General features: G+C 33.8%; 38 protein-coding genes, 1 tRNA gene and 1 other annotated feature (1 of these 40 cut by a window edge). Of the genes, 27 read left to right on the plus strand and 12 right to left on the minus strand.

Annotated elements, in window-relative coordinates; genetic code table 11:
• Positions 1-1,700: 1,700 nt before the first annotated feature.
• From ACTHPI_RS06355 to ACTHPI_RS06380, 6 genes are all read right to left on the minus strand, one after another.
• Complete coding sequence (locus tag ACTHPI_RS06355; protein ID WP_445353328.1) at positions 1,701-3,278, minus strand: hypothetical protein; 1,578 nt, start codon at positions 3,276-3,278, stop codon at positions 1,701-1,703.
• A 78-nt stretch (positions 3,279-3,356) separates the two neighbouring features.
• Positions 3,357-3,599 (minus strand): hypothetical protein, encoded by a 243-nt coding sequence (locus ACTHPI_RS06360; protein ID WP_445353329.1) that lies wholly within the window; start codon positions 3,597-3,599, stop codon positions 3,357-3,359.
• Positions 3,592-3,825, minus strand: a complete 234-nt coding sequence (locus ACTHPI_RS06365; RefSeq protein ID WP_445353330.1) for a hypothetical protein — start codon at positions 3,823-3,825, stop codon at positions 3,592-3,594. The genes ACTHPI_RS06360 and ACTHPI_RS06365 overlap by 8 nt, the downstream gene beginning before the upstream one ends.
• Positions 3,826-3,985: 160 nt before the next feature.
• Positions 3,986-4,288 (minus strand): DNA-binding protein, encoded by a 303-nt coding sequence (locus ACTHPI_RS06370; RefSeq protein ID WP_445353331.1) that lies wholly within the window; start codon positions 4,286-4,288, stop codon positions 3,986-3,988.
• The gene (locus tag ACTHPI_RS06375; protein WP_445353332.1) at positions 4,233-4,724 is read right to left on the minus strand and encodes a hypothetical protein; all 492 of its coding nucleotides are present in this window, start codon (positions 4,722-4,724) and stop codon (positions 4,233-4,235) included. The genes ACTHPI_RS06370 and ACTHPI_RS06375 overlap by 56 nt, the downstream gene beginning before the upstream one ends.
• An 11-nt stretch (positions 4,725-4,735) precedes the next feature.
• Complete coding sequence (locus ACTHPI_RS06380) at positions 4,736-4,990, minus strand: XRE family transcriptional regulator (RefSeq protein WP_445353333.1); 255 nt, start codon at positions 4,988-4,990, stop codon at positions 4,736-4,738.
• Between the two features lie 137 nt (positions 4,991-5,127).
• On the opposite strand from ACTHPI_RS06380, the gene ACTHPI_RS06385 reads away from it, so the two are divergent.
• The 12 genes from ACTHPI_RS06385 to ACTHPI_RS06440 all read left to right on the plus strand — a co-directional run bounded on the left by ACTHPI_RS06385 (position 5,128) and on the right by ACTHPI_RS06440 (position 19,749).
• Positions 5,128-5,931: a helix-turn-helix domain-containing protein gene (locus ACTHPI_RS06385; RefSeq protein WP_445353334.1), complete on the plus strand. Its 804-nt coding sequence runs from the start codon at positions 5,128-5,130 to the stop codon at positions 5,929-5,931.
• A gap of 702 nt (positions 5,932-6,633) precedes the next feature.
• Positions 6,634-7,785 carry a tyrosine-type recombinase/integrase gene (locus tag ACTHPI_RS06390; RefSeq protein WP_445353335.1) on the plus strand — a complete coding sequence of 384 codons (1,152 nt, stop codon included), beginning with the start codon at positions 6,634-6,636 and terminating at the stop codon, positions 7,783-7,785.
• Positions 7,786-7,980: 195 nt separating this feature from the next.
• Positions 7,981-9,027, plus strand: coding sequence for a heat-inducible transcriptional repressor HrcA (gene hrcA / locus ACTHPI_RS06395; protein WP_445353336.1), 1,047 nt, complete (start codon positions 7,981-7,983; stop codon positions 9,025-9,027).
• Between the two features lie 14 nt (positions 9,028-9,041).
• Positions 9,042-9,626, plus strand: coding sequence for a nucleotide exchange factor GrpE (gene grpE, locus ACTHPI_RS06400; RefSeq protein ID WP_445353337.1), 585 nt, complete (start codon positions 9,042-9,044; stop codon positions 9,624-9,626).
• A 15-nt stretch (positions 9,627-9,641) separates the two neighbouring features.
• Complete coding sequence (gene dnaK, locus ACTHPI_RS06405) at positions 9,642-11,486, plus strand: molecular chaperone DnaK (RefSeq protein ID WP_445353338.1); 1,845 nt, start codon at positions 9,642-9,644, stop codon at positions 11,484-11,486.
• Between the two features lie 84 nt (positions 11,487-11,570).
• Positions 11,571-12,707, plus strand: a complete 1,137-nt coding sequence (gene dnaJ, locus ACTHPI_RS06410; RefSeq protein ID WP_445353339.1) for a molecular chaperone DnaJ — start codon at positions 11,571-11,573, stop codon at positions 12,705-12,707.
• Positions 12,708-12,818: 111 nt separating this feature from the next.
• Positions 12,819-14,657, plus strand: coding sequence for a translation elongation factor 4 (gene lepA, locus ACTHPI_RS06415; protein ID WP_445353340.1), 1,839 nt, complete (start codon positions 12,819-12,821; stop codon positions 14,655-14,657).
• Positions 14,638-15,339 carry a class A sortase gene (locus ACTHPI_RS06420; RefSeq protein WP_445353341.1) on the plus strand — a complete coding sequence of 234 codons (702 nt, stop codon included), beginning with the start codon at positions 14,638-14,640 and terminating at the stop codon, positions 15,337-15,339. Before lepA ends, ACTHPI_RS06420 begins: the two co-directional genes overlap by 20 nt.
• Positions 15,336-17,606 carry a single-stranded-DNA-specific exonuclease RecJ gene (gene recJ, locus ACTHPI_RS06425; RefSeq protein WP_445353342.1) on the plus strand — a complete coding sequence of 757 codons (2,271 nt, stop codon included), beginning with the start codon at positions 15,336-15,338 and terminating at the stop codon, positions 17,604-17,606. Before ACTHPI_RS06420 ends, recJ begins: the two co-directional genes overlap by 4 nt.
• Positions 17,607-17,714: 108 nt before the next feature.
• Positions 17,715-18,242 (plus strand): adenine phosphoribosyltransferase, encoded by a 528-nt coding sequence (locus tag ACTHPI_RS06430; protein ID WP_445353343.1) that lies wholly within the window; start codon positions 17,715-17,717, stop codon positions 18,240-18,242.
• 77 nt (positions 18,243-18,319) lie between these two features.
• A complete protein-coding gene (gene citG / locus ACTHPI_RS06435) occupies positions 18,320-19,141 on the plus strand; it encodes a triphosphoribosyl-dephospho-CoA synthase CitG (RefSeq protein WP_445353344.1) in 822 nt (273 codons plus the stop codon).
• 77 nt (positions 19,142-19,218) lie between these two features.
• Positions 19,219-19,749 carry a GNAT family N-acetyltransferase gene (locus ACTHPI_RS06440; protein WP_445353345.1) on the plus strand — a complete coding sequence of 177 codons (531 nt, stop codon included), beginning with the start codon at positions 19,219-19,221 and terminating at the stop codon, positions 19,747-19,749.
• A gap of 49 nt (positions 19,750-19,798) precedes the next feature.
• Here the strand turns inward: ACTHPI_RS06440 and cls are convergent, their stop codons facing one another.
• Both cls and ACTHPI_RS06450 read right to left on the minus strand, forming a co-directional pair.
• The gene (gene cls / locus ACTHPI_RS06445) at positions 19,799-21,283 is read right to left on the minus strand and encodes a cardiolipin synthase (protein WP_445353346.1); all 1,485 of its coding nucleotides are present in this window, start codon (positions 21,281-21,283) and stop codon (positions 19,799-19,801) included.
• A 92-nt stretch (positions 21,284-21,375) separates the two neighbouring features.
• On the minus strand, positions 21,376-23,649 hold the full coding sequence (locus tag ACTHPI_RS06450; RefSeq protein WP_445353347.1) for an HAD-IC family P-type ATPase: 2,274 nt from the start codon (positions 23,647-23,649) through the stop codon (positions 21,376-21,378).
• Positions 23,650-23,774: 125 nt separating this feature from the next.
• On the opposite strand from ACTHPI_RS06450, the gene ACTHPI_RS06455 reads away from it, so the two are divergent.
• Positions 23,775-24,620 carry a LysR family transcriptional regulator gene (locus tag ACTHPI_RS06455; RefSeq protein ID WP_445353348.1) on the plus strand — a complete coding sequence of 282 codons (846 nt, stop codon included), beginning with the start codon at positions 23,775-23,777 and terminating at the stop codon, positions 24,618-24,620.
• 58 nt (positions 24,621-24,678) lie between these two features.
• Here ACTHPI_RS06455 and eno read toward each other — a convergent pair whose 3' ends face one another.
• Positions 24,679-25,965, minus strand: coding sequence for a phosphopyruvate hydratase (gene eno / locus ACTHPI_RS06460; RefSeq protein ID WP_445353349.1), 1,287 nt, complete (start codon positions 25,963-25,965; stop codon positions 24,679-24,681).
• Between the two features lie 235 nt (positions 25,966-26,200).
• Between eno and ACTHPI_RS06465 the strand changes: the two genes are divergently transcribed.
• Positions 26,201-27,034 (plus strand): DegV family protein, encoded by an 834-nt coding sequence (locus tag ACTHPI_RS06465; RefSeq protein WP_445353350.1) that lies wholly within the window; start codon positions 26,201-26,203, stop codon positions 27,032-27,034.
• Positions 27,035-27,065: 31 nt separating this feature from the next.
• Here the strand turns inward: ACTHPI_RS06465 and ACTHPI_RS06470 are convergent, their stop codons facing one another.
• Positions 27,066-27,650 (minus strand): phosphatase PAP2 family protein, encoded by a 585-nt coding sequence (locus ACTHPI_RS06470; RefSeq protein ID WP_445353351.1) that lies wholly within the window; start codon positions 27,648-27,650, stop codon positions 27,066-27,068.
• Between the two features lie 94 nt (positions 27,651-27,744).
• A complete protein-coding gene (bsh, locus tag ACTHPI_RS06475) occupies positions 27,745-28,725 on the minus strand; it encodes a choloylglycine hydrolase (RefSeq protein WP_445353352.1) in 981 nt (326 codons plus the stop codon).
• A gap of 116 nt (positions 28,726-28,841) precedes the next feature.
• Between bsh and ACTHPI_RS06480 the strand changes: the two genes are divergently transcribed.
• The 10 genes from ACTHPI_RS06480 (at position 28,842) to ACTHPI_RS06525 (ending at position 38,830) form a co-directional block, all read left to right on the plus strand.
• Positions 28,842-28,930, plus strand: a tRNA-Ser gene (locus tag ACTHPI_RS06480).
• Between the two features lie 161 nt (positions 28,931-29,091).
• Complete coding sequence (locus tag ACTHPI_RS06485; RefSeq protein ID WP_445353353.1) at positions 29,092-30,087, plus strand: LacI family DNA-binding transcriptional regulator; 996 nt, start codon at positions 29,092-29,094, stop codon at positions 30,085-30,087.
• Positions 30,088-30,215: 128 nt separating this feature from the next.
• Complete coding sequence (locus tag ACTHPI_RS06490; protein WP_445353354.1) at positions 30,216-31,604, plus strand: amino acid permease; 1,389 nt, start codon at positions 30,216-30,218, stop codon at positions 31,602-31,604.
• A gap of 70 nt (positions 31,605-31,674) precedes the next feature.
• On the plus strand, positions 31,675-32,631 hold the full coding sequence (locus ACTHPI_RS06495) for a thymidylate synthase (RefSeq protein WP_445353355.1): 957 nt from the start codon (positions 31,675-31,677) through the stop codon (positions 32,629-32,631).
• Positions 32,632-32,641: 10 nt separating this feature from the next.
• The gene (locus ACTHPI_RS06500; protein ID WP_445353356.1) at positions 32,642-33,160 is read left to right on the plus strand and encodes a dihydrofolate reductase; all 519 of its coding nucleotides are present in this window, start codon (positions 32,642-32,644) and stop codon (positions 33,158-33,160) included.
• Positions 33,132-33,344, plus strand: a complete 213-nt coding sequence (locus ACTHPI_RS06505) for a hypothetical protein (RefSeq protein WP_445353357.1) — start codon at positions 33,132-33,134, stop codon at positions 33,342-33,344. Before ACTHPI_RS06500 ends, ACTHPI_RS06505 begins: the two co-directional genes overlap by 29 nt.
• A 94-nt stretch (positions 33,345-33,438) precedes the next feature.
• Positions 33,439-35,856, plus strand: a complete 2,418-nt coding sequence (locus ACTHPI_RS06510; protein WP_445353358.1) for an HAD-IC family P-type ATPase — start codon at positions 33,439-33,441, stop codon at positions 35,854-35,856.
• A 63-nt stretch (positions 35,857-35,919) separates the two neighbouring features.
• Positions 35,920-36,159 (plus strand) — a binding site (T-box leader).
• Positions 36,160-36,206: 47 nt separating this feature from the next.
• Positions 36,207-37,061, plus strand: coding sequence for a MetQ/NlpA family ABC transporter substrate-binding protein (locus ACTHPI_RS06515; protein WP_445353359.1), 855 nt, complete (start codon positions 36,207-36,209; stop codon positions 37,059-37,061).
• Positions 37,062-37,077: 16 nt separating this feature from the next.
• The gene (locus tag ACTHPI_RS06520) at positions 37,078-38,148 is read left to right on the plus strand and encodes a methionine ABC transporter ATP-binding protein (RefSeq protein WP_445353360.1); all 1,071 of its coding nucleotides are present in this window, start codon (positions 37,078-37,080) and stop codon (positions 38,146-38,148) included.
• Positions 38,129-38,830: a methionine ABC transporter permease gene (locus ACTHPI_RS06525; protein WP_445353361.1), complete on the plus strand. Its 702-nt coding sequence runs from the start codon at positions 38,129-38,131 to the stop codon at positions 38,828-38,830. Before ACTHPI_RS06520 ends, ACTHPI_RS06525 begins: the two co-directional genes overlap by 20 nt.
• A 64-nt stretch (positions 38,831-38,894) precedes the next feature.
• On the opposite strand, the gene ACTHPI_RS06530 is transcribed toward ACTHPI_RS06525, so the two are convergent.
• Positions 38,895-40,139, minus strand: coding sequence for a NupC/NupG family nucleoside CNT transporter (locus tag ACTHPI_RS06530; protein ID WP_445353362.1), 1,245 nt, complete (start codon positions 40,137-40,139; stop codon positions 38,895-38,897).
• A 332-nt stretch (positions 40,140-40,471) separates the two neighbouring features.
• Here ACTHPI_RS06530 and ACTHPI_RS06535 point away from each other — a divergent pair, with 332 nt between their 5' ends.
• From ACTHPI_RS06535 to ACTHPI_RS06545, 3 genes are all read left to right on the plus strand, one after another.
• Positions 40,472-41,878: a class II fumarate hydratase gene (locus ACTHPI_RS06535; protein WP_445353363.1), complete on the plus strand. Its 1,407-nt coding sequence runs from the start codon at positions 40,472-40,474 to the stop codon at positions 41,876-41,878.
• A 5-nt stretch (positions 41,879-41,883) separates the two neighbouring features.
• A complete protein-coding gene (locus ACTHPI_RS06540) occupies positions 41,884-43,278 on the plus strand; it encodes a flavocytochrome c (protein WP_445353364.1) in 1,395 nt (464 codons plus the stop codon).
• Between the two features lie 289 nt (positions 43,279-43,567).
• A protein-coding gene (locus ACTHPI_RS06545) for a Rib/alpha-like domain-containing protein (protein ID WP_445353365.1) crosses the window boundary here: on the plus strand, positions 43,568-57,671 show its 5' portion. Its footprint extends 1,943 nt past the window's final position; the window shows 14,104 of its 16,047 coding nt (coding positions 1-14,104); its start codon is at positions 43,568-43,570; its stop codon lies off the right edge, out of view.

Below are 57,671 nucleotides of genomic sequence, written 5' to 3' on the forward strand. Positions count from 1 at the left end.
TGTGACTATAGAAAAAAGAAGGTGCATCAATGACTGATACTATTAGCTCCATGCGTGTGGGTGTGACACTATAAAAGTTCAAATTAAGGCAACAAAAAAAGAGTGCCGTGTTAACCACGTACACTCCCATTAGCTAATGCGGGTAATCAGCCCGACTTTTTGTGTGCCAAACATGATAGCACTTCTAATTCTCTAAAAAGATTATAGCATAAATTGAGTTAAATGGTAAAATATTTAAGGTGCTAATAGCACAATCCAAGGCGCTTAATGGTGCTTGAAAGGAGGTGTGCCAACATGAAAGCTATTTTTCTAGTTCTCTCTATTAGCATTCTAGTTGACTCAATCACTCAACTAGTCCGTGAAATTAAGCGCCGTTAATGGCTTGCTTGATTTCTCAACTGGGACAGTTCCAATTGTGGGGCTGTCTTTTTTGTTTTCACGTCTTTAATTTTTAACAGTCCATGTGTGCAATATGAGCAGACGGCAGGAGCTTCTTTTTATCAATAAATCAATGTGCAAACTAGGCTTAATGCTATGAGGGAGTAATATTTTAGGCTTGCTGATTTTTGGAGGTGGCAAAAGTTGAATATATAACTTGCTGGCACCGATTTTTAACATGCTAGAAGAAGTTTTGGCTGAGTTTTTAACATTTTAACTACTCCATAAGTTAACAATTGTATTTGTAAATATTTGAGTTCATCTAATCCTATTCGGTGCTTGTTAGTGTCATGAAAAATACGGGCTTTTATTAAATGAATCAGCAATAATAAAAGTGGTGTGTTCCATGTGTAACAAGGAGTTGGAGGGCATATATTTGATTTAGCTACTTAATTATATACAAGTATAAATATTAGAACGTGATTTACAAAATAAATGCAAAATAATAGCCCTGCTCTAAATTGAGTGGGCTTACTGTTTATTTTTCTGATGGAGTTATATTTTTTCTACTGGGAGGGAGGCACAAATTAACTAAGTCCCTGAAACAGTGAATCAGCTTTATATATTCCTGTGGGAGGGAGGCACATTTATAGCATTATCCTTTTTAAGGTTGTTTTTTGCCGTATAAGCGTTTTTATTCTTGCTTAGTGTAATTATACTACTTTGATAATTAAAGCTGTAATACTTACCAAAATATTATAAATAGGCAATACTTTAATAAGTATCTTGCTATCATGATTCAATACAACATAAGTAACTAATAATTACGATATAAGCATTTTATTATCAATCTAGTGTAATTATACTCAAATGACATTTAAAACGATTCTAGCACCCTTAATTTAATTTCTAGGCTATGAATAATCAATCAATACAATATCCAAACTGGGACAGTTCCAATTATAGGGCTGTCTTTTCTAGTACATGGCATAACTGACATTTAAGCCCTGTGCGTGTTTTGATTGCTGAAAGGGTAAATATACCTAGTGAGTCAAAACGATTCTCTTTATTGATTTATAAAGGCTGTCAGCAATGAATTGAGTTACTTCAAGTATTGCCATTAGTGGCATGAGCTTAGTTTGCTACTGTGTTGATTTTTCAAGGTGTATCAGGCTTCTTTTTCGCCGAATATTGCAATTATCAGCAATGGAGTAGGTGGCTTCAAGCGTTGCCATTAGTAGCATTGGTATTAGTTTGCTACTTGCTTAATATTTAACGGTCTTGATCTAGTTAGAGCAATAGAAAAGCCTGCAAGGCATTTTTTACCCTGCAGACTTATTTATATTTTTGTTTAGTAAATCATCATAAACACCGTTTTTTGTATCTGTCAGCACTTCAACAATATCAAGCTTCTTTTTATCTGCTACAATTTTCTTGATAATCTTTTCAAAGTCATAAAGCGAGTAGTGAGCTTCTAAGACTGATTTTAATAACTCTAATGTTTCATCTTCCTGTAATTTAGCATTGTTTTCATCAATTACAGTAGCCTCTTTAACGTTTCCGCTTATTATTCTAGATAAATACATTTTCTGTGTAACGAAATTAAGTTGGTCATTTGAATCATAAACAGGAAACTTGCTTTCATGTTTCTTAGTAGCAATAGAGGCACTGGTATTAGTTTTATGCTTTTCTCCTGAACCACTATTCGCAGTGCTGTTTAAGTTCTGCTCTTTTTGTGGTTTAGAAGTGTCTATTTGGTTTACTTCATCAATTAACTTGCTCCATACTTGGACGCTTTCAGTTAGTGGGCTATTTTGTGTATTCGTATTATCCTCGCTTTCTCCTGAACCACTATTCGCAGAACTGTTTGAGTTATGCACTTGGTGTGGTTTAGAATATAATTCATTGAGTTCATTAATATCAGAAAATGAATATGCTGCTTCTGGTGGTATATCTTCTAAACTTGGTAAAAACTCTATTTTTTGTGGTTCAGTTAGTGGGGTAGGTTTTTCAGTTAAATTAGAGGTACATGGAGTAACGCCTTTTGCGCGTTGCTCTTTTTTCTTATATCCATTTTTTAATAATTTATTATTAGTTTGTTCTATGTGCTGACTTTTTAACATGCTAGTGGCTGGTTTTTTAACATGCGTTGGAGCGATTTTTAACATGCTAGAAGAAATTTTGGCTGGGTTTTTAACATGCTCTTTTTGGCTAGAAGAAGTTTTGGCTGAGTTTTTAACATGCTCTTTGTAAAGCATGTCTTTTAATTCTTGCTCGGATTTCATTTCTAAGAGAATACCTTTACCATTCGCTTTACTTGTTTTGTACTCCTTAAAGTAGCCGTGTTCACTTAAATCTTTTAAGTAAGTGCTTATAGTTTGTCTACTAAATGGAGTAAGCTCCATTAGCTCCGTTGTAGTAGTTTCAATGCTTAGAGCGTTTATAGAGGCTAAATCGTCGTACTTATCTTCATATATCTTTTCTTGCTTCTTTTGGATTGCAAACAAGGCACCAAAAAGAATTATAGAACCTTTTTTTAGTCTAAAATCAGCGCGGACAAATGAGGGTATAAGTAAATATTTACCTGCAAACTTACCGTCTTTTGTCTTGTCTCGCAAAATTAGGGGAGTAGGTACGATTTTACGTTCTCTTTTGTTGTAGCTTACTTGTGTTGTTATGCAGGTTATAAGTCCTAAATTTACAAGTTCAGGTATTAAGTGCCTTATATATGATTCACTTTTATTAAATCGCTGTGCAAGTTTAGAATTAGTAATTTTAACTTCATCATAGTTTTCATAAAGCCCTGATATTTCGCCACATAACAATACTAAAATAGGTCTTTTAGTTACTCGGAAGATTTTGCAAGGAATAATTAAAATGTATTCTGAATCTTCTGGCATAATTAAGCACCTCATTTTTCAAAAATAAAAGCACGTTGGGTAGTTACGCCACCCCTTACGTGCCTTTCTTAATCTTATTTACTTGTTTTCTTTTTCCCGTGCTACTTGATCTAGTAGCTTTTGAGCTTCATAAACGGTACTCGCTTCGTCTAGAATGCTACCGAGTAGAAATTCAAGCTTGTTGGTTGTATCTCTGCTGTATTGCTTAATATCTTCTGCAACTAGGTGCATAATGTCACTGATTGCTTCTAGATGATTTATTACTATCTCTAAGTCGTCACGTTTGCTTAATAAATCCAAGATTGTTACTTCTTTACTCATTGCCTGCACCTCCGTTTTCTCTTTCATAATCACGGTCAAACCATTCTTGCTCGTTTGCTAGTTCAAGGGCAATTTCTGCAACCTCACGCCAAATATGAGCCGAGCCGTACTCTTTACCATCTATAACAGTAAAGCCGTCATTTTCGGCGGTTTCTATAAGTTGCTTCAATTCTTCAATGTTGTTAGTCATCTTTTTATCATTTTCTTCAAATTCTTTTGAAAACATGTTTTATTCCTCCTTAAAAAATTAAAATCTTTGATTACCACAATGCAAGCCCTGCGCTAATGTGATATACTTAAAACGAAAAATGATTTTTTAAGCGTTTTATTTTATCGTTCATGTCGCTTAATAATTTCACTTTTCGTTTTTTTGTTTGTGGCTCCAATTATTCCATTATCGGAATTGTTGGGGCTTTTTTGTTTTGCCCCTTGGAGCGTTCATGGTCTTTTAGCCATTCGGTAACTGTTTTCTTGCCGTACAACTTGCGCCCATCGGATAAGGTAGCAACAGGCATACCCATGTTAGCCCAGTGGGTTATAGTGTCAGGACTTACACCCATGTATTTAGCCATTTGTTGACGGTTCAAGTATGGGCGCTCGTCTTTTGCGTTCTTAACAGCACTATTGACGGCATTAATTACTAATTCTTGAATCTTTGCTGTTGATTCTTGATCTAACATCAATTGCATTATTACTTTCTCCTTTACTGTGATAAACAAACTTAAATTCTAGTTGCTCGGTGTTTTGACCTGCAAGAACTGGTATATCATCTTTGAAAAAATCATCGCCCATTATAGCTAACGCTGTACGTTTAGCATTCAACTTCTGGGAGGTGGTTTTTAATCTGCCCTCGATTGTATGAATATCAGATTCAAACTCATCAATACTTGAATATTTGTAATATCCGCTCTTTGAGTCGTTGCCGTTACTTTGAGAACTTGCAACAGGTAGCCCTAACATAACTAATCTATTAATTATGTCGATGATAGCCCTAGTTGAAAGATGGGTAACATTTGCTAAATATTCAAGTGATACGGCATTCATATTGCCACGAGGTAAGAAACTATATACCAGCTTTTCACTTGGTGTTAACTCCTGCACCTTGTCTTTTAGTCTAATTGTCAATAATTGACCTCCTAGCCCTTAACTGTTTGCTGATTGTCTTGCACAACTTCTGCTAGTTCTGCCTTGTCGTCCGCTGTGTACTGGTCAATGAGCCAGTTATTTAGCTTTTTAACAGTGGTAGAAGTGAAATTGTCATCACTATGGTTAATAACACGGGTCATAGTGTAACGACTTACCCCAACTTGTTTAGCTAGGTTAGCAATGTTTAAATTTAACTCGCCACGTTTACGCTTGATTGCAAGCACGTGCTTTTGGTTTAATTGCATGTTTTGACCTCCTTTTATTCATATCACATTTTGAAGTATAACACACAAAAAATAGCATTACAACGTTTTGTGATGTCATTTTGCTAGTTGATGGTGTAATATAAAATGTGTAAGTTGATTAAGTAAAGGCTAAGGGAATGACGAAAAATAGAATAAAAAAAATAAGATTAAAGAATAAAATAGATCAGCAAGAATTAGCGAACGCACTAAGTTTAACGCAACAAGCAATAAGTCAGTACGAAAACGGCAAACGTGAACCTAAACTAGAAACGTGGCAGAAACTCGCTGACTATTTCGGTGTAACTGTGCCTTATTTACAAGGTTTTGAGCCAGATTTTAGTGAGGTTACCGATGATACCAAAAATACTTTATTTGATTTGTTAGATAAATTTTGTTTAGAGGCTTCCGAAAATTGGGATAAAGATTCTAATGAAGGGACAAGTGACGAGTACAAGAGTGTAGTACTGTATGAATGGTTAGAAGAATTTTTGGTGCGGTCTAAAAGTAAGGAGAAATTAAAGAATAAAAATAATCAATCAATTTTTAAAAAATACTTTTCTTTTTTGCTTAACGATAAGCGATTAGTAAGGCTATTAAATCAATTGAAATATACCCCCTCTGACCAAGAACAAGAGGCGATAATAAAGGAAATTAAATCTTTCATAATACCGTTGATAGATACCGAAATGTTGGCTAGTTTAAAAACTGATATTGGTATATATTACAGGGATAAATATATGGATAGACTTAAACAGATTAATACCTTTTACAATAATGCTTTACTTCTAGCTATGAATGAAGATGATGCGGAAGATTTTTTCGACTCATATATAGAAGACCTTGAAAATAACAAAAAGCATTTTTTACAAGATATAAAAGATGGAAAAGTTAAGGAATTTATTGAAAATAATAAAAATGCTTCTAACTCACCCACCGAATAGCGCCACATAAGCTTTTTTATGAGCGTACAAGGTTGTACGGTTGTTAATCGTTATCACTGGGGGTTATAGCCAACGAGGTAACCTTTTAGATACCTCGTTAATAGTTGCTTATATTTCGTTATCGTTGGGGGCGATAACCAACAGGGTAACTTTTAGGTGACCTAGTTACTTGCTATGTGATTGCTGACATTCGGCAAAAGTAACGAATAGTTACGTTAAGTGTTGCTTATTCTCGGTCAATCAGATTAACCTTGTTTATTTTTAGGTCCCTCGAAAGGACCTCAAAGCGCAAAAGTGCTCTTTGATACTGTCACGATCCAAAATTGGATTCTTATATATTTATAGTAGTGTTATATAGCCCAGTCCAAAAATGGACTCGTTGAATATTTTGAGGTCACTCAGAAGTGACCTCAACCAGCGCAAAAATACGCTCGTTAATTCTTTACCTGATGAGATGGGATAACAAATAGTTACTTCATGTTAAATCAGTAGCAAACAGACAACGCAGATTTGCGTTTACCTGCAAAATGTAGCAATATCAAGCGAAAAACGTACAAAACAGCGTTAACGCTAAAAAGTACAACGCAAAAGTACTCTCTATTCCAAACTAAATAACATCCCTACCAAAAAGGGATGCAATTATTCATTAAAAACCTTTGATTAGCACAATGCACGCCCTGCAAGTATGAAAGAGGTTTAAACATGAATAGTAAAATCAAAGAATATAAGACAGGTAAAGGTAAGATAGGCTATAAGTTTTCTATTTATACAGGTAAAGACCCACTCACTGGGAACTCTAAGCAAGAGAGAAAACGTTTTGACACCTACGAAGAGGCAGAAAAGGCTTATAACAAGATTGTTCAGGAACTCAAAGACGGCACATATAACAAGGAGCAAGAAAAGAGTTACAAGTTCAAAGATTTATATGAAATGTGGCTAGTTTCTTATAAAGAAAATGTCAGGGAGTCCACCTATTTCAATGTTAAAAAGTATTTCAAGAATCATATTTTAAAGGATTTAGGCAACATCTATATTAAGAAGCTAACACCTGTATACTGTCAGAAGATTGTTAACAAGTGGTATAAAGAATGTGGGTATGCTACTTTTGAGGCTTTATATATGTATTCGGCTAAGGTTCTAGACTATGGCTTAAAGCTTGATCTAGTTGAAAAGAATGCAATGAAAAGAGCAGAAAAGCCACGTAAAAGAAAAACACATAAGGAGCATAAAATTTATACGCCAAGTGAATTAAATACATTCTTGGAAACAGCAAAAAGCAAACATTTTAAATGGTTTATGTTTTTCAGGCTCTTAGCCTTTTCAGGTATGAGAATAGGCGAGGGCTTAGCTCTTAACTGGTCGGATATTGATTTCAATGAGAATACTGTGACTATTTCTAAAACTTTATCAAGTGGAGAAAAAGACCGCCCCAAGATTGACGACCCAAAGACTTATAACGGTTTTAGAGTTATCGCACTTGATAGCTTAACAATGAAATATCTAAGCGAATGGAGAAAGAGACAGCAACACGATCTATATTTAATGGGACTTAATCCAATGAATAATAAACAGCTTCTTTTCCCTAATCGTGATAATCGATTGTTAAGACGTAATAATATTTATGTTTGGAACAAGTCAATTGCTGAAAAGGCAGGTATTAAGCGTATCAATGTACACGGATTTAGGCATACTCATGCTTCTATCTTGTATGAGAATGGGGCAACAGCTAAACAAATTCAAATGAAGTTAGGGCATGGCTCCATTGATACGACATTAGATATTTATACTCACTTATCAGATAAGAAATCAAAGGCAACGGCAGATATTTTTGCCAATACTATGAAAGGTGTTTAACACTTAATAAATACACTTTATTTACTGATGAGTAGCAATAAAAGGTAGCAAAATTCTAGACTGGTGCTGATGAAGCTAGTTATATCAAGGGTTTCAGGTTATATTAGCACTCCTCTTGACAATCTGCTAATTTTTGGTATTATAGTATTTGTTAGCACAAAAGAGTTAAGAGTGCTAAAAGTGAGGGCGATATTTATGTTGACCGAACGTCAAGAACTTATTTTAAAAACAATCATGAAGGACTTTACTCAGACTCATGAGCCTGTAGGTTCAAAGACAGTGATGATGCAATTGCCTATCAAGTACTCAAGTGCAACGATTCGTAATGAGATGGCAGTTCTAGAAGAGCAGGGATTAATTGAAAAGACCCACTCTTCAAGCGGACGAGTTCCATCAAGTGAAGGATATCGCTATTATCTTGATAACTTGGTTGAGCCATTGCAATTACCGGATTCAGTCTATGATAAAATTGTCTATCAGTTAGACAGACCATTTCATCAAGTGAATGAAATTGTTCAAGAAGCTGCTAAAATTTTATCAGATTTGACTAACTATACAGCTTTTGCGGAAGGTCCTGAAACGCATAGTGTTACTGTAACTGGATTTAGAATTGTACCTTTATCCAATCGACAGGTAATGGCAATTCTTGTTACTAGTGACGGTAATGTTCAGAATCAGGTCTATACTCTTCCTCATAATATTCATGGGGATGAAGTTGAAAAAGCAGTTCGAATGATTAATGATAAGCTGGTGGGAAAAAATCTAAAAGAAATTACACCAAGTTTGCTAAAAACGTTGTCTACAAGTGATCTTGCAGGTGAGCATTCAAGTGAGCTTTTAGAACTTGTAGAAGATGTAATTAAAGATGCTGCCAGTGAACAAATGTATGTTGACGGGCAAATTAATTTGCTCAACAATGCAACAGATAATGTTAAAAATATTCGTTCATTGTATGAATTAGTTGGTCATAATGATTTGATTTCAGACTTAATGAATTTAAGTAAGAGTAATGAGGAGGATAACTTTCCTGTTCAAGTAAGGCTTGGATCAGAACTTCCGAATGAATTACTTAAAGATTATAGTCTGCTTACTGCTGAATATAGTGTAGGTAGTCATGGTAAAGGAACAATTGCATTATTAGGTCCGACGAATATGCCATATTCGCAAATGATTGGATTATTAGAGTATTTTAGAAACGAGCTAGCCAAGAAATTGCTCGATTATTATGGTAAATTTCAATAAAAAGGAGGCCAGCCGTGAGTAAAGAAGAATTTCCAACTGAAAAAGAATTAAATAAAGAAAAAACTGTTGATACTTCTGAAACTGATAAAGCCAAAAAAGAGGTAAATGAAAAAGCAGAAGAAAAGCAGGATAACAGCAAGAAACTAGAAAAAGAACTTGCCGAATTAAAGCAAAAAAATAAAGAACTTGAAGATAAGTATTTAAGAAGTGAAGCTGAAATTCAGAATATGCAAAATCGCTATTCAAAAGAACGTGCTCAACTTATTAAGTATGAATCACAATCTTTGGCAAAAGATGTTTTGCCAGCTATGGATAACTTGGAACGTGCTTTAAGTGTTGAAGCTGATGATGAAGCTTCTAAGCAATTGAAGAAAGGTGTTCAAATGACACTTGATTCACTTGTTAAGGCCATGAAAGATCATGATATTGTTGAAATTGAAGCTGAAAATGTTAAGTTTGATCCAGCAGTTCATCAAGCTGTTCAAACAGTTGAAGCTGAAAATGATGATCAAAAAGATCATGTTGTTCAAGTTTTACAAAAAGGCTATCAATATAAGGATAGAACACTCAGACCAGCAATGGTTGTTGTAGCTCAATAGGAGAGGTAAATATATATGTCAAAAGTTATTGGTATTGACTTAGGTACTACTAACTCAGCAGTTGCAGTACTCGAAGGTAAAGAACCTAAAATTATTACAAATCCAGAGGGTAATCGTACTACTCCATCTGTAGTTTCATTTAAAGATGGTGAAGTTCAAGTAGGTGACGTTGCAAAGCGTCAAGCCATTACTAACCCTAATACTATTGTTTCTATTAAGAGTCACATGGGTGAAGATGGTTACAAAGTTAAGGTAGGAGATAAGGATTACACTCCTCAAGAAATTTCTGCATTTATTTTACAATACATTAAGAAATTTGCGGAAGATTACTTAGGTGAAGAAGTTACTGATGCAGTTATTACTGTTCCTGCTTACTTCAACGATGCTCAGCGTCAAGCAACTAAAGATGCTGGTAAGATTGCTGGACTTAATGTTCAAAGAATTATTAACGAACCAACTGCTAGTGCTTTAGCTTATGGCCTTGATAAAGATGAAAATGATGAAAAAGTACTTGTATATGACCTTGGTGGTGGTACTTTTGATGTTTCTATCTTGCAATTAGGTGACGGTGTCTTCCAAGTATTGTCAACTAATGGTGACACTCACCTTGGTGGTGATGATTTTGATAAGCGCATTATGGATTGGCTTATTGAAAACTTTAAGAATGAAAATGGTGTTGACTTATCTAAGGATAAGATGGCACTTCAACGTTTAAAGGATGCTGCTGAAAAGGCTAAGAAAGATTTATCTGGAGTTTCATCAACCCACATTTCTCTTCCATTTATTTCAGCTGGTGAAGCAGGTCCATTGCACCTTGAAGCAGATCTTACTCGTGCTAAGTTTGATGAATTAACTGACGATTTAGTTCAAAAGACTAAGGTTGCATTTGACAATGCTTTGAAGGATGCTGATTTAACTGTAAATGACATCGATAAGGTTATCTTAAATGGTGGTTCAACTCGTATTCCTGCAGTTCAAAAGGCTGTTAAGGAATGGGCTGGTAAGGAACCTGACCACTCAATTAACCCTGATGAAGCTGTTGCTTTAGGTGCAGCAATTCAAGGTGGTGTTATTTCAGGTGATGTTAAGGACATCGTTTTGCTTGATGTTACTCCATTATCACTTGGTATTGAAACTATGGGTGGTGTCTTCACTAAGTTAATTGATAGAAACACTACTATCCCAACTTCAAAGAGTCAAATTTTCTCAACTGCTGCAGATAACCAACCAGCAGTAGATGTTCACGTACTTCAAGGTGAACGTCCAATGGCAGCTGATGACAAGACTTTAGGTCGTTTTGAATTGACAGATATTCCACCAGCACCACGTGGTGTTCCACAAATCCAAGTTACTTTCGACATTGATAAGAATGGTATCGTAAATGTATCTGCTAAGGACATGGGTACTGGTAAGGAACAAAAGATTACTATCAAGAGTTCTTCTGGTTTGTCAGATGAAGAAATCAAAAAGATGCAAAAAGATGCTGAAGAACACGCTGAAGAAGATAAGAAGCGTAAAGAAGAAGTTGACCTCAGAAACGAAGTTGATCAATTGATCTTCACTACTGAAAAGACTTTGAAGGAAACTAAGGATAAGGTTCCAGAAGAAGATACTAAGAAGGTACAAGAAGCTTTAGATGACCTTAAGAAGGCACAAAAAGATAATGACTTAGATGCTATGAAGGAAAAGAAGGATGCATTATCTAAAGCTGCTCAAGATTTAGCTGTTAAGCTTTATCAACAAAATGGTGGCGCACAAGGTGCAGCTGGTCAAGCTGGACCTCAAGGCCCTCAAGATGGTGGTCAAAATAATGGTGGCGCTCAAGATGGAGAATTCCATAAGGTAGACCCAGACAAGTAATGGGTTTATAATTTAAATAACCTGTAAAGAAAAGAACTGCTTATGGGTAGTTCTTTTCTTTTAAATAGCGAGGAGTTTAATAAATTGGCACAAGAAGATTACTATAAAGTTCTTGGTGTTGATCGCAGTGCTAGTGATCAAGAAATTAGTAAGGCATATCGTAAGCTTGCTAAGAAGTATCACCCAGACCTAAACCATGAACCAGGTGCTGAAGAAAAGTATAAAGAAGTTAACGAAGCTTATGAAGTATTGCATGATAAGCAAAAACGCGCGCAATATGATCAATTTGGTGCAGCTGGTGTAAATGGACAAGGTGGCTTTGGCTCAGGACAGTCTTATGGTGGTCAAGGCTTCGGCGGTTTTAGCGATTTTGGTGATATATTTAATGATTTCTTTGGTGGTGGAAGCCAAAGACAAGTTGATCCAACAGCTCCACAACGTGGTCAAGACCTTGATTATACTTTAACTATTGATTTTATGGATGCAATCAAGGGTAAGAAGAGTCAAGTAAGTTATACTCGTAGTGAAACCTGTTCAACTTGTGATGGAACCGGTGCAGAAAAAGGAACTCATCCAATTACTTGTGATAAATGTCACGGAACAGGTTACATGACTGTAACGCAACAATCTATGCTTGGTACTATTCGCCGTCAAACTATCTGTGACAAATGTCATGGTAAAGGGGTAATTATTGAACATCCATGTAAGACCTGTCATGGTGAAGGAACTGTAGATAGAAAGAATACTATTGAAGTTGAAATTCCAGCAGGAATTGATAATGGTCAGCAGCTTCGTTATGAAGGTCAAGGGGAAGCTGGTCGAAATGGTGGTCCATATGGTGATTTATACATTAGTTATCGTATTAAGCCATCTAAATATTTTGAAAGACGTGGAAATACCATTTATACCACTATCCCAATTTCATTTGCTCAAGCTACTTTGGGTGATGAAATTAATGTCAAAACAGTTCATGGTGATACCAAGTTGAAAATTCCAGCAGGTACACAACCTAATAAGAAATTTACTTTGCATGGTGAAGGTGTTCCATATCTACGTGGAAATGGTAATGGAGATCAAATAACAACAGTTCAAGTTGAAATTCCAAAATCAATTAATGAAAAACAAAGAGAAGCCTTAGTTGACTTTGTTAAAGCTGGCGGTGGTAATATTTCACCACAGGAAAAAGGTTTCTTTGAACGTTTAAAAGATAAATTGAAATAAAATTTTGCCTTAATGTCGATAAATGGCATTAAGGCATTTTTTATGATTTTTGCCTACTAGCTTCCCACTTGATATAATAGATAAGATAGAAATGTAAAGGCATGTGATTATATGGATTTAAAACAATTAAAAGATTATCAAAAACATATTCGTAATTTTTCAATCGTAGCGCATATTGATCATGGTAAATCAACAATTGCTGATAGAATTCTTGAGTTAACAGATACAGTATCTGAGCGTCAGCTCAAGAATCAAATGCTTGATGATATGCCACTTGAACGCCAGCGTGGAATTACTATTAAGATGAACTCTGTAGAAGTAAAGTATCATGCAAAAGATGGTGAAGATTATATTTTTCACCTTATTGATACTCCAGGACACGTTGACTTTTCTTATGAAGTTTCTAGGTCGCTTGCTGCTTGTGAAGGTGCACTCTTAGTTGTTGATGCTTCTCAAGGAGTTCAAGCTCAAACTTTAGCAAATACTTATTTAGCTATTGATGATGATTTGGAAATTTTACCAGTTATTAATAAAATCGATTTGCCTTCTGCAGATCCAGATAATGCTAAAGAAGAAATCGAAGAAATGCTTGGCTTAGATGCATCAGAAGCAGCTTTAGTTTCTGGAAAAACTGGTGTTGGAATTGAAGAAATGCTTGAAAAAATTGTAAAAGATATTCCAGCACCAAGTGGTGATTTACAAGCACCTCTTAAGGCATTGATTTTTGATTCAAAGTATGATGATTATCGTGGTGTTGTTCTTTCCGTAAGAATTGAAGAAGGAACAGTAAAGCCAGGAGATAAAATTCGTATTATGAATACTGGAATGGAATATGAAGTTACTGAAGTAGGTGTATCTAGCCCTCATCCAGTTAAAAAAGATATTCTAGTAGCCGGAGATGTAGGTTATTTAACCGCAAATATTAAATCGGTTCGTGAAACTCGAGTTGGTGATACTATTACTGATGCAGAAAATCCAACTGCAGAACCACTTCCAGGTTATCGTCAAATTCCACCAATGGTATTTTCTGGGATGTATCCAGTAGATAACGCAAAGTATGATGATTTAAAAGAAGCTCTTCAAAAATTACAGCTAAATGATGCAGCTTTAGAGTTTGAACCAGAAACTTCAACAGCTTTAGGATTTGGATTCCGTTGTGGTTTTCTTGGACTTCTTCATATGGATGTTGTGCAAGAACGACTTGAGCAAGAATTTGATTTGGATTTAATTATGACTGCTCCATCAGTTGATTATCACGCAATTATGAATGATGGTACTACTAAGGTTATTGATAATCCTTCAGATTTACCAGATGCTGGTGAATATGAACGAGTAGAAGAGCCTTATGTTAAAGCAGAAATTATGGTTCCGAATGACTTTGTTGGTCCTGTGATGGAACTTTGTCAACATAAGCGCGGTGAATTCGTTACTATGGATTATTTAGATAAATACCGTGTAAATGTAATTTATAATATTCCTTTGGCAGAAATAATTTTTGACTTCTTTGATGATTTGAAGTCATCAACTAAGGGGTATGCTTCTCTTGATTATGAGATTACAGGATATCGTGCAACCAATTTAGTTAAGATTGATATTTTACTTAACAAGGAACCGATTGATGCTTTGAGCTTTATTGCTCATCGTGATGAAGCGCAAAATCGTGCTCGTCAAATGACTTCTCTTCTTAAGAAACTTATTCCACGTCAAAACTTTGAAGTTGATATTCAAGGTGCAATTGGAGCTAAAATTATTTCTCGTGCAACTATAAAGCCGTATCGTAAAGATGTTACCTGGAAGATTCACACAGGAGATCCAGATCGTCGTGCTAAGCTTCTTGAAAAGCAAAAGCGAGGGAAAAAGCGTATGAAGGCCGTTGGACGTGTTGAGGTTCCACAAGATGCATTTATGGCCGTATTGAGGATGAATGACGATGACATCAAAGGAAAGTAACAAGAAGAAAACAAATATTTCAACAATTATAATTAGGATTGCTGCAATAATTTTATTAATTGTTGGTTTGGTTTTAATTTTTAATAAACAAATTAGAAACCAAATGGTTAAACAGAATCAATCTAAAGCATTGAGTAGTTTAACTGTCAAAAAAGTCGAACAGAACCAAAAAAAGAAAGGGATGTTTGATTTTGATAAAGTTAAAGAAATTGATTTTGCACAAGTAACGCGGTCTAAAGTAAAGGATACTTCAGATGCTATCGGTGCTTTGGCTATTCCAGAAGTAAATATGTATCTCCCAGTTATGTTAGGCTTGTCAGATAGTGCTATGGCCACTGGAGGCGGTACTATGAGAGCTAATCAGAAGATGGGGAAAGGAAATTACGCTATAGCTGGTCACTATATGACTGCTCAAGGTGTCTTATTTTCACCATTAGAAGATAGTAAGAAGGGGCAATTGATTTATTTGACTGACTTAAAGAAAGTTTATGTATATAAAATATATATGAAGAAAAAAGTCAGCCCATATGCTGTGTGGTTGGTTGACAATACCAAAAAGCCAATTGTTACTTTAATTACATGTGCTGATGGCGGAGTTAACCGCTGGGCAGTTCGTGGTAATTTAGTCAAAACAGAAGAAGCTTCTAATAAGAATTTGCAGGTGTTTAAGTTAAAACAATGAAGTGGCAACAAAGAAAAGCAAATAAATTAGATCCTGATTTAATAGAAAAATATCAACTTAGCCCAATAATGGCTAAGTTGTTTTCTTTACGAGGGATTGATACTGATGAAAAACTTAATTTTTGGTTTAATGCTAGTGAAGAGAACCTAGCTGACCCATTATTAATGCATGATATGGAAAAAGCCGTTGATAGAATCAATAAAGCAATTGATTCTGGAGAAAAAATAACCGTTTATGGGGATTATGATGCAGATGGAATAACTGCTACTGCTATAATGACTGAAACTCTGAGCATTTTAGGAGCAGACGTACATTATTTTATTCCGGATCGTTTTAAAGATGGTTATGGGCCTAACATTGATAGATATAAAGAAATTGTTGCTGATGGTACACAGTTAATTATCACTGTTGATAATGGAGTAACTGGTATTGAAGAAGTTAAATATGCACAAGATAATGGTGTAGATACAATTGTTACTGATCATCATACTTTCCAAAATGAAAAGCCTGATGCTTACGCTATAGTTCACTGTAATTATCCTGGTCAAAAGTATCCTTTTGATGATTATTGTGGGGCTGGAGTTGCCTACACTATTTGTAGAGAACTGATGAATGATACTATGCCTGAGTTATTAGACTTAGCAATGATTGGTACAATTGGTGACATGGTTAAAGTTAATGGTGAAGGTCATATCATTGTTAAGCGAGGAATTGAAGTTCTCAATCAAACTGACAGACCCGGGCTAAGAGCTTTAATCAATAATGCCGGTTTAAATTTAGGTACAATTGATGAGCAAGACGTAGGTTTTAATATCGCGCCACGTTTAAATGCTGTTGGTAGGCTAGGAAATGCTAATTTAGCTGTTCAGCTTCTACTAGCAGATGATGATATTGAAGCACAAAAAATTGCTAACAAGATAGAAGAGTTAAATAATCGTCGTAAAGAATTGACTGTTGAAGTATTTCAAGATTGTTTAAAACAATTTAAGGGAAACAGCTGGCAAAAGCAAAATACTCTAGTTTTTTATAATCCTGAATATCATGAAGGAGTATTAGGTTTAGTTGCAAATAAACTTGTTGAAAAGTTACATAAGCCAACTATTGTTTTAACTAAATCTGATACTGGAGAAATTAAAGGTTCTGGTCGCTCAAAAAAGGGTTTTAACTTATTTAATGCTCTTGAACCATTGAAAGACAGTATTTTAACCAAATTTGGTGGGCATGACTTCGCATGCGGATTATCACTTGAAGAAAATAACATTGTAAACTTACGCAATAAGTTTGAAGCTAGTTTTTATACAAGTGATGATCTTGAAGTAAAAGACTATGACTTTGAATTACCAATGGATAATTTAACTCCGCAATTATTGACGGAGATTAAGCAAGTTGGTCCTTTTGGTACTGGTAATCCGCAACCTATTTTTAGTATTACAAATTTGCAAATAACTAATTTTACAAAAATGGGCAAAAATGAAGAGCATGTCAGATTTGATGCAGAAAAGAATAATAAAAAATTAAGAGTTGTTGGTTTTAGTAGGGGATATTTAAATAATAATCTATTACCATTTATGACCCAAATCTTTATAAAACTGTCACTTAATACTTTTAGGGGAAAGAGTAACTTACAAGGAATAATTGAGGGAATTAATTTTTCTGCTCCTAAATTAGCTATTAAGAATCCAGTTATTGACTTAAGAAATGAAAAATATGTAATGGGATTTGCTGATAGATATTTATTATTTGATAAGAAAAATATTCCACTTGTTCAAAGTAGGTTTGGAATAGAAAAAGAAAAAATTAATTTAGTGCAAGATTATCAACAAGATAATGAAACAGCTGTCTTATTAGATGCACCTAGAAATCAGGCTGAATTAGACTTGGCATTAAATCGAAATTACCAACAATTATATTTAAGATTTTTATTAGATCAGTTACCAGTTGAATCTTTACCAAATAAGTCATATTTTGGTCAAGTGTTGAAGTATATTTATCAGCATCCAAATTTAACTCCGGATAATTATCGAACTGTTGCACCATATTTGGGGCTAGATTATGATAGTGTTTTATTTATTTTGAGAGTATTTTTTGAATTAGGATTTGTTAAATTGGATAATGGAAGGCTAATTGGAGAGAAAAATCCAGCTAAAAAATCTTTATCAGAATCAAAATATTTAATGGCTACTCAATCACAAATAAAGTTTATTCGACAATTAAGGACAATGCCAACTGCTCAATTGATTGATTATATCAATAATTTTTCAAAGTAAGATAAAAAGAAGTTTATTTTAATGCTTTTAGGATAAAAGTTTGGTAAAATATAACAGTTAAAGGTGTTTAGGTTTAAACACAAAGATTAATGGAGGTTTTTTCTTCTTATGGCAATTGATTTTAGTGAACATATTGCAAGCGTTCAAGATTTTCCAAATAAGGGTATCGTTTTCCGTGATATTACACCTATTTTGCAAGATGGAGATTTGTTCCGCGCAGCAACTCATGAATTAGCAGAATATGCTAAGAGTCGACAAGCAGATGTAATTGTAGGTCCAGAAGCTCGTGGCTTTATTGTAGGATGCCCTGTTGCAACAGAACTTGGTTTAGGATTTGTGCCAGCTAGAAAGCCACATAAGTTGCCAAGAGAAGTTGAGCGTGCTTCATATGACTTAGAATATGGTTCTAACAGTTTAGAAATGCATAAGGATGCTATTAAGCCAGGACAAAGAGTTGTTCTTTGTGATGACTTGCTTGCAACCGCTGGTACTTTAAGAGCTTCAAAGGAATTAATTGAAAATCTTGGTGGTGAGCTTGTAGGTGCAGCATTCTATATTGAATTGCCTGACCTTAAAGGTCGTGAAAAGTTACCAGGACTTGACATTTTTAGTTTAGTTCAATATCATGGTGCTTAAATAAATAATAATCAACAGAAATTTAATAATAGAGCTTCAAGAAGATTTTCTTGGGGCTTTATTTTTTGGAGAAAATTATGAAAAAAATAGTGAATAATGCGCTAAAAGCCTTGTTATATGAAGTTGTAACCTTACCTAAACCTGGATTGGTAGATCCTGCAGATACTGGTTCTCATTTAGATATGGATGTTTTTACTTTTATTAATTCTAGTTTAGCTTTACAGCCATATTTAGAAAAAGCAGCTGAAATTGGTGAAAACTTTTTTGAAGAAGATTTGACTAAAATGTTTATTAGTTTACGTCAAGTAGGAATTATTGCAGAAAAAGAAATGCTCCAAGCTACAAATAATGTTAATACACATAAAGGGGCAATTTTTTCATTAGGGATTTTTGTTTGTGCTCGAAGTTATGCTAAACCAAGGAATTTGAATACTTTTATTGTAATTAAAAAAATGTGTCACAATTTGGTAAGACATGACTTTGCTAAACTTAATCAACATAATGCTACAGCAGGTGAATTGCAATATTTAAAGTATAAATTAGGAGGAGTTCGCCAACTAGCTGAAGAGGGTTATCCTGTAGTAGAAAATATATCTTTACCTTATTTAAAAAATAGACCAGGTACACTTAACGAACGTTTGATAGATACGTTAATGGTACTAGCTACAAAAATCGATGACAGCACTTTTATTAAACGTTCAGGGGATGCAAAAAAGATAACCTGGCTTCATCAAGCTTCGCAGCAATTTTTAGATAAAGGTGGCTGTCAGTCAAGAGAAGGATTAGAGTATTTACATCAATTGAATGTGATTTTTAAGCAAGAAAATTATAGTATAGGTGGATGTGCTGATTTATTGATTGTAACAATTTTTATGGCTCTGGAATATAATTTTATATAAAAATACTAAATTTTGAGTACTTTCTTTTTACAAGGAAGAGTTTTTTGTGTACAATAATAGAGTTAATAATAAGGGAGATGACAATTTTGAAACTTAGACAGGCTACTATGGCTGATTTTGATCAAATTATAGCAATTTTAAAAGATGGTGCAAACCAACTGGCAGAACATGGAGTTGAGCAATGGCAAGGCGACTATCCATCTCCAGATCAAATTAAAGAAGATATTGAGAATGGTTGGGCATACTTAGCAATTTCTAAGGATAAAGAAACTGTCGGTGCAATTTCAATTGTACCGTCTCCAGATCATTCGTATGATGAACTTGACGGTGAGTGGTTGACTGATACTGAAAAATATTTAGTAATTCATCGAGTTGCTATTCATTCAAATCATGCAGGTAAAGGTTATGCTACTAAATTATTAACTGAGGTTATTAATTATATTAAACAAAATCGTCAAGATATTGATTCAATTAGAATTGATACTCATGAAGATAATAAGGCTATGCAACACTTGATTGATAAGATGGGCTTTACTAGAGTTGGTACTCTTCATGGAGTTTACCGTCCAGATGAAATATCTTATGTTTATGAACAATTAAATAAATAAGTAAAAAGGTTCTTATGTTTTAAAGCATGAGAACCCTTTTTTATAAAAACTATAATATTGGTGATAATAATCTTGAAAAGTATTGTTTAAATTTGCGCCAATTAGATTGGTTTGCAAAATATTCATTAGTCATTAAAGTAGACTCTTTTAAATCTTCTTCAAAAATAGCTTTCAATTTAGCAGTAAGTTGGGGACTATAATTAAAACTATTAACTTCGAAATTTAAACTATAGCTACGATAATCCTGATTAGCAGAACCTACAGATGAGATATTTGATCCACTTACCATAGTTTTTGCGTGGATAAAGCCATTGTTATATTTATATACTTTAATACCATTTTCGGTTAGATATTTTGCATAATATTCAGTTGCTCGATATACGAATGGATGATCAGCCATACATGGAACCATTATGCGCACATCAACACCGCTTTTGGCGGAAATAATCAGTGCTTCAAGAATTGATGTTTCAGGAATTAAATATGGTGTTTGAATATAAATATATTTTTTAGCAGTTGCGATAATGTCTTCATAAGCTCTTCGAATAGCAAAATTCTGATTATCAGGACCAGAGGAAACAATTTGCATTGCTACTTGCTCTGAAGAAGTAGGTGGAGCGATTTCTAAATTTTGTAAATAAGTTAAATCATATCTTGGTAAGTGAGATTTACGGCATGAAGTATTCCAATCCATTGCAAATCTTACTTCCATCATACTTGGGGCTTGTCCATCTACACGCATATGAGTATCACGCCAGTGACCAAATTTAGTTGATTTATCAACGTATTGATCTCCAATATTAAAGCCACCAATATAACCGATTTTTCTGTCAATGATTATTAATTTACGGTGAAGATGATAATTCATTCTTGGAGTTCTAATTTTATATTTACTAGAACTTGAGATAAAGGGCTGTGCTTGTCCACCTAAACTACGTAATTTGTTAAAAAATCGAGGTTTAGTGCCTCGTGAACCATCAACATCATAAAGTACACGCACTTTAACTCCGCGCTCTTGTGCATGCTCTAATGCGTTTAAAACGCGTTTGCCCAAATTATCAGAATAAAAAGTATAAAATTCTACATCAATGAATTCTGTAGCTTTATTAATATTTTCAATAATATTATCAAATAATTTTGGCCCATCAGTGAAAATTTCAACATTATTGTTAAATGTTAAAATTGCTTCATCATTATTTAAATTTAAATCAGTAATCATTCTGGCTCGAGGCTGTTGATCCTCTCTTGGTAAAAGGTCATGCTTATTTAATAATTCATGTTGCTTTTTTAAATAATGATTTTTGATCTTTTTTTGCTCATCTTTAATAGCAAAAATTTCATCATGTGATAATTGTCTTCCAAGAAATAAATAAATGATGAAACCAATTCCTGGAAATACTGATAATACTAATAACCATGCCCAAGTTGAAGCAATGTCGCGGCGAGAGCGAAAAACTGTCCAAATAGCAAAGGCAATGTTAATTATCCATAAAATTTCGATGATGTGGCGAATTACATCCCATGTCCAAATCATAAATTTCCCCCTTAAATTATTGTCAAAGTCTATTTTACCTAAAATTTGCTTACAAAAAAAGAAGATGTAAAACTACATCTTCTTTCATATAATTATCTATTTTTCATGATTGGTTGATAAACTAGATCAATTACAATAGCAGCAATTAAAGCAATCATAATTGTAATTAAGAGATTGTTCCATGAAATTTGGACCATTGCAATTCCACAAAGTGCCAAAATAAAAGTAATTCCTACATCTATTATTTGAACAATACCAACTAATTTAGAAGGATGATCTTGCCAGAAGTATTTGCGTGTTCTTGTAATTAAAACAATCAGCATTGCACTTAATACAAGATATACATATACCATTGTTGAAACAGTTCCGTGACTCCAACCGTGAGTATTTAGATACCATACGAAAATAACTCCAATGATTGTCCAACCAGCAGCTAATGAAAAGGCAATTTTAGCAAGACGAGCCATATTCCAGTTTTCTGGTTTATAAGTAATATGTGTACGATCAGTACCAATCATCATGGTTACCATGTTGTTCATGATAGTGTAGATAACCATTGCGTTAAGAGCCATTGGCAAGTATCCAAAGAAAAGATAACCAAAAGTCAATAGCATGGTTAATTCAGCAGTTCTAGCGAGTTTGGTTAGTGACCAAGTGGTCATTCTTTGATATACACGGTGACCAGCATCTAAAATTTTAATAATTGATGATAAACCATCATCAAGAAGTACCATTTTACTTGAGCGTTTTGCAACATCAGCGGCATTTGATACTGCAATCCCCACTTCTGCTTGCTTGAGGGCAGGCGAATCATTAACGCCGTCACCCGTCATTCCAACTATGTATCCTTTATCTTGGAAGAACTTAACCATTCTTAATTTATCTTCTGGTAAAACATCCGCAATACCTGCTAAATCTTTAATATCAACATTATTGTTGAAGTCATGAATTGAGATTACTTCTCCAGTTAAATCAACTTGCTTAGCAACTGCCGCAGCAGTTCGTTGATTATCACCTGTAAGCATAATAGGGTGGATACCACGCTTTTTAAGTTCATTTAAGGCTTGTTTAGAGTCTTTTCTAACTTTATCTTGTAAAATGAAAACTCCAGCTAACTTGTTATCAATTAAGACAGCTACAGAACGGCCAGCTTTAAAATCAATATTAGCAGTTTTGGTGTTAGCATCTGTGTCAATTAATGATAGTTGCTTAAAACTTCCTAATTTAATATTATGTCCATTAGCTTCAGCCATTGAATAACCAGTATTTGAAGTAAATGGTTCAAATTTATCTGGATTTTTAATAGCTAATCCTTTGGATAAAATATATTCATCAAGCGCCACATCAATGATACTTTTATTTCTTTGATCGATAGCAGCAGATACCAAAGATAAGACTTCATTATCACTTAAATTTGAAAAATTATTCCAACTAGCTACACTTGTTTTATTTTCGGTAATAGTACCAGTTTTATCAAGAAGCAACAAGTTTAAATTTGCGGCATCTTGAATCCCAGTTAAATCAGCTGTTAATACACCTTCTTTACTTAAACGAGTTGCTTCAAATGAATTTGATAAAGCAAAAGTAGATGGCATTGCAACTGGAATTGATGCTATAAACATCATTGCCAAGAATGGCAACATATCAATAAAGTTTGCAAAGTCTCCACCTTTAATAAAACTAGCAATAATAATTACTAAAGTTAAAATCCCATCTAAAAGACAAAGATAGTAAATAATTTTAGTTAATAATTGTTGTAAGTGACCAGGAGCAGCTGAATTATTAATCAAATTAATTGTTTTACCGCTACGTGAGTTTTTACCAGTTGCAGTGACAATTGCAAGACCATTTCCTTCAACTACTGTAGTCCCTGCATAAGCTTCACTATCTATATGTTTTTTTACAGGATCAGATTCACCAGTAATTGAACTTTCGTCAAAAGACATATTGCCAGATATAATTTTTACATCAGCTGAAACCACATCGCCTCGTTGAAGACTGATTAAGTCTCCTACGACTAATTTTTTAGAATTGAGTTTAATCCATTTACCGTCTCGTTCAACTGCAACAGTAGGTGTTAGTTGATGTGAGATATTATTTAAAACTTTTCTGGATTGTTTTTTCTTAGATGCACCATTCCAAGCAGCAAATAGTAGCATTGCTAATACAAATAGGGCTTGAATTCTTTTTCCTAAAATAAATTCAAGAATTAATGCACCTTCTAGGATCCACGCAGATAAGTTCCATAATTTTCCAACAAATTCTTTCCAAAAATTGTACTTTGGTTCAGGAACTTCGTTTAATCCATCTTTTTGAAGTAGTTTTTCTGCTTCGAGTTGGCTTAGACCATGAATTTTTTCAGCCATTTTTGACTCCCTTTCTTATTAAGTAACCTTATCTAAAGTAGCATAGATATTGCAAACAGGGAAATATTTCATTAATATAAACGTTATATAAATATTTGATATTAAAAGGTGGAGAAAACAATTTTATGAATTTGAAACAGTTACGCTATTTTTTAGCAGTAGCCGAAGAAAAACAAATCACAGCTGCCGCAAAGCGTTTATTTATTGCGCAGCCACCATTAAGTTACCAGTTGAAACAATTGGAAAAAGAGCTCGATGTTCAATTATTCGTACGTACTGCTCATGGAATAGAACTAACTGATGCGGGGCATGAATTACAATCATATGCAGAAAAGATTGTTGGTTTAGCAGAAACAGCAAAAGATCAAGTTAAAAAAACTTCCCAGGGAGAATTTGGAACTATAAAAATTGGTTCCGCATCTTCTTCAGTTGGAGAATTACCATCAGATAAATTTAAACAATTGGTAAGGTTTTATCCTAATATTTCTTTCGATATTTATGAAGAGAACACATTTGGGGTTTTAGAAAAATTGGCAAATAATACTATTGATTTAGGAATAGTACGCACACCTTTTAATAGGCGAGGACTTGATAGTAAGACAATTACTAATGAAAAAATGATGGCAATTACAATTAATCCGGTAATTTTAGAGCAACAAGAAATTACTTTGAATGAACTAGTAAAACAACCGTTAATAATTTATAGAAGATTTGAGAATATTTTTAATGAAAGTTTTGCTCATCAAGGATTAAAACCTTTTTATGCTGTAAAATGTGATGACTCACGTACTGCAATTCTTTGGGCACAAAAGGGGATGGGAGTTGCATTAGTTCCAGAGTCAATAGCTAATTTATATGCTCAAGATTGTAAAATACCAGTGAAGCATGTTAATTGGGAAACTCATCTAGAATTAGTATGGCGAAAAGGGCAGATTTCTCCATTAGTAAAAAGAATAATTAATTTATTTTAGATATACAAAAAAGCTCGCATATGCGAGCTTTTTTATTTGGTTTAAACTAACGTTAAAATTAGTCTAAGTCAACGTTGTCTGGGAAGAATGCCAAACGTTCACCCTTACCAAGTTCTTCTTCGATTTCAAGTAAACGGTTGTACTTTTCAACACGTTCTGAACGAGCTGGAGCACCAGTCTTAAGTTGACCACCGTTGATAGCAACAGCAAAGTCAGCGATGAAAGTGTCACCAGTTTCACCTGAACGGTGAGAAATCATAGTGTTGTAACCATTCTTACGTGAAAGACGAATAGTTTCAAGAGTTTCAGTAACAGTACCGATTTGGTTCAACTTAATAAGTGAAGCGTTACCAGCACCTTGGTGAATAGCCTTGTTCAAAAGCTTAGGGTTAGTACAAATGAAGTCGTCAAGAACGATTTGGATACGGTCCTTGTGGCTTTCAGTGAACTTAACCATACCTTCTACGTCGTTTTCGTCGTATGGGTCTTCCATAGAAATTAATTCTGGGAATTCGTCAAGCAACTTGTCGTAGTAGTCAGCTAATTCTTCATCAGTAAGAACCTTACCTTCAAGGTGGTACTTACCGTCTTCCTTGTTGTAGAAGTATGAAGCAGCACAGTCACATGCAATAGCGATATCTTCACCTGGCTTGTAACCAGCCTTGATGATTGATTCGTGAAGGGCCTTCAAAGCTTCTTCAGAGTTCTTCATGTTAGGAGCGAAACCACCTTCATCACCTAAGCCAGTTTCGTAACCCATGTCTTCAAGAACCTTCTTCAAAGTGTGGTATACGTTAACGATCTTTTCAAAACCATCACGGAATGAAGTCTTAGCAACTGGAGTGATCATGAATTCTTGAATGTCGATACCGTTGTCAGCGTGTTCACCACCGTTGATAACGTTGTGGAAAGTTTGTGGCATTTCAAGGTCAGTACCACCAAGGTAACGGTACAATGGTTGGTGAGTATCCTTAGCTGCAGCTGCTGCAGTAGCCATAGATACACCCAAGATTGCGTTAGCACCAAGACGACCCTTGTTTTCAGTACCGTCTAAAGCAATCATAGTAGCGTCAATGTTTGCTTGGTCGTGTGGGTCCATACCCTTCAAAGCCTTGTTAATTTCAGTGTTAACGTTGTTAACAGCCTTCATAACACCTTTACCACCAAGACGAGCATCGCCGTCACGTAATTCAACAGCTTCGTTTTCACCAGTTGAAGCACCTGAAGGAACTTCAGCCTTACCTACGACACCGTTTGAAAGGGTAACGAAAACTTCAACAGTTGGGTTACCACGTGAGTCAAAAATTTCAAGTGCATGAACATTTTCAATGACTGATTTTAACATCAAAAAACCTCCTAAAATATTATGATGCAATATTGATTAAAATTATAGTTGCATCATCCAGAGCAAATTGCTCATTGGTTACAACACAAATTTTAGCCTAAGTTTTTAATTGTGTAAACTGTTGTAAGCGGTTTACATTTTAAATTTTGTTAAAGTGCAATTTCTTTGCAAATAAATTTGAGTTATGATATACATATAGTAGTAAAGTACACTAATGTTTGATAAGGATTTAATTATGGAAAAAGTACGTTTAATTTTAGATTCTAGTTCAAATGAAAAAACAAATGTAAAAAATAATTTATATGTTGTTCCATTAACAATTTCTTTCAATGGAAAGGAATTTCGTGATGATGAAAATCTTGACTTAGATGCTTTTTTAAAGGATATGCAAGCTAATAATGAAGCTGGTAAAAGTTCATGTCCAAGTATTGATGATTGGCTAAAAGCACTTGAAGGCAGTGAAAAAGCTATTATTTTAACACTTACTAGTGGAATGAGCGGTAGCTATTCCTCAGCTCTTCAAGCTAAGAGTATGTATGAAGAACAGCATCCGACAAGTAAAGTCATTGTTGTAGATACGCGCTCAGCGGGCCCTGAATTGGCAATAATTCTGCAAGGTATTGAAAAGTTATTAAACGAAAAAATTCGATTTGTAGATTTAGAACAAAAAATAGCCGAACTTCGAATGAAAACTCATTTATTATTCGTATTGCAGTCACTTCATAATCTTTCTTTAAATGGAAGAGTATCACCGGCAGTTGCAAAGATTGCTAAAATGATGAATATTAAAATTGTTGGTACTGCAAATAAGGAAGGAAAACTAGAACCTCTTGCAAAAGCTCGTGGAATGAAAAAAGCACTTAAAGAAGTGCTAAAACAAATGGAAAATATGAATTATCAAGGCGGCGAAGTTATTATTGACGAGTGTAAAAATGAAAAAGATGCTCAAACTTTAAAGGAAAAGATTTTAGAAAAGTTTCCTGATGCTAATGTAAAGATTCGTCCAACTTTAGGTCTGTGTAGCTTCTATGCAGAAGAAGGTGGTTTGATGATTGGTTTCCATGAGTAATTATAAAAAGCAACTAGTTAATAGTTGCTTTTTATAGTGCGCTCATAAAAATTTGAGTTGTAATGCTAAAACAACAAATTGCTAAACTTGTTGCACCGATAATATCTGATGGGTAGTGAGCTTTTAAACTTAATCTTGAAATTACCACCATCATCCAAATTATTATTAATAGTGAAATAAAACCTAGTCCATATTTAGTTCCAAATAATTGGATTAGGATTAATCCCATTGTAGTCGCTCCAAGAACATGACCACTAGGAAAGCTGTAGCCATTTTCTAGTGCTGAATGTTTATATGGACGCTGACGATGCATATATTTTTTTAAAACAATTCCTGTTGCATCTGCAAATCCTAAAGTTGCTAAAACCCAAAGGGCAAGTATAACTTCATCATTGTTTAATAAAACACTTGCCAATAAAACAGCCCAAATTACCATTAATTTTGGATCATTTAAAAAAGCTATTATTTGCCAACCAAACCCATCTCGTTTATGAACAAGTTTATGGTGAAGGATATGGTCATAAAGATTAAAAAGGCGAGAATATTTAATAGCACAGATCAAAATTAATAATAAAATAGCTGAAAATAAAACTACTATCCAATTAACTTTTTCCAAAATCAAATCCTCAACATATATTTAAATTACACTTTCAAGGATATTTTAACAGGAAAATCGTTGGATAGTAGTTTCTTGGTTAAAACTTAATAATTTAGTTTTGTTTATTAAAAATGGTCTCGTCTTTCATTTCAAAGCAAATCAAATTAGATGAATCTAAATCTTCTTTATTCATATCTATTTGATTGATTTGTTTATTATTATAAGTTGTATAGTAAAAGAGTCCTTTTTCTAAGTTAGCACAATCAGTATAAATAGTATATTCAAAAGTATCAGGAGACACTTCATCTAGACCTTTTGGTTGTTCGACAGCATGTAGAATATGGAAATAATTTCTGACTGTTTCTTCTTCAGTAGTTGAATTAGTTGGAGCATGGAACTTAGCAAATGTTGCTCTTACAAAGCGAGATGATGAATCCATTCCGCCTGGCAAGTTATGTGAGGCTAAGGCGCGGCTATAGTTATCGAGTTTTAATCCAGGAGCTAAGGTGTTTTTATGAACACTTGGAGATACTTCTTGATAATTATTTAAGCCAAAAAGTTGCTGTGGGAATGATGGATTATTAGTTAAAACCCCAGCAGGATTATCATAAATATGTAACCCATCTTTATCAGATTCAAGTACAATTGATTTACCGCTTTTATCAGCTAATAACCAATGAAGAGGAGAAAGGGGCATATTTTTAGCAAAGCTAATATTTACTAAATTTACATTTTTTAAAAGTTCTTTTGCTTCATCAATATTTTTTGCTTGACCTAAAATCCATGGAATAATTTCAAAAGGACTAACATTATCTTTACCACTAACTTCATCTGGATAGTAAGCATTTCCTGCATAAGCAAGTCCAGCCATACCAAGTCCTTTTTCATTAGCCGCATCAAAATATAAAGGATAATTATCAGCAACATCTGCTATTCCAATTATTGCATAGTGATTAGCTAGATTATCAACTTTTCGAAACTTTAAATTATAGTTTCTAGGTGTAATAGCAACTTGCTGACCATATGAAATTTCATAATCTAAGTTGCGACCAAAATAATGGTTATTTGGACTGAAAATTATAGATGTACACATAGGCTTTCACACTTTCTAAATACCTAATAATACTATGACTATCATAAACTAATTAAAGTATAAATCAACAATTTGCTTGCGATATTTAAAATAATTGATATAATTAAAACAGTTATGGAGTGTTGGCAGAGTGGTAATGCACCGGACTCGAAATCCGGCGAACCAAGTTTTCCTTGGCGCGCAGGTTCAAATCCTGTACACTCCTTAAGATTTTTGCTTATATTGATAAAAGCACACTTTGTACATTTGTGTACGAAGCGTGCTTTTTACTTGTGCGTTTAAAGTATAAAAGAATATTTGTTGCCAGTGTTTATTAAAATGGTAAAATTATATTTTGTTTAGTAAATTAATATAACGAGGGAAGATATGACAACAATTAAAGATATTGCAACTAAGGCGAATGTTTCTCCAGCAACTGTTTCGAGAGTTTTAAATTATGATAAAAATCTAGCTGTTAACGATTCTACTAAAAGAAGAATTTTTCAAATAGCTGAAGAATTGCATTATCAAAAAAATAAAAAAATTCGAAAAGCAAACTTAAAAACGATAGCAATCGTATTATGGTGTAATCGAGATCAAGAAATCAAAGACTTGTATTATTATTCAATTAGAACTGGAATTGAAGACCAAGCAAAGACTTTTGGCTATCAAGTTCAAGTATATTATGATTCAGATAATTTAGATTCTTTAGAAAAAAGTATTGGAATTGTAGCAATCGGCTATTCTCAATATTCACAAACACGATTAAATAAAATTAAAAATGCTAACAAGCCTTTGGTATTTGTTGATGAAGATACTTTACATAAAGGTGAATGCTGCGTAATATCAGATTTCCATACGTCAATTATTGAAGTGATTGATCATTTCTTAAATCATGGCCAAACTAAGATTGGGATGCTGGCTGGTGATTTATATGATAATTTTGATAAGGATAATTTAATAGATTTTCGTTTCCAAGGTTATAAAAAATATATGTTGAGTAAAAAACTTTACGATGTAAATAATGTATATGTTGGGAAGTTTACTCCTGATTCAGGCTATCTTGCTACTCAAAAAATGATTAGAGATAATAACATCCCGACTGCATTAGTGATTTCTAATGATGCAATGGCAATTGGAGCTTTAAAAGCTTTTCGTGAAGCTAATATAAAAGTGCCGGAAGATGTAAGCATTATTTCCTTCAATGATACTACTGCTGCAGAATTTGCAAATCCATCTTTAAGTAGTGTTCATGTTAATACTCAAGAAATGGGTAGGGCAGGAATGAAGATTTTACAAGATTTACTTAGTGATGATGTAAAAGTACCTTATAAGATTGTAATGGATACTAATTTAGTATTGAGAGAAAGTAGCGTTAATTAATGAAAAACTAGTCAGAGGATTTTGACTAGTTTTTTTGATTGACCTTGAAAAATGTCAATATCCATAATAAAATATTAAAGATTTAATAAATCGTGTTTTGAAAAATTTAATAATAAGGATAGATTTTTATGGAAGAAAAAAAGACAATTCCTAAGCTGAAACGAACCATGACTGCTGGTCAAATGGAAATGATTTCTTTAGGTGGAGCAATTGGTGTCGGTTTATTTATGGGATCTACTTCAACCATTAAATGGACTGGTCCTTCTGTTTTACTAGCATATATGTTCGTAGGGCTGATTTTGTATATTGTTATGCGTGCTCTTGGAGAAATGTTGTATATTAATCCAGGTACGGGTTCATTTGCAGATTATGCTACAGAATACGTACATCCATTAGCGGGATATATGGCTGAATGGGCGAATGTGTTTGAATATATTGTTGTAGGGATGTCTGAAGTTGTTGCGGCAACTGAATACCTTAAGTATTGGTGGCCTAATATAAGTGCGCTTTGGTCGGGGATAATAATAATTGCATTTTTACTTTTAGCAAACTTAGCAAGTGCTAAAGCTTATGCTTCATTGGAATTCTGGTTTGCAATGATTAAGGTTGTAACTATTATTTTAATGATTATATTAGGATTTATTGTAATTTTCTTTGGTATTGGAAATGGTGGGAAGCCAACAGGATTTAGCAATTTATGGAGTCATGGCGGTTTCTTCACTGGAGGAGTTAAAGGATTCTTCTTTTCAATGTCTATTATTGTAGGTTCTTATGAAGGGATTGAGCTTTTAGGAATTTCTGCAGGTGAAGTTGCCCAGCCACAAAAGGCAATTGTAAAAAGTGTCAAATCTGTTTTATTAAGAATTTTAATTTTCTATGTTGGTGCAATTTTTGTAATTGTTACTATTTATCCATGGAATAAATTAGATAGCTTGGGTTCACCATTTGTAACTACATTTGCTAAGGTTGGAATTACAGCAGCTGCTTCAATTATTAACTTTGTTGTTTTAACAGCTGCTTTATCTGGAGCAAACTCTGGAATTTACTCTTCAAGTAGAATGTTGTTTAAATTATCTCATGACGGAGATGCGCCAAAGATTTTTAAACATATTTCTAAAAGAATTGTTCCTGACCGTGCGATTATGGGTATTTCAAGTGGAATTTTTATCGGATTTATCTTAAATACAATTGCATCCCAATTTAACCACTCAGCAAGTGATTTATTTGTGGTTGTGTTCAGTTCATCCGTATTGCCGGGAATGGTTCCATGGTTTGTGATTTTATTAGCGGAATTGCGTTTCCGTCGTCACAATAAAGATATAATGGCTGATCACCCATTTAAATTACCACTATATCCATTTTCTAATTATTTTGCATTTTTAATGCTATTAGTAATTGTAATCTTTATGTTTATTAATCCAGATACTAGGATTTCTGTTTTAGCTGGAGCTTTAGTATTAATTGCTGCAGCTGTAGTATATTTAGTTCGTCATCGTGGCGAAAACACAAAATCTTGAGTTTGTATTATCTAACTCTACAAGATATGGTAGTCTATTAAGTAAACTATTAAAGAAAGAGGATTTACTGATGGCTACTTTAGAAACACCATATCTTGAACTTTTACGAAAAATTATGACTGACGGTCATGAAAAAATGGACCGTACAAAAATAGGCACTCGCAGTTTATTTGGTGCACAGATGCGCTTTGATTTGTCTCAAGGCTTTCCAATTCTGACCACCAAGCGAGTGCCTTTTGGTTTGATTAAAAGTGAACTTTTATGGTTTTTAAGAGGAGATACAAATATTCGCTTTTTATTAGAGCATAATAATCATATTTGGGATGAATGGGCATTTAAAAACTGGATTACAAGTAATGATTATCAAGGACCCGATATGACTGATTTTGGGTTAAGAGCTTCAGAAGATCCAGAATTTAAAAAAGTTTATCAAAAAGAAATGAAAAAATTTAATCAAAAGATTCTTGATGATGAAAATTTTGCCAATAAATATGGAAATTTGGGAAATGTTTATGGAGCACAATGGCGTCATTGGCAAAAACGCACAGGAGGCTTTATTGATCAGATTCAAAATGTTATTGAGCAAATTAAATATACACCTAATTCTAGACGGTTAATTGTAAGTGCTTGGAATCCTGAAGATATTCCAGCAAGTGCGTTGCCTCCATGTCATGTTCTATTTCAGTTCTATGTTGTAAATAACAAATTGAGTCTACAGCTTTATCAAAGAAGTGGAGATATGTTTTTAGGAGTTCCATTTAATATTGCTAGTTATTCATTATTGCTACATTTAATTGCTCGAGAAACTAATCTTGAAGTAGGAGAATTCATTCATACTTTAGGAGATGCACACATTTATAGTAATCATTTTAATCAAGTAAATGAACTGTTATCAAAAAAGCCGTATGATTCACCTACATTGTGGTTAAATCCAGCTAAAACTTCTATTCAAGATTTTGAAATGTCAGATATTAAATTGCTTGATTATAAGCATCATTCAACTATTAAAGCTCCCGTAGCTGTTTAAGGAGAGAATAATGATTACTTTTGTATGGGCAGAAGATAAAAAACATCAAATTGGATATCAAGGACACTTGCCATGGTTTTTGCCAGCTGATTTAAAATATTTTAAGAAGGAAACGATGGGACATCCCATTTTAATGGGAAGAAAAACTTTTGATAGCTTACCTCGTGTTTTACCAGGTCGTCTCCATCTAGTATTAACTCGTAGTCAAGAGTTCAAAGATAAGTATCGTGATAATCAACAAGTAATAGTATTTTTAAATCAAGAGGAGTTATTTACATACTTAAAAAAACACCAAAATGAGGATATTTGTGCTATTGGTGGAGTAAGTATATTTAAAATATTACGTGATAAGGTTGATTGTTTGAAAAGGACAGTAATAGATGCTAGTTTTAAGGCAGATACAGAGATGCCACAGATTGATTATTCTCAATTTAATTTAGTTAAAGAGGAAAATCATGAAGCGGACAATAAAAATGAATATGCTTATTCGTTTTTGACTTATGTTAGAAAGGACAAAGATCATGGATAAAATTATTTATTCTGGCATTATCTTGTTGATAGATATTGCAATCTTCATCATGTTGATTGTTGCTGCAATGCACACCGCATGGTTATGGTGGGCAGTTGTTGGACAGATTATTGTCAGTTACGGCGTCTTTGACTGGCATATGGGTATTATCCATAAATTTAAAGCACACCATGCTGCAGCCTAGTTAATATTTTGTAAAAGAATCTCGTTATTAGCGAGATTCTTTTTGTTTTCCGTTATAATATATAGAAAATCATCCTTAAGTAACGGAGTTATATATGGATTTTAAACGAACAAATATTGAAACAGGATTAACTCAAGATGAAGTAAAAGAACAAGTTTCTCAAGGGCATGTAAATAAATCTATTGATGATCAATTCAAAACAACAAGTCAAATAATTAGTGAGAATGTCTTTACTTATTTTAATCTGATATTTTTAGTATTATCAATTTTATTAGTTATGGTAGGAGCTTACCGTGATTTAACTTTTTTGCCAGTAATTATTTTGAATACGATTATTGGAATTATACAAGAAATCCGTGCTAAAAAAATTCTAAGTAAATTAAATGTAATGAATGCAACTGAGACAGTTGTAGTACGTGATAGTAAAGAATATAAAATTCCAATTGAACAGCTAGTAAAAAATGATATCGTTAAATTGCAAACAGGGGATCAAATTCCTGGTGATGGAGAAGTTGTTAAGGGCAATATTCGCGTGAATGAAGCTCTTTTGACTGGTGAAGCCGATGAAATCATTAAAACTGTTGGTTCTGATTTAATGTCTGGTTCTTTTGTTGTTTCTGGTACAGCTTATATGCAATTAGAGAAAGTAGGAAAAGAATCATATATTTCTAAATTAACCATGAAAGCTAAAGAAATGGGAAGTACTGAACAATCAAAAATGGTTCAGGCAATTAACCGTTTAGTTAAATGGGTCGGAATAATTATTATTCCTTTGGGAATAGCTCTTTTTTGCCAAAGTTACTTTTTTAATCATGCTGGAATTGAACGCAGTATTGTATCAATGGAAGCGGCAATTATTGGTATGATTCCGGAAGGATTGTATTTACTAACTACCATTGCTTTGGCTTTAGCTGCTACTCGTCTTGCACAAAAGCAAGTAATGCTTCATGATATGAAAAGTGTTGAAACTTTAGCTAGAGTTAATGTTTTATGTGTTGATAAAACAGGAACTATTACAGAGCCAAAAATGGCAGTTGAAAAAGTAATTAAAGCAAAAGATACAAAAGTTAAAAACTTAAATCGAGTAATTGGTGATTTTGCACAAAATATGCCAGCAGATAATGTAACTATGAAAGCAATTAGTAGCTACTTTAATAAAGGAACTGGAAAAATTGCTAGCGGAATTGTTCCTTTTACATCTGTAAATAAGTATTCAGGTGTAGTTTTTGATAATTATACTTTGATTATAGGTGCTCCAGAGATGGTTTTGAGGGAGCAATTTGATGGGTATAAAGCAGATTTTGAAAAATATGCTGCAGAAGGCTATCGTGTATTAATTGTGGCTAAATATTTTGCGGCACTTAGTGAAGAAAATTCACATTTGAGTGATGAAGTAGAAGTTTTAGGTTATATATTATTATCTAATCCAATTAGAAAAGAAGCTAAGAAAACTTTCGAATATTTTGCAAAGCAAGGGGTAGAAATAAAAGTTATCTCAGGTGATAATCCTGTAACTGTTGCTAGAGTTGCAAATCAAGCTGGAATTAATCATGCTGATAAATATATTGATGCTCAAACTATCAAAGATGGAGAATATGAGGAAGCTGTTAAAAAATATTCTGTTTTTGGTCGAGTAAAACCTGAACAAAAGAGAAAATTTATTGCAGCTCTTCAAAAATCTGGTAACACTGTAGCAATGACTGGAGACGGAGTTAATGATATTTTAGCAATGAAAAAAGCCGATTGCTCAATTGCAATGGCATCTGGTAATAGTGCGGCAGTTCAAGCTTCACAAGTGGTTTTACTAGATTCTAATTTTGCTAAAATGCCAATGGTAGTTAATGAGGGACGCCGAGTAGTTAATAATATTCAAAGATCAGCTAGTTTGTTTTTAGTTAAAAATATTTTTAGCTTTTTAATGGCAATATTTTCATTGATGATGGTGATTAATTATCCTTTGCAACCTGCCCAGATAACTTTAATTTCAGCGTTTACAATTGGAATGCCGTCATTTCTTTTAGCTTTAGAAAGTAATCATAATCGTATTCGTGGCCAGTTTATTCCAAATGTTTTATCAAAGTCTATCCCTGGTGGAATAACAGATATGCTGGCAGTGGGTGTGATGGTAATGGTGGGACTTTATTTGGATTTAGATCATGATCAGGTTGGAACTACGGCAACTATTCTTTTGATTGCGGTAGGGATGATGGTAATGTATCATATTTCAGCTCCACTTAATAAATTCCGTTTCAGTGTTATGATGCTCTCACTTGCTTGTATAATTTTATCAATTGCCTTTTTACCAAAAGTTTTTGCATTGAAAATGATTACACCAAAAGCAATTTTCATTTTATTTATTTTATTTTTTGCTGCAACAACAATATTTAGATGGCTATCAAAAATCATGGATGGAGTTAGTGAAATGTTTGTAGTTTATGATCAAAAAGGCCAAAGTATTACCTTAGGTGAACTAAAAGAAGCATATGAACGTGGAAAAAAAGAAGTTGCTTAAAAAATTAAATTAATTGTTGACAAGATTAAATCCAGATGATAAATTAATTTACAACAAATAATAAAACACATCTCGAAAAGCTGAGTAACTAACTATTTGCTTATAAAGAGAGGCGACATTGTGGTGAAAGTCGCTAAGTAAATACTAGTGAATATGGGCTTGGAATGATGACTATAGGTGACTTTTAGAAGCCTAGAGCGGGTTTGCAGCCGTTATAATTGCAGGCTATTTTTGTAGCTAGTGAGGGTTATTGCGTGAGCAATAGCTAAATTAAAGGTGGTAACACGAGCACTCGTCCTTGAATAAGGATGGGTGCTTTTTTAATACAAAAAAATGGAGGATATTGGAATATGAGAAAGAGAAGACGAAGAAATACGATTATCTGGTCAATAATTGGGTTTGTAATTTTAGTAGCTGGATGGTTTAGTTTTGGACCAGGAATTAATACAAAGTCTCAAGACAAGGTAGTAACTGTTGGTATTGTTGGTGAAAGTAAACAAGAGGAAGCAATTTGGAAAAGTGTTGCTAAAACTGCCAAAGAAAAATATGGCATTACTGTTCAAACAAAGAACTTTACCGATTATAATCAGCCAAACAAAGCTTTGAAGAGTAATGATGTCGATTTGAATGCGTTTCAACATTATGCTTTCTTAAAATCTTGGAATCAATCAAATGGTGGCGGTGTCACTGCAATTGGTAAAACCTACATTGCGCCTATTCGTTTGTATTCAAGAAAATATCATAAATTAAGTGACTTACCGGACGGTGCAACAATTGCTGTCCCAAATGATGCAACTAATGAATCTAGAGCTTTATTTGTATTGAAAAATGCTGGTTTGATTACTTTAAGAAAAGGAAAAAAATTAGTCACTGTAGCTGATATTGTTAAAAATCCAAATAATTTAAAAATTAAAGAAGTTAATGCTGAACAAACAGGACGTGTTTTGTCATCAGTGGATGCTTCGATTGTTAATAATGATTATGCAAGTCCTGCAGGATTAACTGATAAGCAAACAATTTATATAGAGCCTGTTAATAAGGATTCTGAAGAATGGATCAATATTATTTGTGCTAAAAAAGGCCAAGAAAATAATAAAGCTTATCAAGATGTAATTAAGGCATATCAAACGACTGCAACTAAGAAGCTTTACCATAAATTCTATGGTAATAAGCAAGTAGCAGCATGGGATATTAAGTTAAAATAAGGGGAGTTGAAAAAGAATGGGAATTATTAACATTAAAAATGTCGATGTTGATTTTTATCAAAAAAAGAAAATTGTAAAAGCAGTAAAAGATGTCTCTTTAGAAATTGAAAAAGGTGACATTTATGGAGTAGTTGGTTTTTCTGGAGCTGGTAAATCAACTTTGGTTAGAACTATCAATCTTTTACAAAAACCAAGCGCTGGAGATATTACGGTTAATGGGGTTGAATTTGTAAAAAATGGTAAGCAGGTTATTTCTAATAAAAATTTGCAATTAGAAAGACGAAAAATTGGCATGATTTTCCAACATTTTAATTTACTCAATGAAACTACAGTCTTGGAAAATGTTGCTTTTGCTTTAAAACATGCCAAACTCAGTGATGAAGAACTTGAAAAGCGTTCATTAGAATTATTAGAACTTGTAGATTTAAAAGATAAAGCTGATTTTTATCCAGTTGAACTTTCTGGTGGTCAACAACAACGTGTAGCAATTGCCAGAGCTTTAGCAAATCAACCTGATATTTTGATTTCTGATGAGGCAACGAGTGCCTTAGATCCACAAAATACGCAACAAATTTTAGACTTACTTAAAAAGCTAAATAAAAAATTAGGATTAACTGTTATACTTATTACTCATGAAATGGATGCCGTTAAAAAAATCTGTACTAAAGTAGCAGTAATGGAAAAAGGACGAGTAATTGAGAAAGGTAGTTTGCGTCAAATTTTCTTACATCCACAAAAAGAGCTTACTAAGAAGTTTGTAGGTGGTTCTCTTGAAGCAATTTCAACATTAAATTCACTCAATCTTGATCGCTTAAGTAAAGATGAGGCCATTTATCAATTAGTTTATAGTATTGGCAATGTTACTAAGTCAATTATTATTGAGCTTTACCGTAAAATTGGCGCGGAAGCAAGTATGCTTTATGGAAATGTGGAACTTTTAAATGATGAGCCAATTGGAACCTTGGTAGTATTAATTAAAGGTGATTCAGAAAAGCAAGAAAAAGCGCGTGAGTTTTTAGAAAAACAAAATGTTACAATTACACGTTTAGATGAGAAGGGGAATGTATATGATCAATTGGATAGATAAATTTTTGCCAAATGTAGCTCAGCTTGGTTGGGGAGGAGATGCTGGTTGGGGTACCAGTATTTTCCAAACATTGTTTATGACATTTTGGTCAGCAATCTTTGGTGGAGTATTAGGAATTATTTTTGGAGTAATTTTAGTTTTAACTAAAGAAGGTGGCGTACGACCTAATAAGTTTTGGTTTAATGTATGCGATAAGCTTGTATCAGTATTTAGAGCGATTCCATTTATTATCTTAATGGCATTTATAGCTCCAGTAACTCAAAAAATTGTCGGTACTCAAATTGGTATGAAAGCAGCTTTAGTACCACTTACCTTAGGAGTATTTCCATTTTATGCAAGACAAGTTCAAGTAGCACTTGAAAGTGTAGATACGGGTAAAATTGAAGCTGCAGAAAGCTTAGGAGCAACAACTGGTGACATCATATTTGATGTATATATTCGTGAAGCTCGTTCAGAACTTATCAGGGTATCAACTGTAACTATCATTAGTTTGATTGGACTTACAGCGATGGCTGGAGCTATTGGAGCAGGTGGTCTTGGTAATACTGCTATCTCATATGGATATAATCGCTTTAACAGTGATGTTACTATTGTAGCTACCATTTTAGTAGTTATCTTGATTTTTATTGTTCAAGTTGTAGGAGATTTCTTTGCTAAAAGATTAAATCATCAAAATAGATAAAATATTAGAATAAGTAAAAGCACATCTTCAGATATAGAAGATGTGCTTTTTAATTTATATATTTTTACCAAACGAATAGTCCAATCATAGCAGCGGATAAAAGTGATACTAAAATTCCAGAAATTAATAAGTAAATTACATTTTTTGAAATTAAGTCATTCTTTTCCTTATTTACCATTCCTTTAAAAGCTGCAATGATCATTCCCAAAGTTGAGAAGTTAGCGAAACTTGTCACGAATGCAGTAAGTACTGCTTGATAGTGAGGATTAAAAGTATGGATAGTTTTAGTTACTTGACCCATAACAACGAATTCATTAGTAACTAATTTAGTTCCCATATATTGAGCAAATTGGAAAGCATTTTCGTGAGATAATCCCATTAACCAAGCAAATGGATACATTATAATTCCCAATAAGTGCTCAAGAGAAAGCCAAGGATTAATTAAACCTAAAACTTTATTAATAAGTGCAGCTAAGGCAACGAATGCTACTACATTTGCAGTAATAATTAAAATTAGCTTTCCTGCTCCTAAAATTGAATCACCCAAGAATGAAAAGAAGGGTTCTTTTTTAGGTTTTCCATTTTTATCAGTGTCGCCAATTTCTTCTTCAGCAACCGCCTCAGAACTTCCCATGGTTGCAATAGTATCTTCTTCTTTAGGTACTTTAACTGGGTTAAGCAGAGCTGTAACAATCAAAGCATTGATTACATTGACTGGAATTGCTGTCAAGATGTATTGTGCTGGCATCATTTCAGTATATGAACCAATAATTGATGCAGTAACACAACTCATTGACATCATTGCTAAAGTAAGATTACGTTGAGCATTCATTTTTTTTAGTTGAAGTGATGAAACAGCTAGAGCTTCGGTATTTCCTAAAAACATCATTTCAACTGCAAAGAATGATTCGAATTTAGGCTGTCCTGTAAGCCATGATAATCCTTTACCTACCCATTTAATAATAAATGGTAGAATGCCGATGTAAGTTAAAATGTCGAATAATGGAACAATCATTAAAATTGGCATTAAAACTTGGAAGAACCAATCCATTTGCTTAGTCTCAACAGCACTTGGAAAAGCAAATTTGATTCCTTGATATGCAACTTGCATTAATTGATCAAACATTGTTGCCGCTCCGCTAACAATAGCACGACCTATTGAAAAGCTAGTCAAAAACCAAGCAAGAACAATGTTAAATATAATCATTGTAACCACACCACGCCAGTTAATTGACTTCTTATCTTTTGAGCATAGCCAGCCAATAAGGAGAAAAACCAAGAGACCGACTATATTAATGGCTAAATACAATAGATACACCTCTTCTAATAAAAACAAACGGTATGTAAAGATTTTTCTTATTTATAAATATACTATACTAAATAGTCTAAAAAGCAACAATTTTAATAAAAAAAGCCCAGAAAATTCGATTTCTGAGCTTTTGTTTAATGAATTGTCATAAATTTCTGCATAAATATAAATAAAAAGGAAAACGTTATAAAAAATCATAATTTTTAAATACTTAAAAATAAGTAAAAATTTTTAAAATTATTGAAAAAGAAAGCTCTTACATGTATGATAAAAGTTGAAAATAAGATAAGTTATCAATAAAATAAAAGAAAATATAAAAAGGAGATATTCACATGACTGAAGAATACCGTGTTGAATCAGACACTATTGGTCCTGTTAAAATTCCAAAAGAAGCTTTATGGGGTCCGCAAACTGAACGTAGTCGCAATAACTTCCCAAGTGGTGAATTAATGCCACTTGCTATTGTACGTGCATTTTTACATTTGAAAAAAGCAGCTGCTGAAAGTAACGTCGAAGTAGGAGATGAACCTAAGGAAAAAGGTGAAGCAATTGAAGATGCAATTGATCATCTTTTATCACTTGATGATGATCAATTACGTAAAGACTTCCCACTTCATGTTCTTCAAACCGGTTCTGGTACTCAAAGCAATATGAATGTTAATGAAGTAGTTGCTAATCTTGCAAATAAGCTTCATCCAGGACTTAACATTTTACCAAATGATGATGTTAACCGTGGCCAATCTTCTAATGATACTTATCCAACTGTAATGAATATTGTAGCTATTGAAGCTCTTGATAAGCTTGAACCAGCAATTCAGCACTTAATTGATGAATTAGTAATTAAGGAAAAGAAATACTGGAAAACAGTAAAAGTTGGACGCACTCACCTTCAAGATGCTACTCCTCTTACATTTGGACAAGAGTTATCAGGTTATATTTCTGCTCTTAAGCATGACCTTTCCTATATTAAAGAGCTAAAACCAACTCTCTATGAATTGGCAATTGGTGGTACTGCAGTTGGTACTGGTCTTAATGCTGCTCCTGGTATGACAGAAAAAATTGCAGGTAAGTTATCTGAAGTGTATGGTCATGATTTTAAAGTTGATACTAATAAATTCTGGGGTCTAGCACATCATTCTGGTCTTGATGTTGTTCATGGTGCACTTAAAACTTTAGCAGCGGATATGTTTAAAATTGCTCAAGATATTAGACTTTTAGCAAGTGGTCCAAGAGCTGGTTATGGTGAACTTAATATTCCAGCTAATGAACCAGGTTCAAGTATTATGCCAGGTAAAGTAAATCCAACTCAAGCAGAAGCTGTTACTATGGCAGCTGCTAAAGTTTTTGGTAATGATACAACAATTACATTTGCTGCTAGTCAAGGTAATTTTGAAATGAATGTCTTTAAGACAGTGATGATTGCAAGTTTCCTTGATTCTTGTGATATTTTAACTGGAACTATTACTGGTTTTGCAGATAAAATGATTCACGGCTTAACTGTTAATGAAGAGAGAATGGATGATCTCCTTGATAATTCTTTGATGACTGTTACTGCACTTTCTCCTCATATTGGTTATCATGATGCGGCCAAAATTGCTCAAAAAGCTGATAAAGAGGGTACTACTTTGCGTGAAGCTGCCCTTGCTAGTGGTAAAGTGACTCCAGAGCAATATGATGAATGGATGGACTACATGAAGATGACTAATGTAGATAAGGATAAGCCTGAAGAAAGTAAGTAGGAAAAATGGCAAAATTTATTTTTAAACCAAAAAATACTGATGAATTAAAGTCAGATTATGATGCAGTTATTGTTGGGGCAGGGGGCACCGGTCTTACTGCAGCTCTTCAAGCTCATGAACTTGGCTTAAATGTAGCAGTATTAGAAAAAAACGAAAATTTAGGTGGTAATACTAATCGTGCTTCAAGCGGAATGAACGCATCTGAAAGTTTGGTTCAGCTTAATGAAGGCATTATTGATAATAAAGAAGATTTTTATAAAGAAACTTTAAAGGGTGGAGGTCTTCTTAATGATCGTGAGATGTTGAGATACTTTGTAGATCATTCTGCGATTGCAATTTCTTGGCTGATGGAACATGATATTGATCTAACCGATTTAACAATTACAGGTGGAATGAGCAAAAAGCGTGCTCACCGTCCTGCTTCAATGGCTCCTGTAGGTGGTTATTTAGTTAGCGGACTTCTTAAGCAAATTGAAAAAGAAGATATTGATGTTTTCAATAATGCTAAGGTTACCAAGCTTTTACAAGATGAAGATAAAAGCGTCAATGGTGTTGTAGTAGAAACCGCAGATGGTGAAAAAGTTATTCATGCAAAAGCTGTTCTTTTAGCAAGTGGTGGCTTTGGTGCTTCTAAAGAATTAATGAAAAAATATCGTCCAGATTTAGTTGACTATAAGACAACTAATCAACCAGGCGCGACTGGTGATGGACTTAAGCTTGCAGAAGGTGTTGATGCGCAACTAATGCAAATGAATTTTGTTCAAGTTCACCCAACTGCTCAAACAGATACTGACCATACCTACTTAATTGGTGAAGGTGTGCGAGGTGAAGGTGCAATCTTAATTAATAAAGATGGTAAAAGATTTATAAATGAACTTACCACTCGGAAGATTGTTTCTAATGCAATTACAAATCTTGATGAAGATGGGGCTTATCTGATTTTTGATCAAGGAGTACATGACCATTTTAAAGCAATTGAGTTCTATGATCATGTTGGACTGGTAGAAACTGGTGAAAACATAGATAAACTAGCTGAAAAAATTGGTGTGAATGCTAAAAACTTAGAAGAAACTATTAAGACATGGAATCAAGATGTCAAGAACAAAGATGATAAGCTTTTTGGCAGAACAACAGGTATGGAACGTGAACTTGACCATGCACCTTATTATGCAATTCATGTTCATCCAGCTATTCACTATACTATGGGCGGAATTCATGTTAACCCTGAAACTGAAGTTTTGGATGGTAATGGAAATATTATCAAGGGATTATATGCTGCAGGAGAAGTTTCAGGAGGACTTCACGGTAATAATCGAATTGGTGGTAATTCAATTGCAGAAACTGTGATTTTTGGTCGTCAAGCAGGGATGCAAATGGCTAAAAAACTTAAAAATAAGTAATAGTTTTTCTAAGTGGAATAGTAAAAAAATAACATTAATATAATTTTTATCAAAAATATTCATGTGCAGTGAATAAAAATCATATTTTTTATTAATATATAAAAAATATGATGTTGTGTAAATTTAATTTGTGCAAAATTTATAATATTAATCTTAGGGTAAAGTACTTATTTAAACTATATTGTAACGAAAATGTAAATGCTAATACAAATATAATAAAATAACACTAATAATTGTGCTACCATATAACTGTATATCAATTGTGAAGAAGATAAGAAAGTGTTAAGATATGCTATCAAAAAATAATTATAAAGAACGTTTACGCAAGATGGAACCAAAAAAAGATCGCTTCTCCATTAGAAAGTTTTCTATTGGTGCAGCGTCTGTTTTAATTGGTTCTGTTTTTATTGGAATGAGTAATGGTGAGACTGTAGAAGCTCAAGATGTAAATCCAGATAACGGCAATGATGGTAAGCCCGTTGATAAAACTGATGTTAAAACCACAGAAATACCGAATAAAGTTGTTGTAACTACTACGTTAGATCCTAAAGATTTTAATGATAATGCAACTTTAACTCAAAAAAATACAGAGAATTCAAAGATTGAAGATCATCATAAGGATGAAGTAAATTCTAAGAATACTGATCAAGTTAGTGAAGCTCAAGATTCAGTTCAAAAGTCAACAACTGAAACTACTAATAATCAAAATCCAATTTCAGTTAAAAATGAACAAAGCAAAGCTGAAACTGACAAACAACTTCAAAAATCCGATAGTCAAAATTCACAACAATCAAAAGTAGCTAAACAAAGTGCAAATGCTTCAACTGTTCAAGATAGTAATGCAAATATAGTTGCTAATAAGGTTACTAAAGATGTAGATAATGCTGCTCAAGTAACTTCAAATAATGTTCCTGCTCAAACTGAAAATAAGGATAGTAATACAGCTAAAAATACTTTACCAACAGACATTACTGCTAAGAATGCTATTTCAACTACAGAAAGTTTAAAAGATTACCAAGCTTATATGGATAATCTTGAAAAGAAGCTTCCTTCAATGAGCAAAGAAGACCAAACAGCAGCCTTGAATGATGCCAAGAAGAAGTTTGACAGTTTATCAAAAGCTCAACAGCTTGCATTGTCTAATCAAGTATTAGCAACTAATGATAATTTAAATAGTGATTACACTGTTGATAAAAATGGGGTAGCTAATATTTCAACCTATGGCCAATTCAGTAAAGCGTTTGTGGACAGTAATGTTAAGACTATGAACTTAACTGCTGATATTGATTTTACTGGGTTAAAGGAACACACAGGTACATTTGGAGTGAGAGTTACCGGTGAAGATTCAGATATTAAAGGAGGGCTGTATACTGGTGGCGTCAGTGGTGGCTGGGATATGAGTGCCCTTGGCTTCCAAACTGCTGGTGGACTTGGTGCATATGAACTTGGTACTGCTCATAATACTTCAAACCCATATCCTAATGCTCCACGTGCTTTAACCATTGAGGGTAACAATCATAAGCTTGATATGGGTAAATGGTGGATTTCTCTTTGGGATAAAGGTGGAAAAAATAAGTGGGATCTTACTCTTAAAGATTTAACTATTAATAGTGATGGAGCAAGTCATTCACCATTTTATTTCTACCAAGATAAAGTGGCTGCTTTTGGTGCTAAAGGAGCAGATATTACTTACGATAGTGTAACAGCAAATATAAATGGTGGTACATTATTTAGTTATGGGAAAACTGCACAAGCTGCTACTCAAATGCCAGTTAATGTAACACTTAAGGGTAATGATAACTTTAATGTCAATATGAATACTGGTGACAGTGCTATTTCTGCTTTTAATGTAAATATTGCAGATAATGCAAATGTTAATTTCAATGTAAAAGACCCGTTAAAGTCAGGTGTTTTGGGTCAAGGTGTTTTTGGTGACTATGACACCTTCACTACAAATGGATCTGGTGACAATGCTATTTATCTTGGTAATGCCAATGAAGATGGAACTTTAGATAATCCAGCTAGCCAAGGTAATTTTACAATGGGCAAGAATTCTAAACTTGTCTTTAACAAAGGTATTGATAGAACCAAAGAAGGCCATAACTTACGCTTCCTTTATGGCCAAAACTATCATGGTAATGTCATCTTAGAACAAGGTGCTGAAATGGACTTGACTATGGGTAGTGGTCACTCCGTTGGTATTCAAGCAGGTAATCTTCAGATTGATAAAGATGCTACTTTAAATATTGATACTTGGCAAAACAATAATGCTTGGAAGACTACTCAACAAGCATTGCATCCAACGAATGATTATTACCACTATGGTCCAATTACACTTGGTATGCCATGTGCTAATTACTTTGGTACTGCAAGTATTCCGTCAGCTGCTGCGTCATATACAGTTAATGTTGATGGAACTTTAAGGGTTATTCGTAATATTCCAAAAGATCATGGTATTGATGGTGTTTCACCGTTAATTACTTATGGAAATATGTATCCTAACAGTGGTTCTAAGTTTTACTTCAATGTTAATAAAGGTGGAACATTAGACTTACAAGACTCACTTTCAACTGCCTATGCAAATCATGCTTTAATTACTACTGATTTCGGTGGATTGAAGTGGATTGATAATAATATAGATAATGTAAATTTTGCTGGTATGATTACTATGTTTGGTACCAGTTCAGAAAATCACATTAAATTTGATTCACCAAAATATATTAATTTCCAAAGAACCGGGGATCAGACAGGTTCCGCTATTAGAACTGAAGGTACTAATAATGACATTACAGTAACTGGATCAAATCAATTACCTGTTACTGTCGCTCAATGGAATAAAGATAATAATGATAGTGATAAACCTAATAATGCATGGCAAATCACTAATATGTATAACCAAATGAACGGTGGTAACTACTATGGTAATTTCTTGCCAGTAGGTGAAAAGCAGGGGATTAACCATGAATTTGGATATAATATGGCTAGTTCTAATAGTAAAGTTACTATGGCTCCATCTATGGGTAATTATACATATGATAATAATTATTACTTCTATACTGATCCAACTACAGGAAAGAAGACTCAAATTACTCCAAGTGAATTGAAGAGTACAGGTTTATTGACTTTAACTAATAATTTCAATTGGTGGTCACCACGTCGGATTTCACTATATTCTACAAATCAAGATCAAATTAAGCTTACTGATGCAGATAAATATCAACCAACTGCTCAAAGCATTACTACTACAGCAGGTACTAGACTTGCAAATCTTAGCTTGAAAGATGGAATTAACGATCTTGAAAATGCTAATGGGTCTATATATCAAAATCATCAAACTATCCTTGGTGATACTGGTGATATTGATTGGAGTAGATCTAAATGGGGCTTTGATTGGACTCAAACTCCATGTGATATAAATACTGATGCTTCAAAATTAAATAAAGTTCAGCAAGAAGAATATCAAGTTTATCAAGGTATGGCTAATTCAGTTGCTAAAACTGATAAAGATGGTAATTTGGTAAGTACAGATGGAAAAGCAACTCAACAAGTTGCAACAATAACTTATAAAGATGGTTCTGCTGATTTTGTTTTCGTTCCAATTACTGTTAAAAAACGTAATTTAAATGATGATTATCAACCTGCCTATAAACCAATTACTGTAGAGCAAGGTAAGACAGCTACAATTGCAGCACCTAGCTTTAAGAAGTCAACTCTTAATACTGAAGGTAAAACTAATTACACAGATACTACTGCTCCAACAGGTTTAACTTATACGTTAGGAATAGATTCTGCTGGGTTTGCTACTATTGATGCTCATAGCGGTGTCATCACTCTTAAACCAACAACTACTGATAGTGCTGGTATCTATACAATTCCAGTTACTGTAACTTACAGTGATAAGTCAACAGATAATATTTCAGCATTGGTTAATGTAACAGACGGTAAGAGTCAAGTTATATGGGGTAATACTAACGCTGATGGTACAGTTAGCGGCGCAGTAATTGTTAAGCCAAGCGATGCTATGGAAGCTCATAAGACGACTGATAAGTCAATGAGTTTTGATAGTAGTGATGCAAAGAAAGCTGTTGGCGAAGTTGATGTTTATACTCAAGACAGTAAGGATAAATCTAGGTTATCAGCACCTGTTCAATACACTTATGATGCAAATACTGGTGATTTTATCAATGGTACAACTAAGTTAGGTGCTAATATTAGTTATGAAACTTTACCAGATACTACTCAACCTTCAACAAGTGGCAAAGTAACTGTTAAGTTTGGAATGGATTCAGCACCTGTTAAAGATGGAGCAATTGATAACGGTGTTAAAGCAACTATTACTCAAGATGTTAAGCTTGTTGGTGCTACAGTTGCAAATCCATTAACTCCAATTACAATTCCTAAGAATGATTATGCTTCTGGTGCTATTGCTAAATTCCTTCCATCTGATAAAGTAGCTACTTTAATTAATCATCAAGCTCTTGACGCTTATGGCAAAGATCATATTAATAATGCAGTAACTAGTTATGAAGTTGTAGATTCAGACGGAATCAATACTTATAAGACAGGAATTCGTGATGTAACTGTTCGAGTTAACTTTAAAGATGGTACCTATTTAGATCTTCCTGTTAAAGCTGGAGTGAAGGTTGCTGATGGTGAAGATGCTAAGTATCAACCAACTTATAATATTGTTGTAAGTGCAGATCAAAAAGATATTATAAGTGCTCTTCCTACTTGGGATAAAAATGGTAAACCGGCTGATGGTATAACTTATACAGTTATAAATGGTACTGCAACAATTAATAACGATGGAATTGTCACAATTCCAGCAAGTAGTTTAACTGATACTGCTCATAAAGATATTACAGTTCAAGTAACTTATAAAGATGGTACTAAAGATTATGTTCACTTCTTAGCTTATGAAATTAAGGGTGTGGGTAATGTTACTGATCCATATTCTGCAAAAGATGCAATTCATAATGCTTATGATTTACCTATGGACACTAAATTTGAATGGCATACAGTGCCAAATACTCACATTTCAACTCCACAAAACTTATCTGTTGATGTCACAATTAGTGGTAAGACAGTCAATGTTCCGGTTACTGTAACTCTTACTAAGACTCAACCAGATAATACGACAAAGGTTTATAGTGATGATACTTCTGCTTCAATCATTGTAGCAACGCCAGATTATCATAAGACAACAGGTTCTAATACTCCAGTTGCTCCTAAAGTTAGTGAAATTGATTTATTTGATGAAACAGGTAAGCAAGTTAAGAAGTACACTTTATCAACTGATGGCACACAATATATTGATGGATCAGGTAATACTATCAGTGCTGATGCATTTTCAACTAAATGGGATGATGATCATACATTAGATACTGATAGTAGCAAGTTCAGTCAGGATGGAACTGCTACTACTTCTTCAACAAGCGATGATGAAAAAGATAAAAATGAAAATAGTAAGTATCGTGTAATTCTTCATTGGAATTCAGATGCAGCAAGTGTGATTGGTATTCCTGCTCCAAGTGCAGATAGTGATATTAATTGGGCTAATGTTTATGCGAACATTTATGGTGCTAAGGCAGCTAAAGCTAATAAGGAGAACAATAACTTAGAGGCTACTCATAATGTAACGAGTACTTTAAAGGATGCCACAAATTATGTCGATAGTTCTGATTTAACTAAAGAACATAATTCTGAAGTTGATAAGATAACTTGGAAAACAGCTCCAGATATTACTAAACTTGGCAAGCAAACCGGTACTGCTGAAATTAGCTTTAAAGATGGAACTATTTTAGATATTCCAGTATCTATTACAGTTAACAAGTCTCAAGCTGATAACTTTAATGATAAGAATACTGATAAAAATCCACTAACTCATGAATTAAGCTATGGTAAAGGTGCCACAATTCCAGCAACTGATGCTCTTAAAGGTATTGGAGTAAAGAATGAAACTCCAGCAAGTTTAGGAATTACTGATGCAACATTTAAGGAAACTGTTTTAACTGATCAAGATCATGTTGGTAAAGATACTGATTATGATGCAACTGTAACCTTTGATGATGGTTCAACTGCTATAGTTAAGATTCCAGTAATGATTACTGATCAAGCTACAACAAACGCTCCAGTTGCTAAGGATAAGCCAGTTCAAGTTGATCAAGGATCTACTGTTGATCCAAATTCAATTATTGATACTGATAAGTCAACTCTTCCAAAGAATACAACTGAAAAATGGACAACTAAGCCAGATACTTCTAAGTCAGGTACACAAAAAGTAACTATTAGTTTGACTTATCCAGATGGAACTACTGGTACATTAAATGGTAAAGTTACAGTTGAAGCTACTCCAGTTACTCAAACTATTCAATTAAAGCAAGGTGTTCCAGCAGTTGATGGTGATGCTGCAGGTGGCGTTACTAATCTTGATACTAAGGGTGCAGATGGTATGCCTAAGAGCGTTGTTTGGACAACAGTTCCTTCAACTGATAAAGCAGGCATTCAAGATGCAACTATTGACATTACTTATAATGATGGTTACCAAAAGAAGAATGTTCCAGTTAAAGTCAACGTTTGGTCAACTAAGAAGGGTACTGATGAAAAGGGTAAAGACCCAACTGATCCTGATTACAAGAATATGGTCAAAACAATCACTCGTACTATTACTGTTGATGGTAAAAATACTGTTCAAACAGTAACCTTTACTCGTGACAAGTACACTGATTCTACTAATAAAGACAATGTAACTTATGGCATCTGGACAACAGACAATCCAACATTTGAGGAAACAGGTAAAGTTTCTAAAGATGGTTACACTGCAACTGTAACTGGTAATGATCAAAAGGGTAATGATTATAAGTTAACTAACAAAGGTACAATTGCTGCAGAAACCATTAGACCACCAAAAGCAGCTAACACTGATTGGAATCCAGTTAATGAAACAATTACAGTAACTAACAAAGCTAATGAAGAAACAGTTAATATTTCTTACATTGATAAGAAGTCAGGTAAAGAAATTACTGTAACTCCAACTCAAAGCTTCACTGGTAATACTGATGATAAAGTATCTATTATTCAGGCTGATGACTCTAAGAGTTTTACGATTGGAGATAAGGATTTCACTATTCCAGAGGGTTACAAGATTGATAAGGATGGTTTAGTATCTAGTTACACAATTCCAGCTCAAAATGGTAAGTTACTTGTAACTCTTGATAAGTTAACTACGATTAAACCTAGTGATGTTGATCCAAATACTCCCGGTAAAAACAGTGATATGTTTGAAACAATCACTCGTACAATTACTTACATTGATCCAACAACTCAAAAGCAAGTTAATGATAAGCAAGAAATTAAATATCAGAGAACTAAGACCACTAATGAAGATGATTCAAAGGACATTTCTTACGGTAAGTGGGAATTGATGAATGGTCAAACTGCTTCATGGCCAGATTATGAAGTTAAGACATTTGATGGACTTTATAAGATTAGTGCTAGTGGTAAAGATTCAAAGGGTAATGATGTAGCTATTATTAATAAAGATGGCAAGAAGATTATTGCTTCAGATACTCCAACTGTCAGCGATGATTTAGCCAAGATTAATAATGTTAATATTACTTTGACTTATACTAGAACTGAAGCTGGTAAGTTTATTGATGATAATAAGAACAATGCTGCAACCCAAACTATTTTAGTTCATCAAACTAAGACAAATGATCCTTCTGCAATTATTGCAACTGATGGTATCAAGAAGTCAGATGATTATAAGTTAGCTGATAAAGACTCTGTAGCTTGGAAAGATACAACTAAGTTGCCAGATACTTCTGTAGTAACTCCAGAAGGAGAAATTCCGACTTATGCAGCTACTGTAACCTTTAATGATGGTTCTACAATTGATGTAAATATTCCTATTAAAATTTGGAATGATGCTTCTAAATTTAATGAAAACAATAATCCAGATAAGGATCACAAGAATGTCTTAAGTCAAGAAATTGATTATAACAAGGGTACTGTAGTTAAGAAGGGCGACAGTGCTATTCAAGGCTTTGACAAGGATAAGTATGATATTACTTCAGTTGTTTATAATGAAGATGTTGATACTTCTAAAGCAACTACTGATACTACTCCATATGATGTTGACATTAAATTTAGTGATGGTAGTGAAATCAAGAAGGGTGTTACTGTTCCTGTTAAGATTCTTGATAAAGGTGACGCTTCTAATTTTGATAATGATAATGGTGAAAAGAATGCCTTAGTTCATGGATTAAGTTATGGTAAAGGCTACAATAACGGTGTACTTGCTCCAGAAGATGCTAAGGACGGTATTGGTAAGACTAGTGCAGATAATGCGAAAGCAATTGCTGATTATAATATTGATAAGGTTGTCTTTAATGAAAATGTTTCAACTGAAACCGCTCATCCATCTCAAAATGAATCTGCAATTATTACTTTTAAAGATGGTACTGAATCAATTATTAGTATTCCTGTAGAAATAACTGATGAAGCTTCAGAAAATGATAAAAATATTGTCATTAAGACTAGTCCAGTTCAAACTGATCAAGGCACAGCTGTTGAAGCAGCTAACTTAATTGATACCGATAAAACTAAGACCCCAGAAGGTACTAAATATGAATTTGGTACTAAGACAGCTGACTTTAATACGCCAGGTACTCAAGATGTAACAATTATTGCAACTTATCCAGATGGTACGCGCGGTCAAGAAATTGCTGGTAAAGTTACAGTTGAAGCTACTCCTGAAATTCAGACTATTACTTTGAAGCAAGGTGTTGCAGCAAAGGCTACTGATGCAAATGCTGGTATTAAGAATTTACAAGCAAGTGGCGTTGATGGAATGCCTAAGAGTGTTGTTTGGACATCTGATGCTCCTTCAACTGATAAAGCGGGCAAGGAAAGTATAAATGTAACTATTACTTATAATGATGGTTATAAGAAGAGTGTTAATATTCCAGTTAATGTCTTAGAAACAATTCATGGTTCAAAAGATACTCCAAAAGATCCAAATGGTTCAAAAGACTTATATAGAGAAGTAACTCGTAATGTTTCTATCGATGGTGAAAAACAGCCAACTCAAACAATAATCTTCACTCGTGATGTTTATGTTGATACTCAAAATGGTAACAAGATAATTGGTTACAGTGATTGGGTAAAGAATGGCAATTTCACAGAAGTTAATATTCATAAAGATGGTTATGCTTCAATTGTTAAGTTAAATGGTAAAGATGTTTCCTTGACTAATGAAACTATCCCAGCAGAAGATAAAGATATTACTGCAGATTCTCAAAATGAAAATTATGTTGTAACTCACTCAGCTAATGCCGATACTGTAACTATTAAGTATGTGAATGCTAGTGATAAGAAGACTGAAGTAACTGATGATACTCCAGGTGATTCATTTAATGGGACAACTGGTCAAAAGATTACAATGTCTAAAGATCAACTTACTGTTCCAACTGGTTATAAGTTGAACGATACTTTGAACGGTGATTATACTTATACTTTTGGTACTGATAAGAATCAAACTAAGATAATCTATGTTGATCAACTTACAACTTATCACCCAGATGATGAGCATATTGCTCCATCTGGTGAAGATAGTGATATGTTTAAGGATGTTACTCGTAAGATTATTGTTAAGAATCCAGTTACTGGTAAGGATGATGAGACTGACCAAGTAATTCACTTAGCACGTAATAAAGTTATTAATGATACTACTGGTAAGGTTGAAAGTTATGGTAAGTGGACCTTTAAAGATGATACTAAGACTTGGCCAGAGTTCGATGTACCACAGTTTGATAGTTTATACACTATTACTGCTGTAGATAATCAAGGAAAGATAGTTGATATTTCATCAAAGAAGATAGATTCTAAGAGTTTCAATCCAAGTGATGAAAAGAATATTCCAGCTGATACCACAATTACTATTTCTTACACAAGAACTAATGCAGGTAAGTTCACTGATGATAATAAGAATAATGCCAATGTTCAGACTATTCTTGTAAAACAAAACACCGATCCTACTACAATTGATGCTAAAGCTGGTATTAAAGAAAACAAAGACTACACAATTACTAGTGTTGCCTTTGTTGATCCAACTTCAATTGATACTAAGACAATTGGTACTAAGAATTATGACGCACTTGTAACCTTTGGCGATAAGTCAACTGTTAAGGTTTCAATTCCAGTCAAGGTTTGGAATGATAAGTCTAAGTTTGATGAAGATAATAGCAAGAATCCATTAACTCAGGAAATGGATATAAAGCAGTCAACTCCAACTCCAGCTGGTTCAAGTGCTAAGGATGGATTTAGCCAAGAAGTTTGGAAGACTTACGATATTAAAGACGCAAAATTTGACAAAGATGTTGATACTTCTAAGGTAACTACTGCTTCTACTCCATATGACGTAACTGTAACCTTTAATGATGGTACAACTGCTAGTGTTAAGGTACCTGTTAAGATTATTAGTGGGGATGCAACAAAGTTTGATCATGATAATAATGATCCAGCTAACCCTGATGCAAAAGATCTTTTAGCTCAAGTAATTCGTGTAAAAGAAGGTACTGATGCTAAGACCATTAATGCTGAAACTGGTATTAAGAACGCTGATCAATATGATATTAGGAATGTAAGCTTTAATGATGTAAATAAGATTGATACTTCAAGTCAAGCTGCTGGTAAAAAGACGTCATATACTGCAACAATAGTCTTTAATGATGGTACACAAAGTTCAATTAACATTCCAATTTATGTATATAATGATGCAGTGAACTACCATGATAATCATAAGGATTCAACAGATCCAACTAAGACGATTGCAACTAATCCAATTCATGAAAATATGGGTAGTCAAGTTCCAGCGACTGATGCTGCTAAGAGTTTAACTGCTGATGAAATTAGTAAGTATGGCATTACTGCTAATGGCGATGATGCTCCTAAATTTAATGAGACAATTGATACTTCTAAGGTTGATCAAACTGGTAAGCATTATGCAGCAACTATTCATTTTGCTGATGGTTCAAGTTTGACTGATGTTCAAATCAAAGTCTTAGTTGATGATAAGGGAAATGCAGCTCACTTTAATAATGATAATAAGGATAATGCCTTAGTTAAGCAATTGACTTGGGGTAAAGGTACTACTCATACTGCTAGTGAAGCTATTAATGGTATTAAAGATCCAACTGCCTATAATGTAACAGACGCTGCATTTACTACTCTTCCATTAACTGATGAAGTTCATCCAGCTCAAGCCTTTCAAACCACTGTTTCATTCAAGGATGGAACAAGTCTTACAGTTCAAATTCCAGTTGCAGTTACTGATCAAGCACACGACACAACTGTTGAAACTCAACCAATTCACATTCCTGTAGATCCAGGTAAAACTCCAGAAATTCCAGATCCACATAATGGTATTAAGAATCCAGATAAATTACCTGATGGTACTAAAGTTGAATGGACTGACAAAACTCCGAATGTTCCAAATCCAGGTAAGACACCAACTACTCCAGAAATTACTATTACTTACCCAGATGGTACTAAGAAGACGGTGGATCCAGAAGTTGATTCTATTTGGGCACCTGTGGCTGGTAAGCTAACTACAAAGCTTAATGAAACGCCAGATTTAACCAATAATAATACTGATAAAGAAGCTATTACTAACTTTGGTCAGGGAACAGGTTATCCTAAGACTTTGACTTGGGTTACTAAACCTAATGTATCAAAGGCCGGACTTGTTAATAGTACAATCCATGTTGCATATGATGATGGATATGAAGTTGATGTAACTGTTCCGGTTAATGTTCTTGATATAAAGAAGGGCAGTGATGTTATTAAGACACCAACTGATCCTGATTACAAGAACATGATTAAGACTATTACTCGTACTATTACGGTGGATGGTGAAACTCCAATTACTCAAACAGTAACTTTCACTCGTGATAAATATATTGATACTACTAAGGACACTGACAATGTAACTTATGGTGTTTGGACAACAAATAATCCAACATTTGAAGAGACTACTAAGGTTTCTAAAGATGGTTACACTACAACTATAACTGGTAGTAATCAAAAAGGAACTGCTTATAAGTTAACTGCTAATGGTACAATTGCTGCAGAAACTATTGAGGCACCAAAAGCAGATAATACTGATTGGAATCCAGTTAATGAAATAATTAACATAACTAACAAAGCTAATGAACAAAAAGTAACATTGAACTTTGTTGATGCTAAGGACGGCAAGACGATTGTTGGTCATCAAGATTTGACAGGTGTAACTGATCAAACACTTCCAATTGATAGTGCTAAGTTGACCTTGCCAGATGGCTACAAGATTGATAAGAATTCAGGATTGCCAACTAGCTATAAATTTAAGAGTAGTAATAATGATCCAATTACAGTTCTTGTTGATCACTTAACTACAATTAAGCCAAGTGATGTTGATCCAAAGAATCCTGGTAAGAATAGTGACATGTTTGAAACTATTACTCGTCACTTTGAAATCAATGGTGTAACTAGTGAACAAGTTGCTCCAATTCCAGATCAAGCTGTCAGCTTCCAACGTACTAAGACTGTTAATGATGAAGATCCAACTGACATAGTTTATGGCGAATGGACCCCAGTTAATACAAGTGCAACTAGTTGGGGAGAAGTTAATGTAACTAAGCTTGATCACTATAACCTTGCAGCAACCCAAGATGGAAAAGCCCTTGATATCACATCAGGTAAAATTGTAGCTGTAGATGTTGAACCAAATGGAATTAATCCAACTAAAGATACAAGTATTGTTTTAACTTATAGTCTTGATCAATCTGGTCAATTCCAGCATGATATCAATCATGACGCGTTAGTTAATATAATTCGTGTTAAGAAGGGTACACCATCAAATGAGGTTACAGCTAGTGATGGTATTAGTAAGCAAACAGAATATCATATTACTGGTGTAAATTGGGATAAAGACGTTCAAATTGATACTGCTACTACTGGTATCCATCCATATAATGCAGTTGTTAGTTTTGAAGATGGATCAAGTTTGAAAGTCAAGATTCCAGTTAAGGTATATGACAGAGCTTCTGACTTTATTGATGATTTCAACAACAATAAGATTACACCGATTCCAGTTGTTGAAAAGATGGGTATTCCATCTCCTAGAACTGATGCTATTAAAGGCTTTGATACTGCTACAAAGACTAAGTACGGTATTGTTACTAAGGATGATAAGAATACTACTGAGTTTACGGTAGATGTTCCAGTGAATAAAGTTCAGGAAACCAAAGTACAAGCTCAAGTTGTCTTTGATGATGGATCGGTTGCTACAATTGATATTCCAGTTGATGTTAAAGCAAGTCAAGCTAGCGACTTCATGAATAACGCTAATGCCAAAGTTCAAACAGTTGATGAAATTTATAATTCAAGTGTTGATAATCACGATGCCTTTACTAAAGGGATAGTAGATGCCAAGCGTGATAATGTAAAGGATGCAAACTTTGTTCAACATATTGATACTACTCAAAAAGACACAACTATAAATTACAGAGCTAAGTTAGAGTTTAACGATGGTTCAACTGTTGATGTAATGATTCCGGTTAAGATTGTTACTGAAGCAGAAAACTTTGATAATGCTAATAAAGATAGTTCATTAATTAAGGGACTTGAAGTAAAAGTTGGAGATGTAGTCAATAAAGAAGATGCCATTAAGGGTCTTAGTGAAATCGATCCTAAGAATCCAATTATGGATAAAGCTGAATTTAAGAATACAGTAACTACAGATCAAGCAGGTACTAATAATTATCAAGCAACCATTACTTTTAAGGATGGTTCAACTACAGAAGTTACTATTCCAGTAACTGTAGGGGATGATGATGCGTCACGCTTCAATCCAACTACTGATTTAAAGCCAATTGAAGTACATAAAGGTGATAAAATCAATCCAAGTGACCATGATGCTGATTCAGCTTTGAAGAATGTACCAGCAGGCACTCATGCTAAGTTTGAAGATTCTTCAACAATTGATACTACTGTTCCAGGAACTACGAAGCATGATATAACTATTACGTTCCCAGATGATTCTAAGAAAGAACATATTTCAGTAGATGTTCATGTTTATACAGATAGTGATAAGTTTGACTATACTAAGAATGTTAAGCCAATAACTATTCATCATGGAGCTACTATTGATTTATCTGATTCAAATAATGCTAAAGATGCTGTTGTAGATCCAGATGGTGTTATTGAAAGTGTTAAATTTGCTGATCCTTCAGAAATTGATACTTCAACTGTAGGAAAAGCAGAGAATCCACAAATTATCATTACCTTTAAGGATGGTTCAACAAGTGCGGGTCGCATTATCAAAGTTCCAGTTACAATTGTTAATAGTGATG

The sequence above is a fragment of the Lactobacillus sp. PSON genome, assembly GCF_052615405.1.

Coding starts and splice junctions, on each gene's coding strand:
- ACTHPI_RS06525 (WP_445353361.1), top strand. CDS start 38,129: ATGATCAATTGGATAGATAAATTTTTGCCAAATGTAGCTCAGCTTGGT.
- ACTHPI_RS06390 (WP_445353335.1), top strand. CDS start 6,634: ATGAATAGTAAAATCAAAGAATATAAGACAGGTAAAGGTAAGATAGGC.
- ACTHPI_RS06360 (WP_445353329.1), bottom strand. CDS start 3,599: ATGAGTAAAGAAGTAACAATCTTGGATTTATTAAGCAAACGTGACGAC.
- hrcA (WP_445353336.1), top strand. CDS start 7,981: ATGTTGACCGAACGTCAAGAACTTATTTTAAAAACAATCATGAAGGAC.
- ACTHPI_RS06485 (WP_445353353.1), top strand. CDS start 29,092: ATGACAACAATTAAAGATATTGCAACTAAGGCGAATGTTTCTCCAGCA.
- ACTHPI_RS06500 (WP_445353356.1), top strand. CDS start 32,642: ATGATTACTTTTGTATGGGCAGAAGATAAAAAACATCAAATTGGATAT.
- citG (WP_445353344.1), top strand. CDS start 18,320: ATGAAAAAAATAGTGAATAATGCGCTAAAAGCCTTGTTATATGAAGTT.
- ACTHPI_RS06520 (WP_445353360.1), top strand. CDS start 37,078: ATGGGAATTATTAACATTAAAAATGTCGATGTTGATTTTTATCAAAAA.
- ACTHPI_RS06515 (WP_445353359.1), top strand. CDS start 36,207: ATGAGAAAGAGAAGACGAAGAAATACGATTATCTGGTCAATAATTGGG.
- ACTHPI_RS06535 (WP_445353363.1), top strand. CDS start 40,472: ATGACTGAAGAATACCGTGTTGAATCAGACACTATTGGTCCTGTTAAA.
- ACTHPI_RS06355 (WP_445353328.1), bottom strand. CDS start 3,278: ATGCCAGAAGATTCAGAATACATTTTAATTATTCCTTGCAAAATCTTC.
- ACTHPI_RS06505 (WP_445353357.1), top strand. CDS start 33,132: ATGTTAGAAAGGACAAAGATCATGGATAAAATTATTTATTCTGGCATT.
- ACTHPI_RS06420 (WP_445353341.1), top strand. CDS start 14,638: ATGACATCAAAGGAAAGTAACAAGAAGAAAACAAATATTTCAACAATT.
- ACTHPI_RS06385 (WP_445353334.1), top strand. CDS start 5,128: ATGACGAAAAATAGAATAAAAAAAATAAGATTAAAGAATAAAATAGAT.
- lepA (WP_445353340.1), top strand. CDS start 12,819: ATGGATTTAAAACAATTAAAAGATTATCAAAAACATATTCGTAATTTT.
- recJ (WP_445353342.1), top strand. CDS start 15,336: ATGAAGTGGCAACAAAGAAAAGCAAATAAATTAGATCCTGATTTAATA.
- ACTHPI_RS06370 (WP_445353331.1), bottom strand. CDS start 4,288: ATGCAATTGATGTTAGATCAAGAATCAACAGCAAAGATTCAAGAATTA.
- dnaK (WP_445353338.1), top strand. CDS start 9,642: ATGTCAAAAGTTATTGGTATTGACTTAGGTACTACTAACTCAGCAGTT.
- ACTHPI_RS06465 (WP_445353350.1), top strand. CDS start 26,201: ATGGAAAAAGTACGTTTAATTTTAGATTCTAGTTCAAATGAAAAAACA.
- cls (WP_445353346.1), bottom strand. CDS start 21,283: ATGATTTGGACATGGGATGTAATTCGCCACATCATCGAAATTTTATGG.
- ACTHPI_RS06540 (WP_445353364.1), top strand. CDS start 41,884: ATGGCAAAATTTATTTTTAAACCAAAAAATACTGATGAATTAAAGTCA.
- ACTHPI_RS06495 (WP_445353355.1), top strand. CDS start 31,675: ATGGCTACTTTAGAAACACCATATCTTGAACTTTTACGAAAAATTATG.
- ACTHPI_RS06490 (WP_445353354.1), top strand. CDS start 30,216: ATGGAAGAAAAAAAGACAATTCCTAAGCTGAAACGAACCATGACTGCT.
- ACTHPI_RS06365 (WP_445353330.1), bottom strand. CDS start 3,825: ATGTTTTCAAAAGAATTTGAAGAAAATGATAAAAAGATGACTAACAAC.
- ACTHPI_RS06510 (WP_445353358.1), top strand. CDS start 33,439: ATGGATTTTAAACGAACAAATATTGAAACAGGATTAACTCAAGATGAA.
- eno (WP_445353349.1), bottom strand. CDS start 25,965: ATGTTAAAATCAGTCATTGAAAATGTTCATGCACTTGAAATTTTTGAC.
- ACTHPI_RS06380 (WP_445353333.1), bottom strand. CDS start 4,990: ATGCAATTAAACCAAAAGCACGTGCTTGCAATCAAGCGTAAACGTGGC.
- ACTHPI_RS06450 (WP_445353347.1), bottom strand. CDS start 23,649: ATGGCTGAAAAAATTCATGGTCTAAGCCAACTCGAAGCAGAAAAACTA.
- ACTHPI_RS06430 (WP_445353343.1), top strand. CDS start 17,715: ATGGCAATTGATTTTAGTGAACATATTGCAAGCGTTCAAGATTTTCCA.
- ACTHPI_RS06440 (WP_445353345.1), top strand. CDS start 19,219: ATGACAATTTTGAAACTTAGACAGGCTACTATGGCTGATTTTGATCAA.
- ACTHPI_RS06455 (WP_445353348.1), top strand. CDS start 23,775: ATGAATTTGAAACAGTTACGCTATTTTTTAGCAGTAGCCGAAGAAAAA.
- bsh (WP_445353352.1), bottom strand. CDS start 28,725: ATGTGTACATCTATAATTTTCAGTCCAAATAACCATTATTTTGGTCGC.